The sequence below is a fragment of the Klebsiella sp. 141251 genome (assembly GCF_050600725.1).
Lineage (GTDB): Bacteria > Pseudomonadota > Gammaproteobacteria > Enterobacterales > Enterobacteriaceae > Klebsiella > Klebsiella aerogenes.
The window spans coordinates 403700-461370 of sequence record NZ_JAQIRG010000001.1 but is presented as its reverse complement, the minus strand read 5'-3'; the positions used below and the strand labels follow the sequence as shown (position 1 = coordinate 461370).

Here is a 57671-nt window from a genome sequence, read left to right as displayed (position 1 = left end):
TTAGCAGCAGCGTTAAGCTCGACGGTAGTGTATGCCGATCCGACGACTTATACCCATCTATCAGGCGCAAAGGTAGTGGATATTGAAGCGCCAAATGCTGCAGGCGTTTCGCACAACCTGTATCGTGAATTTAACGTTGACGGCAACGGTTTAATACTCAATAACAGCAGCAGTGATATTGATCACGCGACTTTTGGCAATATCGCTAAAAACAACAATCTGACCAACGGCGGGGCGTCGGTGATCCTCAATGAAGTCACCTCCAATAAAGCCAGTTCACTGAATGGTTTTATTGAAGTCGCCGGTCTAAAAGCCGACGTCGTCATTGCCAACCCCAATGGCATTACCTGCTCCGGGTGTAGTTTCGTTAACACCAACAAGGCGGTATTAACCACCGGCCAGGTCAATCTGACCGATGAAGGCGCTATCGGCAGCTATACCATTACCAAGGGCAAAGTCACTATCGGTGAAAAGGGTATGGATGCTTCCACCAGCTATGCCGCATTGCTGGCAGACGCCGTCGCCATCAATGGTATGGTCAACGCCGGTAGTTCCGTGGTCGGTGGCGGTAATTTCACCTTCGATAACAGCACGGGCGTTATGACATCCGCAGGAAAAACCGCCACCATGCTGCAAATGCTCAATCCGGTATATAGCATTGATATCAGCAGCCTTGGTGGCATTAAAGCCAACAGCATCAGTATGGTCGGAAACAATCTAGGCTTCGGCGTACGTAATAAAGGCTCTATCACCGCCAACTCTTCACTTTCCATGACCAACAATGGATTACTGACCAACGATGGGTCCATCACCAGTAATGGCCTTCTCACCAGCATCGCCGCCTCCGGTAACTTCACCAATAACGGTACGCTGACGACTAAAAACTTGACGAAAATCACCACCTACGGCGCACTCACTAACGGCGGTAAGGGCACTATCAGCTCCACTAAACAATTAGTTCTGAGTGCCGTAGGCAATTTACAAAATAGTGGAACGATTAGCGCTACCTCCAATCTGATCGCCGCCAGCAACGGAGCGATAACCAACAACGCTGGCGCAAAAATGACCTCCAATGCCCAAATTACCGCCACCTCTCTGGGCAATTTCACCAATGCCGGTACGATTAACGGTAAAAACGTCGCGCTGAATTTTGTGGGTACTAATTTTAAGAATACCGGGACCATCAGCGCGACCAGTAATGTCGCCGTAAAATCGTTAAATCTGGACAACACCATCAACACCGGCGAGATTTACAATTTAGGCAGTATTAGCGGTGAAAATATCGACATGCAAACCAACGGCACGTTGGCACAAAGCACCGACGGCAAAATGACAGCGACAGACGCTTTTACCGCTCATAGCTATTGGTTAAATAATAATGGCGCAATAAACGCGTCGACTATTACCACCGATCATAGTCCGGTAAACAATACGGGCTCGATCAAAGGTGACAATGTTTCAATCACATCCAGGTTAGATATCGTTAACGAAGGAACTATTTTTAGTACCGGCGATATGTTGCTGAGTACCCAGAATAAGGCGAATATCAATAACTACGGGGTTATTCAGGCAAACGGCACCCTGACCCTGACCGCGAAAAAAATCGTTAATAGCGGTCGCGGCTGCGGCTGGTTAAAGTGGAGTACCTGTGATATCGGCACCATTCGTACTAACAAGCTGATACTAAACTCATCGCATAACTATACCAATGAAATGGGCGGTTATCAGTACTTTAAGATTGCGGAAATCAATACCGTTCTGTAATAACTCAGCGATGCGCAGCACAATGCGCATCGCTGCTTTACCGATTACGGTTCAAAGGGTCGACGCTGGAACTGGTCATGCCCACATTTTGGGCAGCGCGGCAGCACATCCGGTGTGTACACCGCCAGATGGTAATGACACTTTTCGCATACCAGATTACCCAGCCCCACCACCTCTCCACTGTGATAAACCCCGTGGTGGTTCAAGTCCTGGAATACTTCGCGCCATTCAAGCTGCGTTTTATCCGTAATATCCGCAAGTTCCTGCCACAGGCTCTCTTTGATGACCCGCATAAAGACGCTGTCGCTATCGTCTTCATGGCTCTCTTCGTAGCTGCGGGCAAATTCTTCTAAATCGCGCTTTACCGCCGCGATCAGCGACTCGACCTCGCTCTGCGTCAGATCGCCTGCCTGGGTGATTTTCTCCCTCGCCTGCTTCACCAGCGCGTCAATGTCACGCTCTCCATTGCGCAGCCGTTCACTGAGCGAGGAGACCAGTTCCCGGTAATATTGAGCAACCTTGTTCATCATTTCGCCTCCGGTGTGATTAACTGCTTCTAATAATAGACGTTATCTGCGGTTTGCTTTGCCAGCCGCGCCACAGAGTCGTGAAAAATTCTGCTTCGCTTTTGCCGATGTTAATGTGCGAAAGGCTGTTTTGACGTGGACGTTTGGGCTATGCTATGCCGATCTGAAATAACACATCCATTGGCTACATTTTGTAGCTGTATTGAAAACAGGACCACTGGCTGCCATGCAAGAGCAATACCGCCCGGAAGAGATAGAATCGAAAGTCCAGCTTCACTGGGACGAAAATCGTACATTTGAAGTAACTGAAGACGAGAGCAAAGAGAAGTATTACTGCCTGTCGATGCTTCCTTATCCTTCTGGTCGACTACACATGGGTCACGTGCGTAACTACACCATCGGCGACGTCATCGCGCGCTATCAGCGCATGCTGGGCAAAAACGTCCTGCAGCCGATCGGTTGGGATGCGTTTGGTCTGCCTGCGGAAGGCGCGGCGGTGAAAAACAATACCGCCCCGGCGCCGTGGACCTACGACAACATCGCATACATGAAAAACCAGCTGAAAAAGCTGGGCTTCGGCTATGACTGGAGCCGTGAAATTGCGACCTGCACCCCGGAATACTACCGCTGGGAGCAAAAATTCTTCACCGAGCTGTATAAAAAAGGCCTGGTGTACAAGAAAACCTCCGCGGTCAACTGGTGTCCGAATGACCAGACCGTGCTGGCTAACGAACAGGTTATCGACGGCTGCTGCTGGCGCTGCGACACCAAGGTTGAGCGTAAAGAAATCCCGCAGTGGTTTATTAAAATCACCGCCTACGCCGATGAACTGCTCAACGATCTGGACAATCTGGACCACTGGCCAGACACCGTTAAGACCATGCAGCGCAACTGGATCGGCCGCTCTGAAGGGGTGGAAATCTCCTTTGACGTCAACGACTACGCCGATAAGCTGACCGTCTACACCACCCGCCCGGATACCTTTATGGGCTGCACCTACCTGGCGGTCGCTGCCGGTCACCCGTTGGCCCAGCAGGCTGCGGCTAACAATCCGGCGCTGGCCGCCTTTATTGACGAATGCCGTAACACCAAAGTTGCCGAAGCCGACATGGCGACAATGGAGAAAAAAGGCGTCGACACCGGCTTTAAAGCTATTCACCCGCTGACCGGCGAAGCGATTCCGGTATGGGCGGCGAACTTCGTGCTGATGGAGTACGGTACCGGCGCGGTGATGGCCGTTCCGGGTCACGACCAGCGCGACTACGAGTTTGCCAGCAAATACGGCCTGAACATCAAGCCGGTTATCCTCGCCGCCGACGGCTCCGAGCCGGATCTCTCCGAGCAGGCGCTGACTGAAAAAGGCGTGCTGTTTAATTCCGGCGAATTTAGCGGCCTGGATTACGAAGCGGGCTTCAACGCCATCGCCGATAAATTGGCCGCGATGGGCGTTGGCGAGCGTAAAGTTAACTATCGTCTGCGCGACTGGGGGGTTTCCCGCCAGCGTTACTGGGGCGCGCCAATTCCGATGGTGACCCTGGAAGACGGTACCGTGATGCCGACGCCGGAAGATCAGCTGCCGGTAATCCTGCCGGAAGACGTGGTCATGGACGGCATCACCAGCCCGATCAAAGCCGACCCGGAGTGGGCGAAAACCACCGTTAACGGCATGCCGGCGCTGCGTGAAACCGACACCTTTGACACCTTTATGGAGTCTTCCTGGTACTACGCGCGCTATACCTGCCCGCAGTACGATAAAGGCATGCTGGACCCGAATGCCGCGAACTACTGGCTGCCGGTGGATATCTATATCGGCGGTATCGAACACGCCATTATGCACCTGCTCTATTTCCGCTTCTTCCACAAGCTGATGCGCGATGCCGGTATGGTGAACTCCGATGAGCCAGCCAAACAGCTGCTGTGCCAGGGCATGGTACTGGCCGATGCGTTCTACTACGTCGGCGAAAACGGCGAGCGTAACTGGGTATCACCGATTGACGCTACCGTTGAGCGTGATGAAAAAGGCCGCATCGTTAAAGCCTTCGATCCGCAGGGCCGCGAGCTGGTGTACACCGGCATGAGCAAAATGTCCAAGTCGAAGAACAACGGTATCGACCCGCAGGTGATGGTTGAACGCTACGGCGCGGATACCGTACGTCTGTTCATGATGTTCGCGTCTCCGGCGGAAATGACCCTGGAGTGGCAGGAATCCGGCGTAGAAGGCGCGAACCGCTTCCTGAAACGCGTCTGGAAACTGGTTTACGAGCATACCTCTCAGGGCCCGGCTGTCGCCCTGGACGTGGCAAGCCTCAGCGAAGATCAGCAAGCGCTGCGTCGCGACGTGCATAAAACGATTGCCAAAGTGACCGATGATATCGGCCGTCGTCAGACCTTCAATACCGCCATTGCCGCGGTGATGGAGCTGATGAACAAACTGGCGAAAGCGCCGCAGGAAGGCGAGCAGGATCGCGCGCTGATGCGTGAGGCTCTGCTGGCAGTCGTACGTATGCTCAACCCGTTCACCCCGCATGCCTGCTTCACCCTGTGGCAAGAACTGGGCGGCGAAGGCGATATCGACAACGCGCCGTGGCCGGTAGCGGACGAAAGTGCAATGGTTGAAAACACGACTCTGGTCGTCGTCCAGGTAAACGGTAAAGTTCGTGGTAAAATTACCGTTGCGGTAGATGCAACCGAGGAGCAGGTTCGTGAACGTGCAGGCCAGGAACATCTGGTCGCAAAATACCTTGAAGGCGTGACCGTACGTAAAGTGATTTACGTTCCGGGCAAACTGCTCAATCTGGTCGTTGGCTAAGCGCGGGAGGAAGCGTGCGATATCTGGCAACAATGCTGTTATCTCTGGCGGTGTTAATCACCGCCGGTTGCGGCTGGCATCTGCGTAGCAATACGCAGGTTCCAACCACAATGAAAACTATGATTTTCCAGTCAAGCGATCCGAACGGTCCGTTAAGCCGTGCGGTACGTAATCAGCTGCGTTTGAATGGCGTTGAGCTGATCGATGCCGATACGCTGCGTAAGGACGTTCCGTCCCTGCGTCTGGGTAACTCATCCATTCAGAAAGATACGGCATCCATTTTCCAGGATGGTCGTACTGCTGAATACCAGATGGTGCTGACCGTTAACGCCACCGTATTGATCCCGGGTCATGACATTTACCCAATCAATACCAAGGTTTATCGTTCATTCTTCGATAACCCGCAGGCGGCGCTGGCGAAAGATGCCGAGCAGGACATGATTGTTCGTGAGATGTACGACAAGGCCGCGGAACAGCTGATCCGCAAATTGCCGAGCGTGCATGTTGCGGATGTCGAAGCCACCAAAGAGGCTGAGCAACCGGTGTCTGGAACCCCGGCCGCCTCGACCTCCGGCAACCGCGTTTCCACTACGCTGGGTAACTGATGATTCGGTTGTACCCGGAACAACTCCGCGCGCAGCTCACTGAAGGGCTGCGCGCGGCGTATTTATTGCTTGGTAACGATCCGCTGTTGTTACAGGAAAGCCAGGATGCCATCCGCGAAGCCGCGGCCGCCCAGGGCTTTACCGAACATCACACCGCGACCATCGATGCCAGCACCGACTGGCCCGCCCTTTTCTCCTTAAGTCAGGCGCTGAGCCTCTTTTCCAGCCGCCAGACGCTTCTGCTTATTCTGCCGGAAAACGGTCCGAATGCGGCGATTAACGAACAGCTAGCCACGCTGGTCGGTATGCTGCATGAAGATCTGCTGCTGATTGTCCGCGGCAATAAGCTTACTAAAGCCCAGGAAAACGCAGCATGGGTGACCGCGCTTGCCAGCCGCGCCGTACAGGTCAGCTGTCAGACGCCGGAATATGCGCAGCTACCGCGCTGGCTGGCCGCCCGCGCTAAGCAGAACAAGCTGCAATTAGATGAAGCCGCCAGCCAACTGCTGTGCTACTGCTATGAAGGTAATCTGCTGGCGTTAGCGCAGGCGCTGGAGCGGCTCTCGCTGCTGTGGCCTGACGGCAAGCTGACGTTGCCTCGCGTTGAACAGGCGGTGAATGATGCCGCCCACTTCACGCCATATCACTGGGTCGATGCCCTGCTGGCCGGCAAGAGCAAGCGCGTACTGCACGTCCTGCAGCAACTGCGCCTTGAAGGCTGCGAACCCGCCATTTTGCTGCGCACGCTGCAGCGCGAACTGCTGCTGCTGGTGAACCTGAAGCGCCAGTCGGCGCATACGCCGCTGCGTACGCTGTTTGATAAACACCGGGTCTGGCAGAACCGCCGTCAACTGGTGGGTGACGCGCTCACGCGCCTCAGCGCCGAGCAACTGCGCCAGGCCGTCACGTTATTAACCCGCGCCGAGCTCACCTTCAAACAAGATTATGGCCAGTCAATATGGCCCGAGCTGGAAAGTCTTTCGTTACTGCTCTGCCATAAAGCGCTGGCGGACGTTTTCATTGATGGTTGATATGACTCAGTTGCAGGCGATGTACGGCGGCACCTTCGATCCGGTGCATTATGGCCACCTGAAGCCGGTAGAAATTCTGGCGAACCAGATCGGTCTTAACCGGGTGATCATCGTCCCCAATAACGTCCCGCCGCATCGTCCGCAGCCGGAGGCCACCAGCGCCCAGCGCGTACATATGCTCGAGCTGGCGATAGCGGATAAGCCGCTGTTTGTCCTCGATGAGCGCGAGCTGCGGCGCGATACCCTCTCCTGGACGGCGCAAACGTTGCAGGAGTGGCGACAGGAACAGGGTCCCGACCGGCCGCTGGCGTTTATTATTGGTCAGGATTCGCTGTTGACCTTCCCCACCTGGCATAACTACGCCACGATCCTCGATAACGCCCATCTGATCGTCTGCCGGCGTCCGGGATATCCACTGGCGATGAAGCGCGAAGAAGATCAGCAATGGCTTGATAAACATCTCACCCACGATATCGAGCTGTTACATAACCGCCCCGCCGGAGCTATCTATCTTGCGGAAACGCCGTGGTTCGATATTTCCGCCACGCTGATTCGTCAGCGTCTGCAGCAGGGGGTCTCCTGCGCCGATATGCTGCCCGAGGCCGTGCTGGACTACATTCACCAGCAGAAGCTCTATTGCTGAGAACCCGCTGCGGGGATATCGTTACGCTACGCGATTTCCACGGAGTGCATCATGAAATTATGGCTGGTTCGCCACGGCGAAACGCAGGCTAACGTCGACGGGCTGTATAGCGGTCACGCTCCCACCCCGCTCACCGAACGCGGTATCCAGCAGGCGTGCTCGCTGGGTGACTGTCTGCGGGAGGTACCTTTCGAGCTGGTATTGTGCAGCGAGCTGGAGAGAACCCAGCATACCGCCGACCTGGTGCTCGCTGGTCGGCTAATCCCACGGCAAGTGATTCCTTCGTTGAATGAGATGTTTTTTGGCGATTGGGAAATGCGCCACCATCGCGATCTGCAAAAAGAAGACCCGCAGAACTACGCCGCATGGTGCAAAGACTGGCAACACGCCGCACCGACCAACGGCGAAAGCTTCCATGCCTTCGCGCAGCGTATCGCGGCTTTTGTCGCCACCCTCGGGCAATATCAGCCGCGGGATAACCTGCTGATCGTCGGCCACCAGGGCGCTTTAAGCCTGTTAATCGCACTCTTATTGCAGATGCCTGCCTCAGCAATGTGGCATTTTCCCCTCGCCCACGGCTGCTGGAGCCTTATCGAACGACGCGACGATTTTACAACCCTGCGGGTATTAAATAGCCAGGCGCAGTGGCGCGCGGAATAAGAATTCATGACCGCCCATTGACAGCCCCGAGCAGGCTGCTATTCTCCGCAGCCAGGCTACACCCGCTATACGCATCTTACAGAAATTGTTTTACAAAAATGGCGATGCATTCGTCGGCAAGGGATGGGATGATAGCCCGCTTTCAAGGGCTGAAAGCTGACTTTTCTCCCGACATTGCCATGACTTCGGGTATACTGTCAGGCTCGTTATTGTTATCACTCTTCACGCACCCAGGGGGAACACTTGCAGGGTAAAGCACTCCAGGATTTTGTTATCGACAAAATTGATGACCTGAAAGGTCAGGACATCGTCGCCATTGATGTACATGGCAAATCCAGCATCACCGATTGCATGATTATTTGCACCGGCACGTCTACGCGCCACGTGATGTCCATCGCCGACCATGTGGTGCAGGAATCCCGCGCCGCCGGAATGCTGCCGCTGGGCGTTGAAGGTGAAGCCGCCGCCGACTGGATCGTGGTCGATCTGGGCGACGTAATGGTTCACGTCATGCAGGAAGAGAGCCGTCGTTTGTACGAGCTGGAAAAACTCTGGAGTTAATGCGTGAAGCTACAATTGGTGGCCGTTGGCACCAAAATGCCGGACTGGGTTCAGACCGGCTTTAGCGAATATCTGCGCCGTTTTCCAAAAGATATGCCGTTCGAACTGGTAGAGATCCCTGCCGGTAAGCGCGGAAAAAATGCCGATATCAAACGCATCCTCGAAAAAGAGGGCGAAATGATGCTGGCGGCCGCAGGCAAGAACCGTATCGTGACCCTGGATATTCCCGGTAAGCCCTGGGATACGCCGCAGCTGGCGCGAGAACTGGAACGCTGGAAGCAGGATGGCCGGGACGTCAGTTTACTCATTGGCGGCCCGGAAGGTCTCTCTCCGGCCTGCAAAGCGGCAGCGGAACAGAGTTGGTCCCTTTCCACGCTCACGTTGCCTCACCCGTTAGTTCGCGTGCTGGTGGCTGAGAGCCTGTATCGTGCGTGGAGCATTACGACTAACCACCCTTACCACCGTGAGTAATGATGACCTGGGTAGACTAAGCAGCGAATGAAATTACAGAATTCTTTCCGCGACTATACGGCTGAATCCTCGCTGTTTGTACGCCGGGCGCTGGTCGCTTTTACGGGCATTTTGTTGCTTACCGGCGTGCTGATTGCCAACCTCTACAACGTACAGATTGTCCGTTTCAACGACTATCAAACGCGTTCCAATGAAAACCGTATTAAGCTGGTCCCCATTCCGCCCAGCCGCGGCATTATCTACGATCGCAACGGCACGCCGCTGGCGCTGAACCGCACCATCTATCAGTTAGAGATGATGCCGGAAAAAGTCGATAACGTGCAGCAGACGCTGGATGCGCTGCGCGACGTCGTCGACCTGACCGACGACGACATCGCCGGCTTTAAAAAAGAGCGCGCGCGCTCTCACCGCTTCACCTCGATTCCGGTGAAGGTCAATCTTAATGAAGTCCAGGTGGCGCGCTTCGCCGTAAACCAGTACCGCTTCCCCGGCGTCGAAGTCAAAGGCTACAAGCGCCGCTACTATCCCTATAACTCCGCCCTGACCCACGTTATCGGCTACGTCTCTAAAATTAACGATAAAGACGTCGATCGCCTGGATAAAGAGGGCAAGCTGGCTAACTACGCGTCGACCCACGACATCGGTAAGCTGGGAATCGAGCGCTATTATGAAGACGTGCTGCACGGGCAAACCGGTTATGAAGAGGTTGAAGTCAACAACCGCGGCCGCGTTATTCGCCAGTTAAAAGAAGTGCCTCCGCAGGCCGGACGCGATATCTACTTAACCCTTGATTTGAAGCTGCAGCAGTATATCGAAACGCTGCTGGCGGGCAGCCGCGCGGCGGTAGTGGTCACCGACCCGCGCAGCGGCGCGATTCTGGCGCTGGTTTCAACCCCGAGCTACGATCCCAACCTGTTTGTCGATGGTATCTCCAGCAAAGATTATTCCGGACTCCTCAACGATCCGAATACCCCGCTGGTTAACCGCGCCACGCAGGGGGTCTATCCACCCGCCTCGACGGTAAAACCCTACGTCGCCGTCTCGGCCTTGAGCGCCGGCGTCATTACCCGCAATACCAGTCTGTTCGACCCCGGCTGGTGGCAGCTGCCTGGATCGGAAAAACGCTATCGCGACTGGAAGAAATGGGGCCACGGTCACCTGAACGTCACTAAGGCGCTGGAAGAGTCCGCGGATACCTATTTCTATCAGGTCGCCTATGATATGGGCATCGACCGCCTTTCCGAATGGATGAGTAAATTCGGCTACGGCGACTACACCGGCGTCGACCTGGCGGAAGAGCGCTCCGGTAACATGCCCACTCGCGAATGGAAGCTCAAGCGCTTTAAGAAACCCTGGTACCAGGGCGACACCATCCCGGTCGGTATCGGCCAGGGCTACTGGACCGCTACGCCGATTCAGATGAACAAAGCGCTGATGATCCTGATAAATGACGGTGTGGTTAAAGTCCCTCACCTGCTGCAAAGCACGCTTGAAGACGGTAAACAGGTACCGTGGGTTCAGCCGCATGAACCGCCGGTCGGCGATATTCATTCCGGCTATTGGGAAATCGCTAAAGACGGGATGTATGGCGTTGCCAACCGCGGCAACGGTACCGCGCACAAATACTTTGCCAGCGCGCCGTATAAGATTGCGGCGAAGTCCGGTACCGCGCAGGTATTCGGCCTGAAAGCCAACGAAACCTATAACGCGCACCGAATTTCCGAGCGTCTGCGTGACCACAAGCTCATGACGGCGTTTGCGCCTTACAACAACCCCCAGGTCGCGGTGGCGATGATCCTGGAGAATGGCGGCGCCGGCCCGGCGGTCGGTACCATTATGCGCCAGATCCTTGATCACATCATGCTGGGTGATAACAACACCAATCTGCCGAGTGAGAACCCGGCGGTGACGGCGGGGGAGGATCAATAATGACCGATAATCCGAACAAAAAATCGCTATGGGATAAAATCCATCTTGACCCAACGATGCTGCTCATTCTGCTGGCGCTGCTCACCTACAGCGCGCTGGTTATCTGGAGCGCCAGCGGCCAGGACGTAGGCATGATGGAGCGCAAAATCGGCCAAATCGCCATGGGCGTGGTGATTATGATCGTGATGGCGCAGATCCCGCCGCGGGTATATGAGGGCTGGGCGCCCTACCTGTATATTTTCTGTATTATTTTGCTGGTTGCCGTAGACGCCTTCGGCGCTATCTCCAAAGGCGCACAGCGCTGGCTCGATCTCGGTATTGTTCGTTTTCAGCCCTCGGAGATTGCTAAAATAGCGGTGCCGCTGATGGTAGCGCGGTTCATAAACCGCGATGTCTGTCCGCCTTCACTGAAGAATACCGCCATCGCGCTGGTCCTGATCTTCCTGCCGACCCTGCTGGTTGCGGCGCAGCCAGACCTCGGCACTTCTATTTTGATCGCCCTCTCCGGCCTGTTTGTTCTGTTCCTCTCCGGCCTGAGCTGGCGCTTAATCGGCATCGCGGTGGTACTTGTCGCCGCCTTCATTCCGATTTTATGGTTCTTCCTGATGCACGACTACCAGCGTCAGCGCGTAATGATGCTGCTCGATCCGGAGACCGATCCGCTGGGCGCGGGCTATCATATTATTCAGTCCAAAATCGCTATTGGTTCCGGCGGATTACGCGGTAAAGGCTGGTTGCATGGTACTCAGTCGCAGCTCGAATTCCTGCCGGAGCGCCATACCGACTTTATCTTCGCCGTACTGGCGGAAGAGCTGGGGCTTATCGGGGTGTTGATCCTGCTGGCATTGTACATTTTGCTTATCATGCGCGGACTATGGATCGCCGCCCAGGCGCAAACCACCTTTGGCCGCGTCATGGCAGGCGGTTTAATGTTGATTTTATTCGTTTATGTCTTCGTAAATATTGGTATGGTAAGTGGTATTTTGCCGGTGGTGGGGGTACCTTTGCCGCTGGTCAGCTACGGGGGCTCAGCCCTAATCGTATTGATGGCCGGGTTTGGTATCGTTATGTCGATCCATACCCACAGAAAAATGTTGTCGAAAAGCGTTTAAGGGGTTCGCAATGCGTAAGCAATGGCTGGGGATCTGCATAGCAGCAGGGCTGCTGGCGGCATGTTCAGGTGAAGACGTTCAGCAGAAGACGGTTAGCGTCCCGCAGCCGGCTGTCTGTAATGGTCCGACGGTAGAAATCAGCGGCGCCGATCCGCATTTCGAAACGCTGAATGCCACGGCCAATCAGGATTATGAGCGCGACGGCAAAAGCTATAAAATCGTCCAGGATCCGGCTAACTTCACCCAGACCGGTCTGGCGGCAATTTATGATGCCGAACCGAACAGCAACCTGACCGCCTCTGGCGAAGCGTTCGATCCGACACAGCTTACCGCCGCGCATCCTACGTTGCCTATCCCAAGCTATGCGCGTATCACTAACCTGGCCAATGGCCGGATGATCGTAGTGCGCATTAACGATCGTGGCCCGTACGGCAATGACCGGGTCATTTCCCTGTCCCGCGCCTCAGCGGACCGCCTGAACACTTCTAACAATACTAAAGTTCGTATCGATCCAATTATTGTCTCTCAGGACGGCGCGTTATCCGGTCCAGGTATGGCGTGCACCACCGTCGCCAAACAGACCTATGCCTTGCCTTCGCGTCCAAACCTTGATGGCGATGGTTCCGCGGCCATCTCACCGGCCGACCAATCAAACGTTCATGCCATTAGCAACTCAACGCTTAAGCCTGAAGATAACGTGGGCGCGCCGGTTAACGGTAGTGGATTCCTCGGCGCGCCGACGCCGCTGAATAATGGCGTACTGGAAGGTAGCGAACCCGCTACTGCTGCGCCTGCCGCCGTCGCCGCAACGCCTGCAACGCCCAGCGCGCCGGTTACCGCGCCTGGCTCGATTCAAGGTAGCGTCGCGCCTGCCGCGACCGCAACAGCAGCAGCAACCGCCGCTGTGGCCGCGCCAAACGCCGGCACCAGCGGCGAGTTCGTCGTGCAGGTCGGCGCCGTTAGCGACCAGGCTCGCGCCCAGCAATATCAGCAGCGCCTGAGCCAACAGTTCGCCGTTCCCGGCCGTGTGATGCAAAACGGCGCCGTATGGCGGATTCAACTGGGTCCATTTGCCAGTAAGTCGCAAGCGACGACGGTACAACAGCGTCTGCAAAACGAAGCGCAGCTACAATCATTTATTACTCGCGCCAACTAAACGTGACGCCGCGGCATCTCCCGCCACAGCATATGTAAAAGTCGTTAACAAAGTCATATGCAATGTCGGATGCCGCTGCGAAACGCATTTGTTATAGTAAGGCACTTTTTTTAATTTCATCACGGATGCCGTTGTTCTAACCATGAAGACCTCTTTCACCGCTCGTTTACTCGTTACGGCCCTCTCCGTTGCGGCACTGTCTACCGCTGCCCGCGCCGATGACCTGAATATGAAAACCATGATCCCAGGCGCTCCGCAGATCGATGCTGAATCCTGGGTTCTTATCGATTACAACTCAGGTAAAGTGCTGGCGGAAAACAACGCCGACGCCCGCCGCGATCCGGCGAGCCTGACCAAAATGATGACCAGCTATGTCATAGGCCAGGCCATGAAGGCGGGCAAATTCAAAGAATCCGATCTGGTCACCGTGGGTAACGACGCGTGGGCAACCGGTAACCCGGTGTTTAAAGGTTCTTCCCTGATGTTCCTGAAGCCGGGCATGCAGGTGCCGGTTTCGCAGCTGATCCGCGGCATCAACCTGCAATCCGGTAACGATGCCTGCGTGGCGATGGCCGACTACGTCGCCGGCAGCCAGGACGCATTTGTCAGCCTGATGAACAACTACGTAAACGCGTTGGGCCTGAAAAATACCCATTTCCAGACCGTTCACGGCTTGGACGCCGACGGCCAGTACAGTTCCGCGCGTGACATGGCGCTGATCGGCCAGGCGCTGATCCGCGACGTACCGAATGAGTATTCCATCTACCGCGAAAAAGAGTTCACCTTCAACGGTATTCGCCAGCTGAACCGTAACGGCCTGCTGTGGGATAACAGCCTCAACGTCGATGGCATTAAAACCGGCCATACCGACAAAGCCGGCTACAACCTGGTTGCCTCCGCTACCGAAGGCCAGATGCGCCTGATCTCCGCGGTGATGGGCGGGCGTACTTACAAAGGTCGTGAGTCCGAAAGCAAGAAACTGCTGACCTGGGGCTTCCGCTTCTTCGAAACCGTGAACCCCATTAAAGCAGGTAAAGAGTTCGCCTCTGAACCGGCCTGGTTCGGCGATAGCGATCGCGCTTCTCTGGGCGTAGATAAAGACGTCTATCTGACTATCCCGCGCGGGCGCATGAAAGACCTGAAAGCCAGCTATGTACTGAACAACACCGAACTGCACGCGCCGCTGCAGAAAAACCAGGTGGTCGGTACCATTAACTTCCAGCTGGATGGCAAAACTATCGATCAGCGTCCGTTAGTGGTGCTGCAGGAAATTCCGGAAGGGAATTTCTTCGGCAAAATCATTGATTACATTAAGTTAATGTTCCATCACTGGTTTGGTTAAAAATTGAACACTTGAAAGTGTGATTTCTATCCCCATATACTATTCATCAAAGAAACCTGATAACTCCCACATCACGTGGGAGTTATTATTTTAGTCGTCACACCGGAGCTGACATGAAAACCAAACTTAACGAACTGCTTGAATTCCCTACGCCATTTACTTACAAAGTAATGGGGCAGGCGTTGCCTGAGCTGGTTGATCAGGTGGTGGAAGTGGTACAGCGCCATGCGCCTGGTGATTACTCTCCGTCAGTAAAACCGAGCAGCAAAGGTAACTACCACTCGGTCTCCATCACCATTAACGCCACCCACATCGAACAGGTCGAAGCCCTGTACGAAGAGTTGGGCAATATCGAAATCGTGCGGATGGTGCTGTAATCCCTCGCCTTACCCGGCCTCAAGCGCCGGGTAATTCTCCTTCTTTCGCTGTGATATACTCTCCCCACTTAAGTCATCCCTCTCGGCGGAGACGTTGTTTTGCAGCACAATACCATTCTTATTCGACAACTCGGCCTGCAACCTTACGAACCCATCTCGCAGGCAATGCATGAATTTACCGACAGTCGTGACGACACGACGCTGGATGAAATCTGGCTGGTAGAACATCACCCGGTGTTTACTCAGGGTCAGGCCGGCAAAGCCGAACACGTACTGGTACCCGGTGATATCCCGGTCATTCAGAGCGACCGCGGCGGCCAGGTGACCTATCACGGGCCAGGCCAACAGGTGATGTATGTCTTGCTGAATCTTAAACGGCGTAAACTCGGCGTGCGCGAATTAGTGACGCTGCTGGAGCAGACCGTGGTCAATACGCTGGCGGAGTATCAGATTGAATCTCATCCTCGCGCCGATGCGCCGGGAGTTTACGTTGGTGAACAGAAAATCTGCTCGCTGGGACTGCGTATTCGTAAAGGTTGTTCTTTCCACGGGCTGGCGCTGAATGTGGCAATGGATTTGACGCCGTTCCTGCGTATTAATCCGTGTGGCTATGCCGGCATGGAGATGACGCAAATGCGCCAGTGGCAGCCGCAGGCCGCTACAGAAAACGTCGCGCCGCGGCTGGTCGCCAACCTGCTGGCGCTGCTGAACAACCCACCGCATGAATATGTCGCCGCTTGATGCGCACCGCGCTCTGAACCTTCAGAGCGCAACTCCTTATTAATACTTCATATTTGCAATCAATTGTCACGCAACGCCACATCATCGCCCGCTATAATAAGCCTATGACCCAACGACCGGATCCGCGAGTGGCCGACAATCATCCCCCATTGGAAAACAACGAACAGCCAGAAGATCGGCAGATCTTTCGTATTCTGCGTAATATCGATCTTAATCTGTTAACTATCTTCGAAGCCGTGTACGTGCATAAAGGCATCGTCAATGCGGCGAAGGTGCTCAATATCACGCCTTCGGCCATTAGCCAGTCGATCAATAAACTACGGGCTCTGTTCCCCGACCCTCTCTTTATTCGAAAAGGACAGGGGGTGACGCCGACGGCTTTTGCGACTCACCTGCATCAATATATCAGCCAGGGGATGGAAGCCTTTCTCAATGCGCTGGATTTGGGCAGCAGCTCGCAGCAGCAGCGCGTGCTCACCATCGCTACCGCGCCGACCATCGGCGCATTGGTGATGCCAACCATCGCCAACGCGTTAAAAGCGCGGTTTCCTCAAGTATTGCTGCACAATATTGCGATTACCGATGCCGCCAGCCAGCTCAACCAGCGGCAGGTTGATTTGCTAATCGATACCTATAACCATAGCGGGCTGGCCATTGCGCATCAGGTGCTGTTTTCCGAGCCGGTTGTTATGTTTTGCCGCGAAAATCACCCAATTTTGCCTCTTCCGCTGACGCGGGAAAATCTACAGCAGTTTGAGTTTGCGCTGCTGCTGCCGGAAGGACAGCGCTACCCTGCCCTGCATCGGCAACTTGATGAATTCATCGGGGAACGGAGGTGCGGTTTTAGCAGCTATAACCTGTTGACTCAGGCGGCGATGATGAATAATAGCGATTTGCTGGGGCTGACGCCTGAGAGTATGTTCGCGCTGGTGGCGAAGATCTGGCCTCTACAGGCGATGCCTTTCCCGCCGTTACAAGACCAGCGCATTGATTTCTCGCTACATTACAACCGGCAAAGCGCCCAGGAGCCGTTACTGAAAGAGATTATCGACACTATTCTGCAAACTTATTCCCGCTAACCGCACGCGAGGGAAAAGGATAAAACAACAACTATTTTACAATTTGCCGGGCAACCAGGCTGCTTTCAACCCCGTATCAATGATATACTGCCTGTCCTTAGTTCAAAAATAGTTGATAAATACAACATTTGATTGAATTAATTCGCTTTCCTTCGTGACTCGCAACTGGAACACGCACGCTATGAGTAAACCCATTGTGATGGAACGCGGTGTTAAGTACCGCGACGCCGATAAAATGGCCCTTATCCCGGTGAAAAACGTGGCAACTGAGCGTGAAGCTCTGCTCAGAAAACCGGAATGGATGAAAATCAAACTTCCGGCTGACTCGTCCCGTATTCAGGGGATCAAGGCAGCGATGCGTAAGAATGGCCTGCACTCCGTGTGCGAAGAAGCCTCTTGCCCGAACCTTGCCGAGTGCTTCAACCACGGCACCGCGACCTTTATGATCCTCGGCGCTATCTGTACTCGCCGTTGCCCATTCTGCGATGTGGCCCACGGTCGTCCGGTGACGCCTGATGCCAACGAGCCGCAAAAACTGGCGCAAACCATCGCCGATATGGGGCTGCGCTATGTGGTGGTGACTTCCGTTGACCGCGACGATCTTCGTGACGGCGGCGCGCAGCATTTCGCCGACTGCATCAGCGCTATCCGCGAGAAGAGCCCGAATATCAAAATTGAAACGCTGGTACCGGATTTCCGTGGTCGTATGGATCGCGCGCTGGATATCCTGAAAGTGACGCCGCCGGATGTGTTTAACCACAACCTGGAAAACGTACCGCGCCTGTATCGTCAGGTACGTCCGGGCGCAGATTATAACTGGTCGCTGAAGCTACTGGAGCGCTTTAAAGAAGCGCATCCGGAAATCCCGACCAAATCGGGTCTGATGGTCGGTCTTGGCGAAACCAATGAAGAGATCATCGAAGTGATGCGCGATCTGCGCCGTCATGGCGTTACCATGCTGACGCTGGGTCAGTATCTGCAGCCGAGCCGCCACCACCTGCCGGTACAGCGCTACGTCAGCCCGGAAGAGTTTGAAGAGATGAAAGCTGAAGCCATGGCGATGGGCTTTACCCATGCCGCCTGCGGCCCGTTCGTCCGCTCTTCCTATCATGCCGATCTGCAGGCAAAAGGTATGGAAGTAAAATAACCTCTGCCTTTCTCTGGCCGTCGTTCGCGGCGGCCTGATTTCTCCAGTTCCCCCCAACTTCCAACTTCCCGTTGTCACACTTCGTTTCATCTTTTCATCGCCAGAGTACCGGCAATAAAAAAGGCGACAACGAATACGCTGCCGCCTCTTTGCCGCCAGAGCTTCACACCCGGCCGCGACGCGCCCCCGTTCATCGGGAGCCCGTGATTAATTACTCTTTATGAGAGAGTTTCTGTGCCGGCGCTTCTTCCTCAGCGCTGGTCTTTTTGGCACTGTCATCGTCATCATTCATGGCTTTCTTGAAGCCTTTGATAGCCGAACCCAGGTCTCCACCCAGCGTGCGTAATTTTTTGGTACCAAACACTAAAATAATCAGCGCTGCGACTACCAGCAGTTTGGTAATACTAATCTCACCCATAGCTAACCTTCTTCTCTATACAAGCTCAAGCTGCGAATACGCCATCATACACATATACGCATACAATTAACGGCTATTTGACGCGCCGACACAATAGCAATCTGTAACAAGGTGAATCAAGCCTTGTTTAAAAAAACGTCACAATAATTGCGGTGGCGCAAATCTGCGATTACGCAGCACCGGCAAACTCTCACGCACCTGACGAATATAATCTGCGGATATCTCAGCAAAAATCAGCTGCGGTTGAGCGGCGGCGCCAGCAATAGTGGTACCGAGCGGATCGATAATCCGGCTCTGGCCGATATTACGCGTTCCGCACTCGCCTGCCGCAATAATATAGCAGGTAGTATCCAGCGCCCTTGCCGCCAGCAGCGTCGCCCAGTGATGTTCCTTCATAGGCCCGCGAACCCAGGCGGTCGGCAGCACCAGGACATCGGCCCCCTGTAACGCTAACGATAGCGCTAATTCGGGAAAGCGTAAATCGTAGCAGGTCATTAAGCCGATTCGCATCCCATTTACCTCTATTAAAGGAGGGATTTGCTCACCGGCATCCACCAGCCGTGACTCCTGCATATTAAACGCATCGTACAAATGGAGCTTCTGGTATTGTGCGCAAATTGCCCCTCGGCATATCGCCACCAGCGTATTGCTCGCGCGCCCTTCAGCAGAGGGCACGTGCAGCGTTAATATCGTGGTTAAGTCATTACGCCGGCTTTCGGCCAGCAGTTGCTGCATGAAACCGCCGTCCAGCGCCTGCGCTGATTTTACCGACATATCCGGATCGTTATCGGCCCGCGCCAGTAACGCCTCAGGCAAGACCAGTAACGAAGCGCCGCAGTCTGCCGCCTGACGCATCAGCTCAACGCAGATCTGCGCATTAGTTTGCCACTGCGCCGTGACGGCGAATTGCCCTGCTGCTACCCGCATCTCTTTCTCCCACTTGCGAATCCATAGCCAAAAACGCCTTTGTCGCGCTACACTCGACCCTCTACCTAACCAAATAGCAGGAAATGACCGTGTTACAACTCCTTTTAGCCGTTTTTGTTGGCGGCGGAACCGGCAGCGTGTTGCGCTGGTGGCTGGGCATGAAATTTAACCCAATGCATCATGCAATTCCCATTGGCACGCTAGTCGCTAACCTGCTGGGCGCATTTATAATCGGCGCCGGGTTGGCGTGGTTCAATCGCCTGACGCATGTTGATCCGATGTGGAAACTGCTTATTACCACCGGCTTCTGCGGTGGCCTGACGACCTTCTCCACCTTTTCCGCGGAGGTCGTGTTTCTGCTCCAGCAGGGACGTTTCAGCTGGGCGTTGCTAAACGTTCTCGTCAACCTACTTGGTTCTTTCGCCATGACCGCGACGGCATTCTGGCTGTTTTCACAGTCAGCCGCCCGTTAACGTCAGGCAAAAAAAAACCCGCTATGAGCGGGTTTTTATATTCTACTGACGTGTTGGTTAGATAGCCATTACGTTTGCAGCAGAAGGGCCTTTGGCACCGTTAGTGATTTCGAACTCTACGCGCTGACCTTCAGCCAGAGTTTTGAAACCGTTGGACTGGATTGCAGAGAAGTGTACGAATACATCTTTGCTGCCATCTTCCGGAGTAATGAAACCGAATCCTTTGGACTCATTAAACCACTTAACGTTACCTTTAATCTTAGACATCAAAATTACCTTTAAATTAAAAAACGACACTAATGCTGTGTCGGATACCAGTACATCAATTGTGATGCCTTTTGTCCAGCGTAACTTTCTTAAAAAGTGATAAAAGTCTCTATCTTTATAGCCGACAGTTACGTTAGTCATTGTTTTTCAACAAGACAAAGAACTTATCACTTTTGTCACTACGTTATAACGATTAAAACTGTATGCGCGCCCAGGCAAAATAAACGTTGCCGTTGTTATAAGTACCGGGGATGTAGGTCATCTGGAACGTCGCCGGACCGTAGCCAATCGAGGCCAGGGGCAGCACCACCGGGATCGGGATATAGTTCCAGTTGTCGCGCGCCGTTACGCCAAGGGTGTAACCAAGGCCAAGGTGGAAGTTGTCATCGGCTAGCGGACGCCAGGTTTTCTCCCAGCCATAGCCGCCAATCGGCTCCCACTTATTAAAGGAATCTTTAAACGCCATCAGATACAGGCCGTGCCAGTTACCTTTATCGTCCCAACGCGACATGCCAAAACCCGCGCCCCACGGACGTTCGTTATACTTGTCGGTTTTCTCTTTGTCATAGGCAAAGCGGGCGTGCCAGGTGATCGCCGGAACGTACAGATCGTAGTGCTCAGGCTCGTTCCAGGTTTGTGCGACATTGTCCGTCAGCGTATTGTAGCCATCACGGATCGTTGACGAGAACGAAGCGTTAGCATAGCCGGACGACAGCAACAGGCCGGACAGCGCGACAATAAACAATGCAAATTGGCGTAGTTTCAACACTTCTCTATTACCGATTTCAATTTTAAAAACGAAGTAAAGTAACAAATGTAATCTTAATAGACTGTTAACGGAATAAGGTAAAATCCTGAATTGCGCCGTGGCAAAAACTTCACTCTGGTAGACGACTTTTGTGATGTTAGCCGCGCCACGGGTTCCGATTAGTCAATTCTCAGTATTTTATTGATTTGGGTCAGCAAGTTCTGCCCGTTTTTTGGGCACATTCCCTCACTTAATTTTTGTAGTGCTTTAGATATCAGCAGATTCTTTGGGTTAATGGCTTAGGGGTAAAGTATGCTTACGCTTGTTGAGATCCTTATCGGGGTCGTGGTTATTGTGGGCGTCGCCCGCTACATTATAAAAGGCTATTCTGCGACAGGCGTGCTGTTTGTCGGCGGTTTAATCTTGCTTATCGCCAGCGCCATCATGGGGCATAAGGTTCTCCCGGCTAGCGCCGCCAGCACGGGTTATACCGCGACCGATATCTTTGAGTATATTAAAATACTGCTCATGAGCCGCGGCGGCGACCTCGGCATGATGATAATGATGCTCTGCGGTTTCGCTACCTACATGACCCATATCGGCGCTAACGATATGGTGGTTAAACTGGCCTCTAAACCGCTGCGATATATTAACTCGCCTTATCTGTTGATGATTGCCGCCTACTTCCTCGCCTGTCTGATGTCGCTGGCGGTCTCCTCGGCGACCGGCCTCGGCGTGCTGCTGATGGCGACGCTGTTCCCGGTAATGGTCAACGTCGGCATTAGCCGCGGCGCCGCGGCGGCGATTTGCGCCTCCCCTGCCGCGTTGATCCTGTCGCCGACCTCCGGTGACGTCGTGCTGGCCGCCAAAGCTGCCGAAATGCCGCTGATAGATTTCGCTTTCAAAACCACTTTACCTATCTCGATTGCCGCTATCGTCTGTATGGCTATCGCTCACTTCTTCTGGCAGCGCTACCTCGATAAAAAAGAGAACGCCTCACACGAGATGCTCGACGTCAATGAGATAACCACCACCGCCCCGGCGCTGTACGCCATTTTGCCTTTCACGCCAATTATCGGGGTGCTGATTTTTGACGGCAAATGGGGGCCAGAGCTACACATCATCACTATTCTGGTGCTCTGTATGGTACTGGCTTCGATACTGGAATTTCTGCGCAGTTTCGATACAAAAAAGGTCTTCGCCGGGCTGGAGGCCGCCTATCGCGGCATGGCTGACGCCTTCGCCAGCGTCGTCATGCTATTGGTCGCGGCGGGCGTATTTGCCCAGGGGCTGAGCACTATCGGTTTTATCGACGGTCTTATCTCCATAGCCACCTCGTTCGGTTCCGCCAGTATCATTCTGATGCTGGTGCTGGTGATCCTGACCATGCTGGCAGCGATGACCACCGGTTCCGGCAACGCGCCGTTTTACGCCTTCGTTGAGATGATCCCGAAACTTGCCCACTCTTCCGGCATCAACCCGGCCTACCTGTCGATCCCTATGCTGCAGGCGTCGAATCTGGGCCGCACTATTTCACCGGTTTCCGGCGTGGTGGTCGCGGTGGCGGGAATGGCGAAGATTTCTCCGTTCGAAGTCGTTAAACGCACCTCGGTTCCCGTTATCGTCGGTCTGTTGGTGGTGATCATCGCCACCGAGATTCTGGTCCCCGGCGCCGCGATTCAATAAACCACAAACCATACTGAAAAGGCGCCAGCAGGCGCCTTTTTTATGCTTTAATAAATCCCAGCAATTAATCATCTCCCACTATCAGGAATAAAAATGTTCAGGAAGGATGTCGTCGCCATTGCCCTTTTACTCGGCGCAACGCAGGTTGGCGCAGAACCGCTTACCGCGACGAAATACGGTGATTTCGATCGTTACGTGCTGGCACTGTCCTGGCAAACCGGTTTTTGTCAAAGCATGCTGGATAGTAACCGTAATGAGCCTGAGGAGTGTCGGCTACAGCAGGACGAACGTAATAAAGCCGATTTTCTGACGGTACATGGCCTGTGGCCGGGCCTGCCGAAGTCGATCGCCTCGCGCGGCGTCGACGAGCGCCGCTGGATGCGCTATGGCTGCGCGACGCGCCCTATCCCCAATATGCCGGAAGTCAAAGCCGGGCGTAAATGCCAGGCGGCGGAAACCGGGCTGTCGCTGGAAATGGCGAATAAGCTGAACAGCGTGATGCCGGGTTCCGGCGGGAACTCTTGTCTGGAACGCTATGAGTATGCCAAGCATGGCGTCTGTTTCGGCTTCGATCCGGATAACTACTTCGGCACGATGGTGCGCCTGAATGGCGAAGTGAAGCAAAGCGCAATCGGTGATTTCCTGGCGAAGCACTACGGACAAACCGTTAGCCGTAGCGATTTTGATGCCGCCGTCGCCAAAGCGTATGGCGCGCAAAACGTCAAAGCCTTTAAATTAACCTGCGACGGCAACCCGGCTTATTTAACGGAAATGCAAATTTCCATTAAAGCTGGCGCTATCAATGCCCCGTTGGGCGCAGATTCGTTCCTGCCTCAGCCGCATCCGGGCAACTGTGGGAAGCAGTTTGTGCTGGATAAAGTGGGTTCTTGATAGCAGGACCAGCCATCTTATCGTCCACTTCATCTGCTTTTGCTCACGATGCGCTGAATGTGCGCTTAATCACTTCAAACATCAGGCAAGTCTCAGTATGATGAAGGGACATTAACCCTTGCCCCTTTCGGCGAGGGTTTTCTTTTACGGAAAAGGTTCCTGGATAACATGGAGTATGCAATGACCAGACCCGCAATCATTATTAATGAATTCGATGCTGAACGTATCGATAGACTGCTTGAGCAACCGGCTTACGCGAATTCGCCGGTCGCCGATGCCCTGAACGACGAACTGGATCGCGCGCAAATGTTGGCGCCGGAAGCGATGCCGCACGATGTCGTGAGCATGAACAGCAAAGTCCGCTTCCGCGATTTAACCAGCGGTGAAGAGCGCGTGCGGACCCTGGTCTTCCCGGCTCAGGCGACCGATAGCGCCACTCAGCTTTCCGTTCTGGCGCCGGTTGGCGCGGCGCTGCTTGGGCTGAAAGTCGGCACCTCCATTCACTGGGAGTTACCCGGTGGCGCATCGGCACACCTGGAAGTACTGGAATTGTTGTACCAGCCGGAAGCCGCAGGCGAATTCCATCGCTAAGTTTCCCGCTGCCTGAGGCGTTTGACGCTTTATTCAGAGGATGCCTCGCCATCCTCTTTCTGTTTCCCTCCCGCTATGACAAATTTTTACCTCATCCCGTGACGGGGCATACAGTTTTGCGACCTGAATGCCACATTATCCTTGTATAATATGTTGATATAGAAACAGACAAACAAGGAGAAATGCATATGTATAAAACTATCATTATGCCGGTTGATGTCTTTGAAATGGAGCTGAGCGACAAGGCTGTCCGCCATGCAGAGTTTCTCGCCCAACAGGACGGCATTATTCATTTGCTTCACGTGTTACCCGGTTCATCGAGTTTCACCATGAGCCGTTTTACTGCCGATCTGCGCCGCTTTGAAGAGCATCTGCAGCATGAAGCGGAGACCCGCTTACAGACCATGGTCGGCCATTTTAGCATCGCCCCCTCTCGTATTAAGAGCCATGTGCGTTTCGGCAATGTCCGCGATATGGTTAATGAACTGGCCAATGAAATAAAAGCTGACGTAGTGGTGATTGGCTCACGCAATCCGTCGATCAGCACCCATTTGCTGGGTTCAAACGCCTCAAGCGTCATCCGTCATGCGCATATTCCGGTAATGGTCGTGAGATAACGGAACGGTGAAATAAGCAAAAAAAAAGAGGCGACCACAAGGTCGCCTCTTTGCTGTGTGCAGGGAATGTCTTACAACTTTTTATGATTATGCGGTTTTGGTGCGAATCAGATAATCGAATGAGCTCAAAGAAGCTTTCGCGCCTTCGCCAGTGGCGATAATAATTTGTTTGTACGGCACGGTAGTACAGTCGCCGGCCGCAAACACGCCTTTCACGTTGGTTTCACATTTGGCATCAATGATGATTTCACCCATGCGGTTACGCTCAACCGTACCTTCCAGCCAGTTGGTATTCGGCAACAAACCGATCTGGACAAAAATACCGGCTAACGCGACATGATGCTCATCGCCGCTGACGCGGTCGCGGTACTGCAGCCCCGTCACCTTACTGCCATCGCCAACCACTTCGGTGGTCTGGGCGTTGAGAATAATATCGACATTTTTCAGGCTGCGTACTTTGTCCTGCAGCACCTGGTCGGCTTTCATTTCTGGTGCGAATTCCAGTAGCGTTACGTGTTCAACGACGCCCGCCAGATCGATCGCCGCTTCAACGCCGGAGTTACCGCCGCCAATCACCGCCACGCGTTTACCTTTAAACAGCGGGCCGTCACAGTGCGGGCAGTAGGTTACGCCTTTAGTCCGGTATTGGTCTTCACCCGGGACGTTCATGTTACGCCATTTAGCGCCCGTTGCGATGATCACGCTGCGCGCTTTCAGCACCGCGCCGGAGGCGGTTTCAATCTGATGCAGGCCGCCTTCGACAGCTGCCGGGATCAGTTTTGCCGCGCTTTGTGAATCAATCACATCAACATCATATTCACTGACGTGCGCTTTCAGCGCGCCGGCCAACTTTTGACCTTCGGTTTTCGGTACGGAAATATAGTTTTCGATATCTACGGTATCCAGCACCTGACCGCCGAAACGTTCGCCCATCAGGCCGGTACGAATGCCTTTACGCGCGGAGTAAACAGCCGCCGCGGCACCAGACGGGCCGGAACCAACAATCAAAACGTCATAAGCATCACGTTTGTTCAGCTCTTCCGCCGCACGTTTTTCCGCGCCGGTATCCACTTTGGCAACGATTTCAGTCAGCGTCATACGGCCTTGACCAAATTCCTGACCATTCACAAACACCGCCGGAACACCCATCACGTTGCGTTCAGTGATTTCATTCTGGAAGGTTCCGCCATCAATCGCCGTGTGTTTGATGCGTGGGTTAAGCACCGCCATCAGGTTCAACGCCTGCACCACGTCCGGACAGTTGTGGCAAGAGAGCGAGTAGTAGGTCTCAAATTCAAAATCACCGTCAAGATTGCGGATCTGCTCGAGCAGCGACTGGGCTTCTTTCGACGGATGACCGCCGGTCCACAGCAGCGCCAGCACTAATGAGGTGAATTCATGTCCCAGAGGAGAACCTGCGAAACGCGGCCCCTGGTTAGAGCCTGGATTAGTAATCAGGAACGATGGCTTACGTACCGCCAGCGTGTTGTCTTCTTTAAAGGTGACTTTGTCTGACAGTTCAGCGATTTCAGCCAACAGTTCCTTGATCTCTGCCGATTTAGCGCTGTCATCCAGCGTGGCAATCAGCTCAACAGGTTTGGTCAGCTTCTCAAGATAGGCCTTGAGCTGGGTTTTCATGTTGGTGTCGAGCATTTTTATCTCCTGGGCTTAAAACATCATCATGCAAGCGGCCTTTATCGGGCAGCCTGAATGCGCTTGCATCATGGTGTTGGAATAAAACGGGCGCGGGTACGCCCGTTGATTAGCGGGAATAAAACGAATTAGATCTTACCAACCAGATCTAAAGAAGGAGCCAGAGTCGCTTCACCTTCTTTCCACTTAGCCGGGCACACTTCGCCTGGGTGGGAAGCAACGTACTGAGCAGCCTTGATTTTACGCAGCAGGTCAGACGCATCACGGCCGATACCTTCAGCGGTAACTTCGATTGCCTGGATGATACCCTGCGGGTCAACGACGAAGGTCGCGCGGTCAGCCAGACCTTCATCTTCACGCATGTTGTCGAAGTTACGGGTCAGGGCGCCAGTCGGGTCGCCGATCATCGCGTATTTGATTTTAGCGATGGTGTCAGAGCTGCTGTGCCACGCTTTGTGGGTGAAGTGGGTGTCGGTAGATACAGAGTACACGTCTACGCCCAGTTTCTGCAGCTCTTCGTAATGGTCAGCCACGTCGCCCAGCTCGGTCGGGCAAACGAAAGTGAAGTCAGCCGGGTAGAAGAAGAAGACGCTCCAGCGGCCTTCAGTATCTTTTTCGGTAACTTCGATGAATTCACCGTTTTTGAATGCCTGGTTTTTGAAAGGTTTGATTTTGGTATTAATTAAAGACATCGATACTTCCTCCGTGTTTTTGTTGAGGTCTAAGTTAACGAATTTTTCCTGACTCGACCAATGCGTTTGCATTATCAAATCAATAAGCGTTATCTAACAACCGTAACAAGACAACTTTGTGAACCTGCCTTCGCGATCGCGGTTTTTCTCCGTTTTTCGCCTCATTTCGCTGAAAGTAAAAAGGCCGCCCTCTCAGGCGGCCCCGTTACCTGAAATACCCGCAGGTAGCTTCAGCGCCAGAATGGCTGGCAATATGTTGCGCTCTACACCTTAATGTAACAGCATGAGTGATTACATCATTCGCCGAACTAAAGGGCAACCAAACGCCCGGCAGGTCTTATCTATGACTGCGATAGGTTTGACCACTACTTCGCATTATCTTCTGATTTAAAAGGAATACTCATGTTAAAACGACTACTTTTCCTGAGCCTGCTGCCGTTATGTAGCTATGCCAAAGACCTCCCCGCCCCCGTAAAAGCAATAGAGAAACAGGGTATTACTATCATTAAGCCCTTTGAGGCGCCGGGCGGCGTCAAAGGCTGGCTCGGGAAGTATCAGGATATGGGCGTTGCTATTTATCTCACTCCCGACGGTAAACACGCCATTTCCGGCTACATGTACGACGAAAACGGCAACAATCTGAGCGAACAGCTTTTCCAGAAAGAGCTCTATACCCCGGCGGGACAGGCGATGTGGAAAAAACTCGAGTCCGCTAACTGGCTGCTGGAAGGCAAAAAAGAGGCCCCCATCGTCCTTTATGTGTTTGCCGACCCTTTCTGTCCTTATTGTAAACAGTTCTGGCAACAGGCGCGGCCGTGGGTTGAATCCGGTAAGGTGCAACTGCGTACCTTATTGGTCGGCGTGATAAAACCTGAGAGCCCGGCCACCGCGGCAGCGATTCTGGCAAGCAAAAACCCGGCGCAAACCTGGCATGATTACGAACAGTCCAACGGCAAAATGAAGCTCAACGTCCCGGCAGATATCCCTGCGGACTTGATGAGGACGCTAAATATCAATCAGCAGTTGATGGATGACCTCGGCGCTAACGCCACCCCGGCTATTTACTATATGAATAAAGACAGCATGCTACAGCAGGTGGTGGGATTACCCGATAAAGAGAAACTGCAGGTGATGATGGGTGAAAAGCAGCAGTAAAAAATAACGCATTTCCGCCAGAAGCTTAAGGACACAAAAGGATCTGGCGGAAAGCGATCGCTTGGTATACATTAAGTAGGGGTTAATTGTATATTTAGCTATAGTAATGATAATTCACGGCATCACTTCAAATTTATTACGATAAGTAATAGTAATCCGTTCGCCTCGACGCAACATAAACAGGACGTTAAGCATGGCCAACCTTTATGATTTAAAAAAATTCGATCTAAACCTGTTGGTTATTTTTGAGTGTATTTATCAACACCTTAGCATCAGTAAAGCGGCAGAAACGCTGTTTATAACGCCTTCTGCGGTAAGTCAATCACTACAAAAGTTACGAAATCAATTAAACGATCCGTTATTTGTCCGCTCCGGGAAGGGGATAACTCCGACGACCGTTGGTGTGAATTTACATCATCATTTGGAACAGAATCTCAACCAATTAGAAAAAACGATTAATATTGCCAATCATTCTGAATTAAGTAAAAAATTTGTTATTTATAGCCCACAACTTCTTATATCACCAGGAACAATGGATTTAATAAATAGATTAAATATGGATCCTAACTTGCAAATCGATCACCGCGATCTTCTTCTGTCGCCAGAAAGCGTCGAAGATCTTCTGGCCTACCGTAAAGCAGACTTAATCTATAGCGTTACCCCATTGTCAAATCATAGTACGATTTGCCAGCCTTTTCTGGAATTACAGATTGTGCTCGTTTGCCGCGAAGGTCACCCCCGTGCGGACCACCTTAACTCATATGAAGCTATTTCACGTGAGGGATTTACGCTTTACGCTTCTTCAGATCCTAAATTAAAGGCCTTTCAACAGAATAACGACGAACGAATGCCTGAAAGAAGAATTGCGTTTCGCAGTAACTCTCTGATAGCTATTTTAACCATGATCAATCAGAGCGATCTGCTAGGATTTGTACCTAAGCATGCGATAGATTATTTTAGCGCTTCATTTAATTTTCGTGAGCTTTCACTTCCCCACCCTATTCCTACCGTAACAACCTATATGATTTATAATTGTTCATCATTGAACAACCCCAAATTCGCCGAATTTATTACGCTAAGTACCGCAGCTAATTAATTTGTCATTTCAAACATATTCACAAAGTGAATATGTTTGTGTGAATTACATTGACCTAGCTTAAAACATTACTATTTCATATTAACCTTACCATTAATGTGTTCTACACTACCTGAAAAAGCGTACCTATCACATTAAAGGATTAATGGTAATGTCATTAATAAAAATTCCATTACCCGAGTCCGTTCTTCAGGCTAGCCAGCAGCGGATACAGTGGGTATTAGAAAATTTTTCACGCATCTGCATCTCTTTCTCCGGCGGAAAAGACTCCACCACCATGCTGCACCTGACGGCGCTTTGCGCCCGGCAAATGGGTAAAAAATTCAGCGTGCTGTTTATCGATTGGGAGGCGCAATTTTCCTGTACCATCCAGCATTGCGAAAATATCCGCGCCGAATACCGGGATGTTATTGAAAAATTTTATTGGGTTGCCCTACCGCTCACCACGCAAAATTCACTGACTCAGTTTTCGCCGGAGTGGCAATGCTGGGAACCTGGCGTCAACTGGGTACGCCAGCCCCCCGCTGACGCCATTACCAATCCCGGCTATTTCCCGTTTTATCGTAGCGGAATGAGCTTTGAAGAGTTCGTTCGCGATTTCGCCGACTGGTTTTCGCAAAACCGCCCGGCGGCGATGATGGTGGGTATCCGGGCAGATGAGTCGCTTAATCGTTTTATGACCATCTCATCGCAGCGCAAACTGCGCTTTGCCGACGACAAGCCATGGACAACTTCGGCGCCGGGCGGTCATACCTGGTACATCTATCCGATCTATGACTGGAAAACCGCCGATATCTGGACGTGGTTTAGCAAAAGCGGCCATACCTATAACCCCCTTTACGATCTGATGTATCAGGCCGGAGTGCCGCTACGCTATATGCGGATTTGCGAACCTTTTGGACCTGAGCAGCGCCAGGGGCTCTGGCTGTATCACGTGCTGGAACCTGAGCGTTGGGCAGCCATTTGCCAGCGCGTAAACGGCGTGCACAGCGGCGGTATTTATGCCGGATATGACAACAAATTTTATGGTCACCGTAAACTCGATAAACCCGGGCACCACAGCTGGAAGAGTTATGCCCTGTTTCTGCTGGATAGCATGCCGCGACCAACTGCCGAGCACTATCGCAACAAAATCGCGGTCTACCTGCATTGGTATCAAAAACAGGGAATGGACGATATTCCCGATTGCCAGGAGGGCGACATCGGCACCCGGGATATCCCTTCGTGGCGACGCGTCTGCAAGGTGTTATTGAATAATGATTACTGGTGTCGCCAGCTTTCTTTTAGCCCAACTAAAGCCACCCGCTATAAAAACTACTGTGAGCGTATAAGTAAAAAACGCCAACAATGGGGACTGTTATGCAACAACGACTAATAACCCAGATAGAAGAGTATCTGGCCGCTCTGCCGGAAGAGGAGAAAATCGACGCACTAAACCGCTTTCGCCAGGCTTTGCATCGCCATAGTCCTTTTCGCAACCAGCCGGTTGACTGCGTGCTATGGGTTAAAGAGGGAGAAGTGGTTCCCAATGATTACAACCCTAACAATCTTGCACCACCGGAAAAGCGGCTGTTACTAACCTCGCTGGAGGCCAACGGCTTTACGCAACCTATTGTAGTGCAGCATCAGCAAGCCAAAGCGTTATACCATCGTTGACGGTTTTCACCGCCACGAACTGGCCAGTAATAAAGTGTCGCTGAAAAAGCAGCTCAAGGGGTATTTGCCGGTAACCTGTCTGACGGCGAACAGCCACCCGCGCGATGCCCTGATGGCCGCCACTATCCGCCACAACCGGGCCCGCGGACGCCATCAGATCCACGCGATGTCGGAAATTGTCCGCGAGCTGGCCAATCTCGGCTGGAGCAATAGCAAAATCAGTAAAGAGCTGGGGATGGACGCCGATGAAGTGCTGCGCCTGAAGCAAATTAACGGTCTGGCCGAGATATTCGGCGACCGTCAATTTTCTCAGGCGTGGACGGTAAAATAGCTACAGCCGACGCAGACGGTCTGCCGCCGCCAGCAGGGTCTCCGGCTGCTTGGCGAAGCACAGACGAATCAACTTATGCGGGAAAGGATCGGCGCAGAATACCGACAGCGGGATCGCCGCCACGCCGACTTCAGTCGTCAGCCAGCGACAGAAGCTGACGTCATCAAGATCAGAGATTGCGCTATAGTCGGCCAGCAGGAAGTAGGTCCCTTCACAAGGCAAAATCTCCAGCCGGCTATCGCGTAGCGCATCGATAAACAGATCCCGACGCTGCCGATAAAACGCTGGCAGCTCGCGGTAGTGCTCCGGCTGCGCGCGCAGCATATCCGCCAGCGCCAGCTGAGCCGGCGTGTTAACGGCAAAGGTTAAATACTGATGCACTTTACGCAGCTCGGCGCTGATGGCGGCAGGCGCCACGCAATACCCCACCTTCCAGCCGGTCATGTGAAAGGTTTTACCGAAAGAAGAAACCGCCACAGCCCGCTCCCGCAGCTGCGGATGGGCCAGTACGCTGGCATGCCCCTGCTCAGCAAAACAGATATGCTCGTATACTTCGTCGCTGATAACGTAAATTTCCCGTCCGGCGATAGCCTGCCACAGCGCGGCGAAGTCTTCCCGCTGCCAGACGGTGGCGGACGGGTTATGCGGCGTATTAAGAATGACCAAACGGGTGCGGTCGCTTAACGTGGCGGCAAACTGCTGCCAGTCAACGCGGAAATGCGGCGGCTGCAGAGCAATCCGTTTCAGCACCCCGCCGGAAAGCTCTACCGCCGGCGCGTAGCTGTCGTAGCTCGGGTCAAAGCAGATCGCTTCATCACCCGCCCTCACCAGCGCGGTAATCGCCGCATACAGCGCTTCGGTCGCCCCCGCGGTGACGGTGACATCGCTATTCGCATCCGGGCGATAGCCATACAGCTCAGCGGTTTTATCGGCAATGGCTTCGCGCAGCGCCGTTACGCCGGTCATCGGAGCGTACTGGTTAGCCCCCTGGGCGACGTGCCAGGCCAACCGTTCCTGTAGGTAACGCGGACCGTCAAAATCCGGGAAACCTTGTGATAGATTGATGGCCTGATGCTGCTGCGCCAGCGCGCTCATCTGGGTAAAAATGGTGGTGCCTAATGCAGGGAGTTTACTCTCAGGAATCAGTGGCTTATTGCTCATTCTCTTTGTTCCGATTGTAATGCTGTTGTTGAAGCCACTATAACACGATGTTAGTATTTGGCAATCAAGACGCTTAGACGTCTAAATGCTAACGTTATTTCGCTTGCCGCAGGCAGGCGGCAAACCGACGCCACCGGCAGCACGGCGCACTATCCACTCTGGAGATACCATGATCCGCGCTATCGTGACCGATATTGAAGGCACCACCAGCGACATTCGCTTCGTCCATAACGTCTTATTCCCCTACGCCCGCGAGCGGCTGGCCGCGTTTGTCAACGCGCAGCAGTACGTCGAGCCGGTCAGTACCATTCTCGACAATCTGCGTACGGAAATCGCCTCTCCCGAAGCCAGCACCGCCCAGCTTATCGATACGCTATTCCGCTTCATGGACGAGGATCGTAAATCGACGGCGCTGAAAGCGCTGCAGGGCATTATCTGGCGCGAGGGCTATCTGAACGGTGATTTTACCGGCCATCTTTATCCCGATGTTCTCCCGGCGCTGGAGAAATGGAAGGCAATGGGCATTGATTTATATGTATATTCCTCAGGCTCGGTCGCCGCGCAGAAATTGTTATTTGGCTACAGCGACGAAGGTGATATTACTCATCTCTTCAGCGGCTATTTCGATACCCTGGTCGGCGCCAAACGCGAAGTTCAATCCTATCGCACTATCGCCGAACAACTGGGGCATAACCCGGCGAGCATTCTGTTCCTCTCTGATATCCATCAGGAACTGGACGCCGCCGAAGCGGCAGGTTTACGCACCCTGCAGCTGGTACGCGGCGACCGCGACCCGGCCAGCCATCATCCACAGGTTCAGCGTTTTGACGACATCGACCCGGAGCAACTTCCCTCATGAGCGCATTAACTATTTTTTCCGTTAACGACGCCAGCCATCCACGCTGGCACAGCAGCAACGCCGATGAAATCCAGCAGCAATTGAGCGCAAAAGGGGTGCGCTTCGAGCGCTGGCAGGCCGATCGCTACCTGGGCCCGGCGCCAACCGCTGAAACCGTTATTGCGGCCTATCAACACGCGATAGATAAACTGGTCGCTGAAAAGGGTTACCAAAGTTGGGATGTCATTAGCCTGCGAGCGGATAATCCACAGAAAGAGGCGCTGCGGGCAAAATTCCTCAATGAGCATACCCATGGCGAAGATGAAGTGCGCTTCTTTGTCGAAGGCGCCGGGCTATTTTGCCTGCATATCGGCGATGAAGTTTTTCAGGTGCTGTGCGAAAAGAACGATCTGATCTCCGTTCCGGCGAATACCCCACACTGGTTCGATATGGGGTCGGAGCCGAATTTCACCGCCATTCGCATTTTTGACAACCCGGAAGGCTGGATAGCGCAGTTCACCGGCGATGCTATCGCCGATGCCTACCCGCGCTTACCCTAATCGCCTTTACGCATAGCGGCGGCGCAGCAGCTCGCATTCGAAAAGGAATTCGAGCCCTTCCAGCTGACGCCGCGCCTCGCTAACATCCCTGCCCCAACAGGTTAAACCGTGGCCGCGGATCAAAAATCCATAACGTAAAGGATGACTACGGGCATACGCTTCAATCCGCGCCGCCAGCGCCTCGATATCCTGATCGTTATCAAAAATCGCCACCGCTACGCTATCGAGATGGCTATGCTGCCCGCTCAGCGTTTTTTGCATTTCATAGCCCTGCAGCTGAAGAGTATTGCCGGTTTCAAGGCGTGAGAGCACCGTAGCGTGCACGGTATGCACGTGCAGCACGACGTTCGCTTCCGGAAACAGACGATAGACCAGCGTATGCAACCCGGTCTCCGCCGACGGTTTCCGCCCCGACGGCGCATTATTGTTTAGGATATCTACCTGAAGAAAATCGTCGCAGGTCAGGCTGCCCTTATCGCGCCCCGATTCACTTAACCAACACCAGCGCGCATCCTCGCGTACTGACATATTGCCGCCGGTTGCCGGCGCCCACCCTTTCGCGCCAATCCAGTGACAGGTGGTCACCAGTTGTGCGAGTCGCTCTTGCCACATAATTGTTCCTTATCGAGGTTAACCGTTACGCCACCGGCGCGAAGATACCGTCTGCCACCTGCTGTGGCGTAACCACGCCGCTATCCAGCACCCAACCGCTGATTAACGACGCTGGCGTCACGTCAAAGGCCGGATTGTAAACCGGCGCGTTTTCTGGCGCCCACTGCACCGCGCCAAAGCTGCCTTTTACGCCGGTCACCTCTTGCGCCGCACGCTGTTCAATCGGGATCGCCGCGCCGTTCGGGCAGTGGCGATCGAGAGTGGTTTGCGGCGCCGCCACGTAGAAAGGAATGCGATGATAGTGAGCCAGCACCGCCAGCGAATAGGTCCCGATTTTGTTCGCCACGTCGCCATTGGCGGCGATACGATCCGCGCCGACCCATACCGCATCAACCTGCCCCTGCGCCATCAGGCTGGCAGCCATGGAGTCGGTAATCAGCTGATACGGCACGCCCAGTTCACCCAGCTCCCAGGCGGTCAGTCGCCCGCCCTGCAGCAGCGGCCGCGTCTCGTCGACCCAGACGTTAGACACTTTGCCCTGTTCATGGGCCAGGGCGATAACCCCCAGCGCGGTACCCACCCCCGCCGTCGCCAGACCGCCGGTATTACAGTGGGTTAACAAGCGGCTACCCGGCGTCACCAATGTATTACCGGCTTCGGCAATACTGGCGCACAGCTGTTTATCTTCGGCAATCAGGCGCAGCGCTTCGCTCTCCAACGCCTGCGGATAGTTTTCCTGCGCCAGCGCCTGCTTCATCCGATCGAGATTGTTCATCAGATTGACCGCGGTCGGCCGCGCCGCACGCAATGTTTCCAGCGCCTGAGCAAGCTCGTCGCGGGAAAGACCGCGCTGGGCTAACAGCGCCAACAGCAGGCTGGCGGAAAGACCGATCAACGGCGCGCCGCGCACCCGCAGGGCATGAATATGGTCCACCAGCAGCGCAACGTTATCCGCCGCCAGCCAGCGTTTTTCCTGCGGCAATGCCTGTTGATCGAGAATAAAAAGCTGATTTTCGCTTACCCGCAGGCTGGTGGTCTGTAGTGTCTGCATATCGTTAAATCCCTGTTGCGTTGTTGTATCACATTGTGTCAGGATGAAATCCAGATGTATAGACGTCTGAACGGCTTAATTCAGCACTTTTGAGGATCGAGGCAATGTCGCAATACCATACCTTCACGGCCAGCGATGCGGTGGCTTACGCACAACAATTTGGCGGGCTCGACGATCCGTCTGAGCTGGTGTCGGCGCAGGAGGTAGGCGACGGCAACCTCAATCTGGTGTTCAAAATTTTCGATGCTCAGGGCGTGAGCCGAATTATTGTTAAGCAGGCGCTGCCCTATGTGCGCTGCGTCGGCGAATCCTGGCCGCTGACCCTTGACCGCGCGCGCCTCGAAGCGCAGACCCTGGTCGCGCACTACCAACACAGCCCGCAACATACGGTACAAATTCTCCATTTCGATCCCGCCCTGGCGGTCATGGTAATGGAAGACCTGTCCGACCACCGTATCTGGCGCGGCGAGCTTATCGGCAACGTCTACTATCCGCAGGCGGCGCGCCAGTTGGGCGAATACCTGGCGCAGGCGCTGTTCCACACCAGCGATTTCTATCTCCATCCGCATGAGAAAAAAGCGCAGGTGGCGCAGTTTATCAATCCCGAAATGTGCGAGATCACCGAGGATCTGTTTTTTAACGATCCGTATCAGATCCACGAGCGCAATAACTACCCGGCGGAGCTGGAAGAAGAGGTTGCCGCCCTGCGTGAGGACGCTCAGCTTAAGCTGGCGGTGGCGGCGCTGAAGCACCGCTTTTTCTCACAGGCCGAAGCCCTGCTGCACGGCGATATTCATAGCGGCTCCATCTTCGTCGCTGAAAATAGCCTTAAAGCCATCGATGCCGAATTTGGCTATTTCGGCCCTATCGGTTTTGACGTCGGCACCGCCATTGGCAACTTGCTGCTTAACTACTGTGGTCTGCCGGGCCATCTCGGCATTCGCGATGCCGCCGCCGCGCGCGAACAGCGGCTCAACGATATTCAGACCTTATGGCACACCTTCAGCGAGCGTTTCCAGGCGCTGGCGGCGGAGAAAACCCGCGATGCGGCGCTGGCCTGCCCCGGTTACGCCTCAGTATTCCTGAAAAAAGTATGGTGCGATGCCATTGGATTCTGTGGTACCGAACTGATACGCCGCAGCGTCGGGCTTTCACACGTCGCCGATATCGATTCGATTCAGGACTCGGCCATGCGCCACGAATGTCTGCGCCACGCGATAACGCTCGGCAAAGCGCTGATCGTCATCGCCGAGCGTATCGATAGCGTGGACGAACTTATCGCCCGCGTACGCCAGTACAGTTAATCGCTTGATTATTTATGTTGGGCTTCCAGCGTGGCAAACCACGGGGCGATAAAGTCTTCGGTTTGCCCCCAGCCAGGGATAACTTTCCCCAGCGATGCCACGTTGACCGCCCCCGGCTGTGCCGCCAGCAGCGCCTGCGGAATCGCCGCCGCCTTGAAATCGTAGGTAGCCGGGGTGCTTTCCCCGGCAATTTTATTGGCGATCAAGCGGACGTTGGTGGCGCCGATGAGTTTCGGGTCTACCGCCACGCTAACCTTCCACGGACTACCAGCTTCCCGCATCAGCTGTAAATCCTGATTGGAAATATCGATGCTGTAGAGTTTGATTTCACTACGGCCGTTTTCTTTCAGTGCTTTATAGGCTCCCTGGCTAAAGGCATCCCACGTGCCCCAGATGGCGTCAATTTTACCTTTGGGATACTTGGCCAGAATCGCGCCGACTTTGTTGGCGGTGTCGCCCTGCACGTCGGATGAAACGGCGCCGATAGACTCCAGCTCTTTAATCCCCGGATTTTGTTTAAGCAGCGTCTGGTAGGCCGCCTGACGGCGCTCCATTGGCGGGAATCCTGCCACCCATAACTTGATAATGTTGGCCTTGCCGTTGAAGTCTTTTACCAGTTGGCCAAAAGAGAGCTCGGTCAACGAGGCGTCATCCTGCTGGCTAACCGTCACGCCGGGGATAGTTCCCTGCACCGCGGTATCGAATACCGCCACTTTTATCCCGGCATCGACCGCTTTTTTCACCAGTGCGGTCGAGTAGGGATCGCGCCCCTGGGAAAGAATAATACCGTCGTATTTCTGGCTAATAGCCTGATTGACGAAGTCCTGGAATTTCGCGTCATCGCCGTTGCTCAGGAAGGTGCTAACTTTAAAACCGAGTTTTTTACCTTCCTGAATCGCCCCGGCGACAAACTGGGTGGTGTTATCGTCAGAACCGAGATTGCGAATCACCGCGATGCGGATCGGGCCGTTATGCTCAGCGATCGCCGCCGGAACCGGCGTCGGGGTCTGCGCCAGCGCTGCCATCGACTGCAGCAGGCCCAGCGCCATGAGAGAAAGTGCTATCTTTTTCATTTTGTTTACCCTGTAAAATGTTAGGTACGGCGCTGAAAATAGGTCAGTGCCAGCGCGCCAGCCAGCACCAGCCCTTTAATAATGTCCATCGCGTAATACGGCACCGAGAGCATCACCAGGCCATTGGAAAGCACGCCGAGGATCACCGCTCCCACCAGCGTCCCCAGCGCATTCGGTTTGCCGGAGCCCGCCAGCGAAAAGCCGATCCACGCCGCCGCGACCGCATCCATCAGGTAACCGCCGCCGGCGTTCACCTGGGAAGAGCCAATTCTTGATGCCAATAAAATGCCGCCCAATCCGGCCAGTAGCGAAGCAATCACGTAGGCCGCCACTTTATAGCGCGTGATCCGCAACCCGGAGAGCCGCGCCGCCTCCGGATTACCACCGATGGCGTACATCCGCCGCCCGTGGGTGGTGAACGACAGCGCCAGCTGCGCGATTAGCGTTACCACCAGCATGATAATGACGATGGTCGGTACCTGCCCCAGCGCGCCAAACGCAGCCGGGATCGTACCTTCGGCCATCTCGCCGCTCGGCAGCACCATATTTTCGGTGATCGAGCCGCCGTAGCTGTAGGTCATCGCCACGCCCTGAATCACAAACAGGCTGGCAAGCGTGGCGAGCATGTCAGGAATGCGCAGCACTACGATCAGAAACGCGTTGAATAACCCCACCAGCGTACAGAGCGCGAGGGTGATCAGAATGGCTTCAGTGGTGTTCAGGCCGTGCCAGACAAACAACGAAATCACTAACGCATTCGCCAGCGACGCCGTCGACCCCACCGACAGATCAAAGCCGCCGATGGTGAGCGAAATCGACACCCCAATGGCAATCACCGTCACAATAGCGATGGAGCGCAGAATGTTGATGATGTTAAACGGGTCAAGAAAGTTATCCGAGGCTAAACCAAAGACGCCAACCAGCAGTACCACGGTCAGCAACATGCCCCATTTATAGAGAAAATCGAAAAACCGCTGACGGCCCGATACCGTCGCGTTGACTGCCAGGGCCTTGCTCACGCTGCCGCTCCTCCGGTGGAGTAATAAAGAATCGTCTCTTCCCGCGCCTCGGCGCCGGGAATTTCCGCCACAATGCGCCCATCCCACAGCACGCAGATGCGATCGCACAGGCCTACCAGCTCGGAAAATTCACCGGAGGCGTAAATCACGCCCCGGCCTTCCCGCGCCAGGCCATCAATCAACTGAAACAGATCGGTTTTCGCTTTCACGTCCACCCCTTTCGTCGGTTCGTCGAAAATCAGCACGTTTGCACTGCCGCGCAGCCATTTGCCGATGGCCACTTTTTGCTGATTACCGCCGGAGAGACGGCGCAGCGTCTGCCCCGGCCCGGTGGCGCGCACGCCGATACGGGCAATAACCTCCTGCGCCCACCGCCACGCCTGCCGATGGCCGAACAGGCTCCAGCGCGAAAAGCTGTTATCGGCGCTGACCGCCAGATTCATGGCGATAGCCTCATCGATGAATATCCCCTCTTTGCGCCGCTCTTCCGGCACCAGCGCCAGACCCTGGAGGACGGAATCAGCCGGGTCGCGCGGCCGCCACGGCCGGCCGTTAAGTTCGCCGTGGCGCAGGCGGCTTTTACTGGCGCCGAATAAGGCTTTGCAGAGTTCAGTTTTTCCCGCGCCCGCTAAGCCGGCGATACCGAGAATTTCCCCCTTATGCAGGCGTAGCGAGATATCCTGCAACAGCGCCTCGTCATGCAAACCCTCAACCTGCAACAGCACCTCTGCGCCGTGCGGCGGACGCGCAGGCGGGAAAATATCGCTCAGCTCGTGACCGAGCATTTTTTCGACGATCTGCTCGCCGCTGAGCTCGGCCATCGGGCCGCTTTCGATTAAACGGCCATCGAGCAGTACCGTCAGGGTGTCGCAAATCGCTTTGAGTTCATGAATACGGTGCGAAATAAAGACCACGCCGATCCCCTGCTGCTGCAGACGACGAACCACCGCAAATAAGCGTTCGCTTTCGTGCTGATCCAAGGGCGCGGTGGGTTCATCAAGAATCAAAAAACGGCAATGGTGCGACAGTGCGCGAGCCAGCAGAATTTGCTGCTTTTCGGCAAGGGTACAGCTATCGATTGAACGTCGAACATCCAGCGCAATATCAAGCTGCGCCAGCGCGTCGCGCGCCTGCTGACGCACATGCGACCAGCGAAAAACCGCACCCGGCTCAGCCAGCCTGTCCAGCATGATATTTTCGGCAATGCTCAACCCCGGAACCAACGCAACATCCACCTCTTGCTGTACCAGATGAATTCCCAGTTGCTTTGCATCGCGCGGCGAACGAATGCTAACCGGCTGGTTATTGATCACCACTTCGCCTTCGTAATCGGCATGCGTCCCGCACAACACCGCCATCAGCGTCGATTTGCCAGCGCCGTTGGCGCCGGTCAACGCATGCACCGTTCCGCCCTTAAGGGTAAACGCCACCTTGCTCAGCGCCTGAAAACCGGAAAAGGCCAGGCTAATGTTATGCATCTCAAGGCGATTCACGCTCATCACCCTCCCGGGGCAATTAATATTCTGATTTAACGAATTTTTCACAGCCGCCGATGCCTGACAACTGCGTAAAAAGCATAAGATAAAACCAAATAATATTAGCCATCTGGATGTCCAGACATAACATCAGGTTAGCCCAACACCTATAAGGACTGCTTCCCACCCGGGTAGCGCTTTAGCCTGCCGATGACGTTAACCCTGACGTTCTGCGCGCCGCGTTCGAGAAGGTGGAATACTTCAGCCGTTAATCACCCCGACCGTCTATACCTAATGATGATTCTCACCACTCTCGTAACGAGGTCATCATGCAGATCGATTTAACAGGTAAGAAGGCGCTGGTTACCGGCGCCAGCCGTGGGTTGGGTCGCGCTATTGCGCTGTCGCTGGCGCGCGCCGGCGCCGATGTGGTTATTACGTATGAAAAATCGGCCAATAAAGCCCAGGCGGTCGCCGATGAAATAAAGGCCCTGGGTCGATACGGCGAAGCGGTGCAGGCCGACAGCGCCAGCGCGCAGGCCATTCAGGATGCCGTCACCCATGCGGCCCGGGCCCTCGGCGGACTGGATATTCTGGTCAACAACGCTGGCATCGCCCGTGGCGGTCCACTGGAATCCATGACGCTGGCGGACATTGACGCCCTTATCAACGTCAATATTCGTGGGGTGGTTATCGCCATCCAGGAAGCGCTGGTGCATATGTCCGATGGCGGACGGATCATCAACATCGGCAGCTGTCTGGCCAACCGCGTAGCCATGCCGGGTATCGCGGTTTACGCCATGACCAAGTCCGCCCTCAACTCCCTGACCCGTGGGCTGGCGCGTGATTTAGGCCCTCGCGGGATCACCGTTAACCTTGTCCATCCAGGGCCGACTAACAGCGATATGAACCCGGAGGATGGGGAACAGGCGGAAGCCCAGCGCCAGATGATTGCGGTCGGTCACTACGGCCAGCCGCAAGACATCGCCGCGGCGGTCACCTTCCTGGCCAGCCCGGCCGCCGGGCAGATCTCCGGTACGGGGCTCGACGTGGATGGCGGCCTGAACGCCTGATCGCCTATTTTCTGCAAGCCTCTGTCGCCCGGCAGAGGCCTTCCCGCGCCGCCTCGACGGGTTGCGTTTTGCCTCTTACCTGCGTTTACAGATGGCAGAGATCGACGACGAAACCGACGACGCTCTGGAAGATATTGAAATCGAACACGATTGCTATGATGACGTAATGCTGTCAGGTGAAGTCTGCGACGTGATGCATAAAGAAAATCAGCCTCTACTTACCGAAAGAAGGCTAGCAGCACTTCGCCCCGCCCTTACCGCCGTAGCGCGCGTCCTGGCGTTCGCGAAAGAACTCTTCATAGGTCATCGGCGTCCGATCCGGATGGGTCAGCCGCATATGCTCGACGTAGTTATCGTAATCCGGCACGCCGATCATCATCTTCGCCGCCTGGCCTAAATATTTTCCTGCTTTGGAAAGGGTGTCGAACATAATGAGTTTCTCGCTTATTTCCCTCACCCCAGCCCTCTCCCACAGGGAGAGGGAGGAGAAGAAAGGTAGGCCGGGTCAGCGCTAGCGCCTCCCGGCAAACAGGTTAATGCGCGCGCTTCGCCTGCGCCGTTAAGGTCTGCGCATCCGCGGGCATCGCTTCATACGGCGTCTCTTTCGCCGTCGGTTTATCCTCTTTCAGCGCCGCCAGCGCGGTTTTAATCGAGAACAGCGCCAGAACCACCACCACAATCATAAAGAAGATAGTCAGCCCGGCATCGAGACGGTTATTAAACACCAGCTGCGCCAGCTGCGATTCCGTATACTGCGGCGGAATGGTACCGCTGTCGATCATCGCCTGGAATTTATTGGCGATGGCCAGGAAGCCGACTTTGGTATCCGGACTAAACGATTTCTGCCAGCCAGCGGTCAGCGTACAAATCAGCAGCCAGCTTGTCGGCAGCAGCGCCACCCACGCATAGCGCTGGCGTTTCATCTTGAACAGTACCACCGCGCACAGCATTAGCGCCATCCCCGCCAGCATCTGGTTGGCGATACCGAACAGCGGCCACAGGGTATTAATACCGCCCAGCGGGTCAACCACCCCCTGATGCAGGAAGTAGCCCCACGCCAGGACGCACAGCGCGGTCGCCAGCAGGTTAGCCGGAAGCGAGCTGGTTTTTTTCAACCCGGGGCTAATCACGCCCAGCAGATCCTGCAGCATGAATCGCGCCGCGCGGGTGCCGGCATCAACCGCCGTCAGGATAAACAGCGCCTCAAACAGAATGGCGAAGTGGTACCAGAAAGAGACATCCATCAGCCCGCCCAGCGAGCCGTGCAGAATGTAAGCCATCCCCACCGCCAGCGTCGGCGCGCCGCCGGCGCGTGAAATGATCGACTGTTCGCCGACCTCACTGGCTATTTGATTCAGCGTATCCGGGGTAATGCTAAAGCCCCAGCCGCTCACTACCTGCGCCGCCGAGGCCACGACGTCAGTCGTCCCCGCCGGCGCCAGCACCGCCATCGGGCTGTTCATCGCGAAGTAGACACCCGGATCGATAATACAGGCCGCCACCAGCGCCATAATCGCGACGAAGGATTCCATCAACATGCCGCCGTAACCGATAAAGCAGGCCTGCCCTTCGTTGGCCAACATTTTCGGCGTGGTGCCTGAGGAGATCAGCGCGTGGAAGCCGGAAACCGCGCCGCAGGCGATGGTGATAAACAGGAACGGGAACAGGTTGCCGGTCCATACCGGGCCGGTACCGTCAACGAACTTCGTCAGCGCCGGCATGGTCAGCGTCGGGCGCATAATCAGGATGCCAATCGCCAGACCAACGATGGTGCCGATTTTCAGGAACGTGGAGAGATAGTCGCGCGGCGCCAGCAGCAGCCAGACCGGCAGTACCGCAGCAACAAAGCCGTAACCCACCAGAATCCACGTCAGCTGTACGCCGGTGTAATCAAACCACGGCGCCCAGGTCGGGCTTTCAGCCACCCAGCCGCCGGAAATGATCGCGAACACCAGCATCACCAGGCCTATCACCGACACCTCGCCGATGCGCCCCGGGCGCAGGTAGCGAATATAGATACCCATAAAAATCGCCAGCGGGATGGTAAAGGCGACGGTGTATGTCCCCCACGGACTGTGGGTCAATGCTTTCACCACGATCATCGCCAGTACCGCGAGGATGATCACCATGATCATAAAACAGGCCACCAGCGCCAGTACGCCAGCGGTCGGCCCCATCTCCTCTTTAACCAGTTCGCCAAGCGAACGGCCATCGCGACGGGTCGAAACAAACAGCACCATAAAGTCCTGCACGGCGCCGGCCAGCACCACGCCGGCGAGGATCCAGATCATCCCCGGCAGGTAGCCCATCTGCGCGGCAAGCACCGGCCCCACCAGCGGCCCTGCGCCGGCAATCGCGGCAAAATGGTGACCGAACAGCACTTTTTTATCGGTCGGTACATAATCGAGGCCGTCATTATGACGCACCGCCGGGGTCATTCGCGTTGGGTCAACGCCGAGGACGGTTTTGGCGATATACAGGCCGTAGAAACGATACGCGATCAGATAAACGCAGACCGCCGCGACGACAATCCACAGCGCGTTTATCTGCTCACCCCGGTTTAAGGCGATATAGCCGAGGGCAAAGGCTCCGATCACGGAGAGCAGTGTCCAGATGAGGTATTTCCCTGAATTATTCATTGTTGTGGTCCACCGGTAGGGTAATCAGGATGTTACAGTTTGTTTCTAGAACACAACGCAGAATTTAACAACTTCGAAACAGCACGGATGATGCACCGCGGCGGAGATTTATCTCACATTGCTAGCGGGATCACTTAAGACAGGAAAATAAATGAAAGGATTACCGAGAACGTTGCCGTTTTTTTGTCGGGTGGCGGCCTCAAAACCCCCGGTGGCGCTACCGCTTACCGGGGCTACAGCGCTGTGCGATTTGCTAGCCCGGAGAAGGCGCCGATCCGTAGCCCGGCTCAGCGCAGCGCAAGCCGGGGAAATAGCGGCTTCTTAGCCTAGCACCGCGGTACCCAGACGACAGGTGCAGCAGCGCCGCCCCCTTTCGTCATACACCACAATTTCCCAGCTCTGACTCTGGCGGCCAAGATGCAGCGGTCGGCATTCGCCTCGTACTTTCCCGCTGGAGACCGGACGATGGTGGCTAGCGTTAAGCTCGGTGCCCACCACGCACTGCCCATCCTCGGTCATCAGCCAACCGGCCATCGAGCCCAGCGTCTCCGCCAGCGCCGCGGAAGCGCCGCCGTGCAGCAGGCCAAACGGCTGATGCGTGCGCGCATCCACCGGCATCTCCGCCTCCAGCAGCCCCTCTTCCAGCCGGGTGTAGACGATGCCAAGATGCGCCACCATGGTGTTTTCGCTACTGGCGTTCAATGCCGCAAGCGTGAGCTCTCGTTTCCAGGCCATTTACGCCCCCAGCGTCGAGCCGCCATCGACCACAATATCCTGCAGCGTGATATGGCTGGCGTGAGAAGAGGCGAGGAACAAAATGGTATTGGCGATCTCCTGCGGGCGGGCGATTTTGCCCAGCGGGATGCCAAGCTTAAACTGCTCGCCAAATCCGCGGATCCGCTGCTGTTCCGCATCGTCATTGACCCACAGAGTACGTTGCATGTCGGTATCGGTGGAGCCAGGCGACACCAGGTTGCAGCGTACGCCGCTGCCTGCCAGCTCAAGTCCGACGGTCAACGCCAGGCTTTTCAGCGCCGCTTTCGAAGCGCCATAGGCGCTCATGCCGATACGCGGCGTATGCGCGGCATCGGAAGCGACGGTGACGATCGCCCCGCCACGCTGACGACGGAACTGCGCCATCGTCTGCTGAAACAGATTAAACGCGCCGCCAACGTTCACCGCGAAGGTTTGCTGCCAGTCCTCCGCGCTCAATTGATCGGTCGCCCCCATGCGCAGGATCCCGGCCGCATTCACCAGCACATCCAGTCGTTCGATGCCGTTGAGCAAACGCGTGCACACGTCGCGTACCTGGTCGGCATCGGCGACGTCCAGCGTTTCGGTGGCAAACGGGTAACCTTCGCCGGCAAAGGCAAGGTCGAAACCGGTGACGTTGGCTCCGGCCTCGACGAAAGCCAACGCGGTGGCATAGCCAATGCCTTTACCTGCGCCGGTCACCCACACGGTCTGACCGCGAAAATCCAGCGCCGCCATTATTTCACCTCGCGGGAGAGCAGCGCCCACCAGGCGTCGATGGTCGGATTCTTCGCCAGCATCACGAAGTCGATATCGCCGTGCACTTTGCGCCAGCGGGCGGCCAGCGCCATCATGCGCACCGAATCCAGGCCGTAGTCGATCAGGTTTTCATCATCCAGCGGTTCGTCGGATTCGTCGAGCAGCGGCAGGATCAGCGCGCGCAGCGCCGCTTTGGAGGCCGGCAGCGGCAGCAGCTCTTCGGTCATTACCACGCGTCCGGAACGGCCGGCGACGTATTTCAGCGCCATCAAATGTTCTTCGCGGCTGAAATCCGCCAGCGCGTCGGCGACAAAGAACGGTTTGATATCGCGCATAAAAGCATCTGTGGCGGTAGTCATGCAGCCGATATGGGCATAAACGCCGGTGATGATCAGCTGGTCGCGGCCGGTCTCTTTCAGCATCTCTTCAAGCGGCGAGCGATGAAACGCGCTGTAGCGCCATTTCACCAGCACCGTATCCTGTTCATCCGGCGCCAGCGCGGCAATCACCTGCTGCTGTTCCGGCGAGCGGGTCAACCCCGGCCCCCACATATCATTCAGCAGGGCGCGGTCTTCATCGCTCTGCTCTTTCGGCTGGGCGGTGTAGTACACCGGAATACCGTTTTGTTTGCAGAAGTCGCGCAGGGCGGCGATATTAGCCACCACTTTCTCCATCATCGCGCTGTTTTCGCCCCAGAAGTTGAGGAAATACTCCTGCATATCGTGGATCAGCAGCGCGGCACGCGACGGCTCAAAGGCCCAGTTAACTTTGTTCGCCGGGATATCGCTGGCTTCCGGCAGCGCGTAAGCCTGTAATTTAGGGATTGCCATTTTCTGTTCTCCTTCAGCCCAGCTTGCCTTCGGCCAGCCACTGACGTAATTGTTTTTTATCGACTTTGCCCACCGGCGTCAGCGGCAGCGCGGCAACGCACTCCACGCGATCCGGCAATTTAAATTCGGCCACGCCCTGCTCGCGCAGAAAGCGACGTACCGCGACGGCGCGCAGCGGCGAGGTCACCACCAGATAAGCGCAGCTCTTCTCGCCGAGCAGATTGTCTTCAATGCTGACCAGCGCGGCGTGGATCACCGCCTCATGGCGCAGCAGCAGGTTTTCGATCTCTTCAGCGGCGATCTTCTCGCCGCCGCGGTTGATCTGATCTTTTTCCCGCCCCTGGACGGTGATATAGCCATCTTCATCGATCGAAATCAGATCGCCTGAGCAGTAAAATCCATCGGCATCAAAGGCTTCCGCGTTATGTTGCGGGCTGTTGTAGTAGCCGCGGAAGGTATAAGGGCCGCGGGTCATCAGACGGCCCACTTCGCCGCGCGGCAGCGGGTTGCCATCGGCATCCGCTACCCACACTTCGTCGTCCGGGCACATCGGGCAACCCTGGGTGTTGATAATTCGCTGCGGGCTATCGTTGAGGCGGGTGTAGTTAACCAGCCCCTCGGCCATGCCGAACACCTGCTGCAGCTGGCAGCCGATTTCCGCCGGGATACGCGCGGCGAGCGTCGCGGACAGGCGCGCTCCGCCAACCTGCAACAGCTGCAGCGATTGCAGTTGCGCGTTGCCGCCCCATTCATGAATAGCCTGCAGCCACAGGCTGACCGCCGGCGGCACCAGCGACGCGACGTTAATCTGGTGTTTTTCGATCAGCGGGAAACAGAGCGTGGCGCTCGGGTCGGCGGCGAGGATCACCCGGCCGCCGGCAAGAAAGACGCCCAGTGAGCCCGGCGAGCTCATCGCATAGTTGTGCGCCGCTGGCAATGCGTTGAGATAGCGCGTATCGGCGTTAATACCGCAGATCTCGTTGCTGCGGCGGATACTGTAGTCGTAATCGTTGTGGGTACGCGGGATAAGCTTCGGCGTCCCGGTACTGCCGCCGGAGAGCTGAAAAAAGGCGACTTCGTCAGCCGGCGTCGGATTGGCGACAAAGTTATCCGCCGTACGGTTAATTTCCGTTGCCAGGTCGCGCTCGCCGCCGTCGTTACGCAGCAGCGCGACGCGCAGCGAAGGATGCTCAGCGATAAAACCATTAAGGAAACTATCGTCAGCAAACAGCGCGTGCTCGCGATCGGCAATCAGCAGCGCCGGTTTAATCTGCGCGGCGTAGGCGTTGAGTTCGCTGCGCTGGTGGCTAAACAAGGCGTTAACCGGAGCGACGCCGATACGCAGCAGCGCAAAGAAGGTAATGTAAAACTCAGCGACGTTGCCAAGCTGCACCAGCGCGGTTTCTCCGCGCTTGAGTCCCTGATGCTGCAGGGAGGACGCGAGGTTATCCACCAGCTGGTTAAACTGGCGGTAGCTAATCTGCCGCTCGCCGTCGATAATCGCCACGGCGTCATTTTGCGCATGACGGGTAATCAGATTGGTTAACGGCAGATCCTGCCAATAACCTTTTTGACGATAGCGGGCCGCAAACTCTTCCGGCCAACGGGTAAATGCAATCATCCTTGCCTCTTAATTCAAGCCAAATACGTTGAGCATGGTGGTCAATTTGACGCCGGTTTCGCGCCATTCGCCCAGCGGCGAGGAGGCCGGAACGATACCCGCACCGGCAAACAGGCGCAGCGAGCGTTGATGCAGGCGCGCGCAGCGGATGGTCACCACCCATTCGCCGTTGCCTTCGTCATCGCACCAGCCGACGATGCCGCCAAACAGCTGGCGATCGAACGGTTCGAGCTCGGCTATCAGCCGCTTTGCCACCTGATGCGGGAAGCCGCTCAGCGCCGGAGTCGGATGCAGCAGACAGGCCAGCGACATGGCGTTTTCTTCCGCCAGCGCCGTACCTTCGATCGGCGTCGCCAGATGCCAGAGCGTCGGGGTGGTAATCAGCTGCGGCGATTCCGGTAGCGACAGCTGACTGCTGCGCGGGCCAAGCACGCTCTTCATCGCCTGCGTGACCAGATCATGCTCATGGCGATCTTTGCCTGACGCCAGCAGCTTGTTGCCCGCTTCCCGATCCAGCACATCGTCAGGCTGGCGGCGGGCGGAGCCGGCCAGCGGCAGCGAACTGAAGTGCAGCCCTTCTTTACGCAACAGCAGTTCCGGACTGGCGCCCAGCAGTACCCCGCCGTCTGACAACGGGACATGGAAGTTAAAGCTCGCCGGGTTCTGGGCGATCAGCCGTTCCAGCAGCGCGCCGCTATCGACCCGGTCGCGGGTAGTGATATCAATCAGCCTGGAGAGCACCACTTTGTCGACTTCGGGAGTCGCCGTCAGCGCGGCGGCACGTTCTACCATCGCCAGAAACTCGTCCTGCTCCGGGATCTCCTGACGATCGACAACATCCATAGCCTTGAGCGGCGCCGCGTAACGCGCGGACTGTTGTTTGTCGGTACGGGAGAAAGATTCCCAGCGTTCGGGGATATAGAGTTCGGAAGGCTGATTGGTGTCGAACGGGATCGCCCCGACCATGACCGGCTTGCGGATCCCCGCCGCGCGGGCTTCGGCAAATGCGGCCGCCATTTTCTGCTGAAACTCGCCGTTCAGCGAATCACCACCGACTGCAGGTTGGGAAAAACGGCTAAAACAGCCGGTGGTACTGAAGCTGCGGTACGGCGACATAAAGAAAAAGCTTTGCGGCGACAGGGTCTGCGTTTTTTCCTGTACATCCTCAGCCAGTGACGTTTCCATATCATCCTCCAAAAACGATAAAGATATTAAGAATAATTATCATTTATATTTTTGTTGGCTAACCTAAAAGGTATTGCTCTCCTTGTCAACCGCACAAACAGCAGGTTATGCGACTTAAACTTGCATCCGGGTTACACAAAGTTGAAAATGAGACGTATTTACTACAACTGACTCAGGATGCGAATTCGTGAATTTTGCCACTTTTTGCCGTCGTACTTTACTCGCCAGCGGGCTGTGCCTTTTAGGAATTACCTCAGCGCTGGCGGCGGACTGGCCGCGTCAGATCACCGACAGTCGCGGTACCCATACGCTGGAAAGCCAGCCGCTGCGCATAGTCTCGACCAGCGTCACCCTCACCGGTTCGTTGCTGGCTATTGATGCGCCGGTGGTCGCCAGCGGCGCGACCACGCCGAATAACCGCGTGGCCGATGCACAGGGCTTTCTGCGCCAGTGGGGCGATATCGCTAAAAAGCGCAAACTAGCGCGACTGTATATTGGCGAACCCAGCGCCGAAGCGGTAGCGGCGCAGATGCCGGATCTGATCCTGATTAGCGCCACCGGCGGCGATTCCGCGCTGGCGCTGTACGACCAGCTTTCGACTATCGCGCCGACCCTTATCATCAACTACGACGATAAAAGCTGGCAGACGCTTCTAACCCAATTGGGACATATTACCGGTCATGAAAAGCAGGCGGACGCGCGCATTGCCGAGTTCAATAAACAGCTCGTTTCGTTAAAAGAGAAACTGAAGTTGCCGCCGCAGCCGGTCACCGCGCTGGTTTATACCGCCGCGGCGCATAGCGCCAATATCTGGACGCCGGAATCAGCGCAGGGTCAGATGCTGGAACAGTTAGGCTTTAAGCTGGCGACGCTGCCGGGTGGCCTGCACGCCAGCCAGAGCCAGGGTAAGCGTCACGACATCGTGCAGTTGGGCGGCGAAAACCTGGCCGCCGGAATTAACGGCGAAAGCCTGTTCCTGTTCGCCGGCGACGAGAAAGACGCCGGGGCAATTTACGCCAATCCGCTACTGGCGCATTTGCCAGCCGTTGCCGCAAAGCGCGTTTATCCGCTGGGGACGGAAACCTTCCGTCTTGACTACTACAGCGCCATGCTGGTGCTACAACGTTTATCGGCGCTCTTTGCCTGATTCTCTTCCCGGCCCTGGGGCCGGGATCTCATTTCACATCATCAACTACATCATCCTTTTGTTATAAAATAACTTTTTATTGCCTTCCCCACTTGAGACCTCATCGGCGCCTCACGCGAATCATCATCGTTTGAGGTGTTGTTTTGTGATTAGCCATCGCCGTCGCGTTCCTCGAATATCTGCCCCACACCACTTGAGGTGGACATTCAACTCATAAGGAAATTACCGTGACGACAAGCAAATTGATTAAGGGCGATACCCTGACCGAAACCAGTAACGCTGCTGATGGTTTTAACCCGGCAACGGAAGTCAGCAACTACAGCTATACTTCGGACCGCGTCGCCAAACCGGTGTATAACAAATACAAAAGCGCAACCAACAAACCTAAAGTATTCGGTTATTACACCGACTGGTCTCAGTACGATGGCCGCCTGCAGGGCAGCGATGCGAAAGATAACCGCGGCCGCGGCTACGACCTGACTAACGTCTCCCCTACCGCTTACGATAAAATCATCGTTGGCTTCGTCGGCGTAACCGGCTTCCATAAAGTGGATGGTCTGTATCGCGATGTGGTGGCCGAAGGGGCAGAGCAGTGCGGCAAAGTGAAATATGAACCGACCTTCCTTGATCCGTGGGGCGATTTCCAGTCTTACGTTAACGTTGGCCACAGCGTCAGCGGCTGGGATGTTGATCCGAAAACCGTAACCCAGACAAACACCAAAGGCCTGCTCGGCGGTCTGCGTGACCTGCAGGCGAAAGCCAAACAGCAGGGCCACAACCTGGTGCTGTCAATGAGCATCGGCGGCTGGACCATGAGCAACGGTTTTCATGAAACCGCGGCATCTGATTCCTCGCGTAAAACCTTCGCCAAAGGCGTGGTGAAACTGTTCAAACAATTCCCGATGTTCAGCGAAGTGGATATCGACTGGGAATACCCGAACGCCGAAGGCGCCGGTAACCCATACGGCCCGGAAGATGGCGATAATTACGCCCTGCTGATTGGTGAACTGCGTAAACAGCTCGATTCCGCCGGCCTGAGCGATGTCAAAATCTCCATTGCCAGCTCCGCGGTAGTAAAAACGTTTGGTTATTCCAACGTCAAAGCGCTGATGAATGCCGGTCTGTACGGCATCAACGTCATGACCTATGACTTCTTCGGCACCCCGTGGGCGGAAAGCATCACACACCACACCAACCTGAAAGCCATTGAGCAAGGCGACTGGGCGATTAATACCATTGTTGAACACCTGCTGGCGGAAGGTTTCCCGGCTGAGCGCATCAACATCGGTTACGCCGGCTATACCCGTAACGGCCGCAATGCCGAGCTGGAATCGCTGTCGCCGCTGAAAGGCACCTATAACCCGGGTAACGGTACCACTGTCGGTACATTTGAATCCGGCACCAACGAATGGTATGACGTCATTTATAACTACCTGGACCTGGAAAACCAGAAAGGCCGTAACGGCTTCAACGTCTACACCGACCAGGTAGCTGATGCTGACTTCCTCTACAACCCGGAATCCAAACTCTTCATGTCGCTGGATACCCCGCGCACCGTCAAAGCCAAAGGCGAATACGCTGCCAGCCTGGGGCTGGGCGGTCTGTTTACCTGGACTATTGACCATGATAACGGCGTGCTGGTTAACGCCGCCCGTGAAGGTCTGGGGTATGAAATCGCTTCTGAAGTTATCGATATGGACCCGTTCTATTTCGAAGGCATCAACGTTGTGCCTGCTGATGAACAGGATGACGATAAGTCAGAAGATGAGCCAACCGAACCAACGGTAAACCATGCGCCGGAAGCGGCGATTGAAATGATGGTCGTAGGCGGCTCTCGCGTTCGCCTGTCCGGTGAAAAATCATCTGATGAAGATAGCGACGAGCTGAGCTACAGCTGGGGCGTGCCGGCAGCGATTGATGTCGCTGATAAAACCGCCGCGGTCATTGAGTTCGACGTACCGGAAGTCACCGCGGACACTGAATTTACTTTCACGCTGTTCGTTCGCGATACCTGGGGCGAACCGTCAACCCAGCAGCGCTTTATCCTCTCCGTGGTCGTGGCTTCCCAGAATGGCCAGAGCGATGACAAGCCAGCCGATGAGCCGGCTGATGAACCGGCTGACGACGAAAAAGATGCCGATGACGTGCCGGCAAAGGATGATGACGTTGTTCCTTCTGACGATGCCGCCGCGCCTTACCCGCAGTGGAATGCCAATACTGTTTATGGCGGCAACTGGGGTACCTTTGAAACCGTGAGCTGGAAAGGCCATAACTACCAGGTGAAATGGTGGTCTCAGGGCAACCAGCCGGACCTGAACTGCGGCCAGTTCGACGTCTGGAAAGATCTCGGCGCGTACTAAGTGTTATAAGTGAAGCCAGGCCCCGGAGTAATCCGGGGCCTTTTTGCTATTGTTGCATTTAACTTTCGCTGACCATCTCCGGACGCTGAAAACGGCGTAGCTCGCGCAATAAGCCAACCAGTAATATTCCCACAATCACCAGCGCCCAGCCGCTGGCGCTGGCCGAAGCCACCGGGGTCATTACCGCCCCTAACCCCCCCAGCAGCGCCGCGCCAATAGCATCGCCGGTCACGTTCTGCGCGGTCCACAGGCCATTAATGCGCCCCAGCATATTTTCCGGCGTTTGCGTCTGAATCAGCGTGTACTGCAGCAGCGAACTTATCGCGCTCAGCCAACCAAACAGCGCCAGACAGAGCGCGCCCAGCGCCCAGAACGGCATCACGCTGAATAGCGCAATCGCCACAAACGACCCCACCGTTGTCGTCAACATCAACGCCCCCGGCCTGGCGGTATGCGCCAGTTGTCCGCTGGTTAACGCACCCAGCGCCGCGCCAAGCGGAATGGCGGCGTACAACAGGCCAATCTGCGAATTTGACATCTGCCAGCCCTCCGCCAGCGCCGGATAAAGCACCCGCACCGCGCTGGCCATCGTCAACAGGCCGCCGAGCAGCGCAATACCGCCAATAAGCGGGCTATTAAAGAGAAATTTAAGCCCCGCCAGCAGAGATTTCAGCGGATGCTCGCGCGGCTGCGGCGGCGGAGGCAGCAGCGGCAGACGCAGCAGCGTCAGGGTGGTAATGAACGTCCCCGCCGCCGCCAGGCCGTAGTTCCAGGCCACGCCGCCGGTCGCCAGCAGCAACCCGCCGATCATCGGCGATATCACCGAACCGAGACGCACGGTCAACATGGTGATCGCCCCGGCTTGCATCAGGTTTTCGCGGCCCACCAACGCCGGCGTCGCCGCCAGCAGCGCGGTCACCCCTAAGGAGGCGAAGAAGCCATCCCAAATCCCCAGCAGGTAAATGGCCGCCAGCGACGGTTCCGGCAGCATGGCGTTCAGGCACAGGCCGACGAAGCCCACGCCGCAGGTGCCACGCGCCAGCAGGATCAGGTGTTTACGCTCATAACGGTCGGCCAGCACGCCGCCAACCATCAGCCCAACGAACATCGAACAACCGGTCAGCATTACCGACAGTCCGACCTGCCAGGTCGAGTGGGTCATTGTCTGGATTTGAACCGGGATCGCCACGCCTAGCAGGCCAAGCGACAGGATCGAGATAAAGCGAGCGATAAAGACGGCGCGGAACGCCGGATGGGTGCGCAGGAGGCTGACATCAAGCAGCCGGGAAGGTCGATTCATGCAAGGGCCTTGTCGTTATTTTTCATACCATTTTTATGGTTTCTCATGGTAACATACCTGAATAAAATCGATAACGATAATTACTATCATTATCATATCAGGGATTTGAACTATGTCGTTTTCTACGACCACGGTGCGCGCCGTCGCCGTGCCGGGTCTCTTGTTACTTTTGGCTCTTGCGATTGCGCTCAGCCTGCTTATCGGCGCCAAACCGTTGCCGCCTTCGGTGATTATCGATGCCTTTTCCGGCAGTTGTCAGAGCGCCGACTGTACCATCGTACTGGATGCCCGCCTGCCGCGTACGCTGGCCGGATTGCTGGCCGGCTGCGCGCTTGGCCTCGCCGGCGCGCTAATGCAAACCCTCACCCGTAACCCGTTGGCCGACCCGGGCCTGCTCGGCGTCAACTCCGGCGCCAGCTTCGCCATCGTGCTCGGCGCGGCGCTGTTCGGCATAACATCGCCGCAGGAGCAGTTGCTGATGGCCTTCTGCGGAGCCTTCGCCGCGTCGCTACTGGTCGCGTTTACCGGCAGCCAGGGCGGCGGCCAGCTCAGCCCGGTGCGCCTGACCCTCGCGGGCGTGGCGCTGGCGGCAGTACTGGAAGGTTTATCTAACGGCATCGCCCTGCTCAACCCGGACGTGTATGACCAGCTGCGCTTCTGGCAGGCCGGCTCGCTGGATATTCGCACCCTGCAAACGCTGAAAATAGTCCTGCTGCCGGTGCTGATTGCCGCCGTGGTAACCCTGTTTCTTAGCCGGGCGCTGAACAGCCTGAGCCTCGGCGCCGACACCGCCACCGCGCTCGGTAGCCGGGTCGCACGTACCCAATTGATCGGCCTGCTGGCGATCACCGTCCTGTGCGGCAGCGCGACGGCGCTGGTCGGCCCTATCGCCTTTATCGGCCTGATGATGCCGCATATGGCGCGCTGGCTGGTGGGGGCGGATCACCGCTGGTCATTGCCGGTTACGCTGCTCGCCACCCCTGCCCTGTTGCTGTTTGCCGACGTGATTGGCCGCCTGTTGGTGCCTGGTGAACTGCGCGTTTCGGTGGTCAGCGCCTTTATCGGCGCGCCGGTGCTGATCTGGCTGGTTCGCCGTCAGCCGCGAGGAGGTGCGCTGTGATAGCTCCCTCCCGCCGCCTGATTTTCTGCTGCCTGCTGCTGATTTTCGCGAGCTTGCTGGTGTCCCTGTTCGGTCTGGGTAATGGCCTGGTGCCGCTCAGCACTGAACAGGTGATTTCCGCGCTACTCGGCGACGCACCGCGCAGCGTCAGCATGGTGGTCACCGAATGGCGACTGCCGCGCGTGCTGATGGCGCTGCTTATCGGCGCCGGGCTTGGCGTCAGCGGCGCCATTTTTCAGTCATTGATGCGTAATCCGCTGGGTAGCCCGGACGTAATGGGTTTCAACACCGGCGCCTGGAGCGGCGTGCTGGTAGCAATGGTGATGTTCGGCCAGAACCTAACCGCCATCGCGCTGGCGGCGATGCTCGGCGGCGTGCTGACCTCGCTGGTGGTGTGGCTACTGGCGTGGCGCAACGGCATAGAAACCTTCCGCCTGATCATTATCGGCATCGGCGTGCGCGCCATGCTGGTGGCATTCAATACCTGGCTGCTGCTGCGCGCGTCGCTTGAGACCGCCCTTTCCGCCGGATTGTGGAATGCCGGTTCGCTCAACGGCCTGACGTGGGGCAAAACCTGGCCTTCGGCGCCGCTTATCCTGTTGATGTTGGCGTGCAGCGCCCTACTGGCGCGGCGGATGCGGCTGCTGGAGATGGGCGACGATACCGCCTGCGCGCTGGGGGTTCGAGTCGAACGTTCGCGCCTGCTGCTGATGCTGGTGGCGGTGTTGCTGACCGCTTCCGCCACCGCGCTGGCCGGGCCTATTTCTTTCGTCGCGCTGGTCGCGCCGCATATCGCCCGGCGGATAAGCGGCACCGCGCGCTGGGGATTAACCCAGTCGGCGCTGTGCGGCGCGCTGCTGCTGGCGCTGGCCGATTACTGCGCTCAGCGCCTGTTCATGCCTTATCAGTTACCGGTCGGGGTGGTCACCGTCAGCCTTGGCGGTATCTACCTCATCGCGTTATTAATTCAGGAGTCCCGCAAAAAATGACCGCTGTCACCTCCCGTTTGCGCGGCGACCAGTTGACCCTGGCCTACGGTAAAAAGACCATCGCCGAATCGCTGAACGTCACAATTCCTGACGGCCATTTTACGGCGATTATCGGCCCCAACGGCTGTGGTAAATCAACCCTGCTGCGTACCCTTAGCCGTCTGATGACGCCGTCCAGCGGACACGTTTATCTCGATGGCGAGCAGATCCAGCACTACGCCAGCAAAGAGGTGGCGAAGCGGATCGGCCTGCTGGCGCAGAATGCCACCACGCCCGGCGATATCACCGTACAGGAGCTGGTGGCGCGCGGGCGCTATCCGCATCAGCCGATGTTTACCCGTTGGCGTAAAGAGGACGAAGCAGCGGTAAATAACGCGATGCGGGCGACGGGTATTGTCGACCTCGCGCTGCAGAGCGTGGATACCCTCTCCGGCGGCCAGCGCCAGCGGGCGTGGATTGCAATGGTACTGGCGCAGGAGACGGCGATTATGCTGCTTGATGAGCCGACGACCTGGCTTGATATCAGCCATCAGATCGACCTGCTGGAGCTGTTAAGCGAGCTGAATCGCGAGAAGGGATATACGCTGGCGGCGGTACTGCACGATCTCAATCAGGCCTGTCGTTACGCCACCCATCTGATCGCCCTGCGCGACGGTAAGATCGTCGCCGAAGGCGCGCCGAAAGAGATCGTCACGGCGGATCTGATTGAGCGTATCTATGGCCTGCGCTGCACGATCATCGAGGATCCGGTAGCGCATACGCCGCTGGTGGTGCCGCTGGGACGCCGATAATCTTTTCTTTACCATCGCATCCCCGGCTTGCGCTGCGCTGAGCCGGGCTACCAAAAACGGGTAGCCCGAGCTCTACCGTTACCCCAGAATCTCCCGCACTACCGGGCCTATCGCTTCAAAGGCCTGCGGCGAGATAATCTCGACGTGGGCGCAGTTCTGGCTGAACACCTCCAGCTCGCCAACCCACGGCCCCCATGCGACCTGCGGATCCATCCCTTTCTGGCGCGTTTTCTCCGCCACAAATAGCGTTGCCTTACCGTCAAACTTCGCGCTGTGCGCGGTCGTCAACAGGCGCACCGCATCGGCGTAGTTACCTTCAATCGCGCTGAACAGCTCGCCGGAAGCCTGCCCCTGCTGCGCGGCGAGAAACGCTTCGCGCTCGCGGGCGATTTCCGCCAGCACCTCGGGATCCAGGCCGTTCGCCTCTTTCTCCGCCCAGTTTTGCGTCTCCGGCGGCCAGGTATCGAGCAGGCCAAGGAACGCCACCTCTTCGCCGCGCTGGCGTAAACGGGCGGCAATCCCCTGCGCCAGCGTTCCGCCGAGCGAATAGCCAAACAGATAGTAAGGCCCATGCGGCTGCTGCGCTAAAAGCGTGCGCAGATGATGCTCGCAGACCTCGTCGAGGTTGGCGGCGGAGGCCATGGGCCCCGTCGGACGCGGCGACTGAATTCCGGTAATCGACCAGCGCGGGCTAAGATAACGCGCCAGCACGCTGAACTGCCAGGCAAAACCGGAAGCCGGATGGAAGCAGAACAGCGTCGGACCATCGCTCTCGCGCAGCGGCAACAGCGCATCAAAGCCAAGACGCTGCGCCTGCTCGTCGCTCAGGTCGGAAGCCAGCAATGCGCTCAGCTTG

55 protein-coding genes and 1 pseudogene (2 of these 56 running past the window's edge) are annotated in these 57671 nt (G+C 55.8%); 34 read left to right on the top strand and 22 right to left on the bottom strand.

Going from position 1 to position 57671, the window contains the following annotated elements:
* On the top strand, positions 1-1764 hold the 3' portion of the coding sequence (locus PGR09_RS02160) for a filamentous hemagglutinin N-terminal domain-containing protein (RefSeq protein ID WP_047077891.1). The gene continues 30 nt to the left of window position 1, outside the view; the window shows 1764 of its 1794 coding nt (coding positions 31-1794); its start codon lies off the left edge, out of view; the stop codon is at positions 1762-1764.
* Between the two features lie 44 nt (positions 1765-1808).
* Here PGR09_RS02160 and PGR09_RS02155 read toward each other — a convergent pair whose 3' ends face one another.
* A complete protein-coding gene (locus PGR09_RS02155; RefSeq protein WP_045393055.1) occupies positions 1809-2291 on the bottom strand; it encodes a zinc ribbon-containing protein in 483 nt (160 codons plus the stop codon).
* Between the two features lie 226 nt (positions 2292-2517).
* On the opposite strand from PGR09_RS02155, the gene leuS reads away from it, so the two are divergent.
* The 15 genes from leuS to lipA all read left to right on the top strand — a co-directional run bounded on the left by leuS (position 2518) and on the right by lipA (position 17954).
* Complete coding sequence (gene leuS, locus PGR09_RS02150; protein ID WP_015704739.1) at positions 2518-5100, top strand: leucine--tRNA ligase; 2583 nt, start codon at positions 2518-2520, stop codon at positions 5098-5100.
* A 14-nt stretch (positions 5101-5114) separates the two neighbouring features.
* Positions 5115-5705, top strand: coding sequence for an LPS assembly lipoprotein LptE (gene lptE, locus PGR09_RS02145; protein WP_047068301.1), 591 nt, complete (start codon positions 5115-5117; stop codon positions 5703-5705).
* The gene (gene holA / locus PGR09_RS02140) at positions 5705-6736 is read left to right on the top strand and encodes a DNA polymerase III subunit delta (protein ID WP_047049285.1); all 1032 of its coding nucleotides are present in this window, start codon (positions 5705-5707) and stop codon (positions 6734-6736) included. The genes lptE and holA overlap by 1 nt, the downstream gene beginning before the upstream one ends.
* The gene (gene nadD, locus PGR09_RS02135) at positions 6729-7379 is read left to right on the top strand and encodes a nicotinate-nucleotide adenylyltransferase (protein WP_047049289.1); all 651 of its coding nucleotides are present in this window, start codon (positions 6729-6731) and stop codon (positions 7377-7379) included. Before holA ends, nadD begins: the two co-directional genes overlap by 8 nt.
* A gap of 51 nt (positions 7380-7430) precedes the next feature.
* Positions 7431-8039: an adenosylcobalamin/alpha-ribazole phosphatase gene (locus PGR09_RS02130; protein WP_063414716.1), complete on the top strand. Its 609-nt coding sequence runs from the start codon at positions 7431-7433 to the stop codon at positions 8037-8039.
* 243 nt (positions 8040-8282) lie between these two features.
* Positions 8283-8600: a ribosome silencing factor gene (gene rsfS / locus PGR09_RS02125; RefSeq protein WP_002894623.1), complete on the top strand. Its 318-nt coding sequence runs from the start codon at positions 8283-8285 to the stop codon at positions 8598-8600.
* Positions 8601-8603: 3 nt separating this feature from the next.
* On the top strand, positions 8604-9071 hold the full coding sequence (gene rlmH, locus PGR09_RS02120) for a 23S rRNA (pseudouridine(1915)-N(3))-methyltransferase RlmH (RefSeq protein WP_015367732.1): 468 nt from the start codon (positions 8604-8606) through the stop codon (positions 9069-9071).
* A gap of 27 nt (positions 9072-9098) precedes the next feature.
* A complete protein-coding gene (gene mrdA, locus PGR09_RS02115) occupies positions 9099-11000 on the top strand; it encodes a peptidoglycan DD-transpeptidase MrdA (RefSeq protein WP_045381467.1) in 1902 nt (633 codons plus the stop codon).
* The gene (gene mrdB / locus PGR09_RS02110; RefSeq protein WP_008805635.1) at positions 11000-12112 is read left to right on the top strand and encodes a peptidoglycan glycosyltransferase MrdB; all 1113 of its coding nucleotides are present in this window, start codon (positions 11000-11002) and stop codon (positions 12110-12112) included. The genes mrdA and mrdB overlap by 1 nt, the downstream gene beginning before the upstream one ends.
* 10 nt (positions 12113-12122) lie before the next feature.
* Positions 12123-13268 (top strand): endolytic peptidoglycan transglycosylase RlpA, encoded by a 1146-nt coding sequence (rlpA, locus tag PGR09_RS02105; protein WP_049061571.1) that lies wholly within the window; start codon positions 12123-12125, stop codon positions 13266-13268.
* Positions 13269-13410: 142 nt separating this feature from the next.
* Positions 13411-14610 (top strand): D-alanyl-D-alanine carboxypeptidase DacA, encoded by a 1200-nt coding sequence (gene dacA, locus PGR09_RS02100; protein ID WP_015367735.1) that lies wholly within the window; start codon positions 13411-13413, stop codon positions 14608-14610.
* A 113-nt stretch (positions 14611-14723) separates the two neighbouring features.
* Positions 14724-14987, top strand: coding sequence for a DUF493 family protein YbeD (gene ybeD / locus PGR09_RS02095; RefSeq protein ID WP_015367736.1), 264 nt, complete (start codon positions 14724-14726; stop codon positions 14985-14987).
* A 99-nt stretch (positions 14988-15086) separates the two neighbouring features.
* Complete coding sequence (gene lipB, locus PGR09_RS02090) at positions 15087-15728, top strand: lipoyl(octanoyl) transferase LipB (RefSeq protein WP_047049299.1); 642 nt, start codon at positions 15087-15089, stop codon at positions 15726-15728.
* Between the two features lie 104 nt (positions 15729-15832).
* Positions 15833-16807 (top strand): YbeF family transcriptional regulator, encoded by a 975-nt coding sequence (locus PGR09_RS02085; RefSeq protein ID WP_228339439.1) that lies wholly within the window; start codon positions 15833-15835, stop codon positions 16805-16807.
* Between the two features lie 181 nt (positions 16808-16988).
* Positions 16989-17954: a lipoyl synthase gene (lipA, locus tag PGR09_RS02080; RefSeq protein WP_015367739.1), complete on the top strand. Its 966-nt coding sequence runs from the start codon at positions 16989-16991 to the stop codon at positions 17952-17954.
* A gap of 211 nt (positions 17955-18165) precedes the next feature.
* Here lipA and tatE read toward each other — a convergent pair whose 3' ends face one another.
* Together tatE and PGR09_RS02070 are read right to left on the bottom strand one after the other, a co-directional pair.
* Entirely contained in the window at positions 18166-18372 is a 207-nt protein-coding gene (gene tatE, locus PGR09_RS02075) for a twin-arginine translocase subunit TatE (protein ID WP_045381457.1), read from the bottom strand.
* Positions 18373-18510: 138 nt separating this feature from the next.
* Entirely contained in the window at positions 18511-19299 is a 789-nt protein-coding gene (locus PGR09_RS02070; protein WP_047049305.1) for a deaminated glutathione amidase, read from the bottom strand.
* A gap of 89 nt (positions 19300-19388) precedes the next feature.
* Here PGR09_RS02070 and crcB point away from each other — a divergent pair, with 89 nt between their 5' ends.
* Entirely contained in the window at positions 19389-19772 is a 384-nt protein-coding gene (gene crcB, locus PGR09_RS02065) for a fluoride efflux transporter CrcB (protein WP_045381622.1), read from the top strand.
* Positions 19773-19829: 57 nt separating this feature from the next.
* Here the strand turns inward: crcB and cspE are convergent, their stop codons facing one another.
* Both cspE and pagP read right to left on the bottom strand, forming a co-directional pair.
* The gene (gene cspE, locus PGR09_RS02060; RefSeq protein ID WP_012542460.1) at positions 19830-20039 is read right to left on the bottom strand and encodes a transcription antiterminator/RNA stability regulator CspE; all 210 of its coding nucleotides are present in this window, start codon (positions 20037-20039) and stop codon (positions 19830-19832) included.
* A 193-nt stretch (positions 20040-20232) separates the two neighbouring features.
* Positions 20233-20808 (bottom strand): lipid IV(A) palmitoyltransferase PagP, encoded by a 576-nt coding sequence (gene pagP, locus PGR09_RS02055; RefSeq protein WP_161799856.1) that lies wholly within the window; start codon positions 20806-20808, stop codon positions 20233-20235.
* 291 nt (positions 20809-21099) lie between these two features.
* On the opposite strand from pagP, the gene dcuC reads away from it, so the two are divergent.
* From dcuC to uspG, 4 genes are all read left to right on the top strand, one after another.
* On the top strand, positions 21100-22473 hold the full coding sequence (dcuC, locus tag PGR09_RS02050; RefSeq protein ID WP_045392945.1) for an anaerobic C4-dicarboxylate transporter DcuC: 1374 nt from the start codon (positions 21100-21102) through the stop codon (positions 22471-22473).
* 93 nt (positions 22474-22566) lie between these two features.
* Positions 22567-23364 carry a ribonuclease I gene (gene rna / locus PGR09_RS02045; protein ID WP_047049309.1) on the top strand — a complete coding sequence of 266 codons (798 nt, stop codon included), beginning with the start codon at positions 22567-22569 and terminating at the stop codon, positions 23362-23364.
* 180 nt (positions 23365-23544) lie between these two features.
* Positions 23545-23955 carry a nucleoside diphosphate kinase regulator gene (rnk, locus tag PGR09_RS02040; RefSeq protein ID WP_015367745.1) on the top strand — a complete coding sequence of 137 codons (411 nt, stop codon included), beginning with the start codon at positions 23545-23547 and terminating at the stop codon, positions 23953-23955.
* Positions 23956-24143: 188 nt separating this feature from the next.
* Positions 24144-24572 carry a universal stress protein UspG gene (gene uspG / locus PGR09_RS02035; RefSeq protein WP_430915764.1) on the top strand — a complete coding sequence of 143 codons (429 nt, stop codon included), beginning with the start codon at positions 24144-24146 and terminating at the stop codon, positions 24570-24572.
* 87 nt (positions 24573-24659) lie between these two features.
* Here uspG and ahpF read toward each other — a convergent pair whose 3' ends face one another.
* Both ahpF and ahpC read right to left on the bottom strand, forming a co-directional pair.
* A complete protein-coding gene (ahpF, locus tag PGR09_RS02030) occupies positions 24660-26225 on the bottom strand; it encodes an alkyl hydroperoxide reductase subunit F (RefSeq protein WP_045392939.1) in 1566 nt (521 codons plus the stop codon).
* Between the two features lie 128 nt (positions 26226-26353).
* Positions 26354-26917, bottom strand: a complete 564-nt coding sequence (gene ahpC / locus PGR09_RS02025) for an alkyl hydroperoxide reductase subunit C (protein ID WP_004859485.1) — start codon at positions 26915-26917, stop codon at positions 26354-26356.
* 402 nt (positions 26918-27319) lie between these two features.
* Here ahpC and dsbG point away from each other — a divergent pair, with 402 nt between their 5' ends.
* From dsbG to PGR09_RS02005, 4 genes and pseudogenes are all read left to right on the top strand, one after another.
* Positions 27320-28072, top strand: coding sequence for a thiol:disulfide interchange protein DsbG (gene dsbG / locus PGR09_RS02020; protein ID WP_430915763.1), 753 nt, complete (start codon positions 27320-27322; stop codon positions 28070-28072).
* 193 nt (positions 28073-28265) lie between these two features.
* The gene (citR, locus tag PGR09_RS02015) at positions 28266-29168 is read left to right on the top strand and encodes a DNA-binding transcriptional repressor CitR (RefSeq protein WP_430915762.1); all 903 of its coding nucleotides are present in this window, start codon (positions 28266-28268) and stop codon (positions 29166-29168) included.
* Between the two features lie 151 nt (positions 29169-29319).
* Positions 29320-30543: a phosphoadenosine phosphosulfate reductase gene (locus tag PGR09_RS02010; protein WP_430915761.1), complete on the top strand. Its 1224-nt coding sequence runs from the start codon at positions 29320-29322 to the stop codon at positions 30541-30543.
* A pseudogene (locus PGR09_RS02005) lies at positions 30528-31155 on the top strand (IbrB-like domain-containing protein). Before PGR09_RS02010 ends, PGR09_RS02005 begins: the two are co-directional and overlap by 16 nt.
* Here the strand turns inward: PGR09_RS02005 and PGR09_RS02000 are convergent.
* Entirely contained in the window at positions 31156-32301 is a 1146-nt protein-coding gene (locus PGR09_RS02000) for a pyridoxal phosphate-dependent aminotransferase (protein WP_165430692.1), read from the bottom strand.
* Between the two features lie 184 nt (positions 32302-32485).
* Here PGR09_RS02000 and mtnC point away from each other — a divergent pair, with 184 nt between their 5' ends.
* Both mtnC and PGR09_RS01990 read left to right on the top strand, forming a co-directional pair.
* Positions 32486-33175 carry an acireductone synthase gene (gene mtnC, locus PGR09_RS01995; protein WP_315712727.1) on the top strand — a complete coding sequence of 230 codons (690 nt, stop codon included), beginning with the start codon at positions 32486-32488 and terminating at the stop codon, positions 33173-33175.
* Entirely contained in the window at positions 33172-33714 is a 543-nt protein-coding gene (locus tag PGR09_RS01990) for a 1,2-dihydroxy-3-keto-5-methylthiopentene dioxygenase (protein WP_045392919.1), read from the top strand. The genes mtnC and PGR09_RS01990 overlap by 4 nt, the downstream gene beginning before the upstream one ends.
* A 6-nt stretch (positions 33715-33720) precedes the next feature.
* Here the strand turns inward: PGR09_RS01990 and PGR09_RS01985 are convergent, their stop codons facing one another.
* Together PGR09_RS01985 and mtnA are read right to left on the bottom strand one after the other, a co-directional pair.
* Entirely contained in the window at positions 33721-34326 is a 606-nt protein-coding gene (locus tag PGR09_RS01985) for a methylthioribulose 1-phosphate dehydratase (RefSeq protein WP_047050113.1), read from the bottom strand.
* Positions 34327-34351: 25 nt separating this feature from the next.
* On the bottom strand, positions 34352-35377 hold the full coding sequence (gene mtnA, locus PGR09_RS01980; protein ID WP_213797398.1) for an S-methyl-5-thioribose-1-phosphate isomerase: 1026 nt from the start codon (positions 35375-35377) through the stop codon (positions 34352-34354).
* A 104-nt stretch (positions 35378-35481) separates the two neighbouring features.
* Between mtnA and mtnK the strand changes: the two genes are divergently transcribed.
* On the top strand, positions 35482-36681 hold the full coding sequence (mtnK, locus tag PGR09_RS01975; RefSeq protein WP_315709668.1) for an S-methyl-5-thioribose kinase: 1200 nt from the start codon (positions 35482-35484) through the stop codon (positions 36679-36681).
* A gap of 8 nt (positions 36682-36689) precedes the next feature.
* On the opposite strand, the gene PGR09_RS01970 is transcribed toward mtnK, so the two are convergent.
* The 3 genes from PGR09_RS01970 to PGR09_RS01960 are packed head-to-tail and all read right to left on the bottom strand — an operon-like array spanning position 36690 to position 40272.
* Positions 36690-37754 carry a sugar ABC transporter substrate-binding protein gene (locus PGR09_RS01970; protein WP_047077896.1) on the bottom strand — a complete coding sequence of 355 codons (1065 nt, stop codon included), beginning with the start codon at positions 37752-37754 and terminating at the stop codon, positions 36690-36692.
* A 20-nt stretch (positions 37755-37774) separates the two neighbouring features.
* Positions 37775-38773, bottom strand: coding sequence for an ABC transporter permease (locus tag PGR09_RS01965; protein WP_032714059.1), 999 nt, complete (start codon positions 38771-38773; stop codon positions 37775-37777).
* Entirely contained in the window at positions 38770-40272 is a 1503-nt protein-coding gene (locus PGR09_RS01960; protein ID WP_430915760.1) for a sugar ABC transporter ATP-binding protein, read from the bottom strand. Before PGR09_RS01960 ends, PGR09_RS01965 begins: the two co-directional genes overlap by 4 nt.
* Before the next feature lie 305 nt (positions 40273-40577).
* On the opposite strand from PGR09_RS01960, the gene PGR09_RS01955 reads away from it, so the two are divergent.
* Complete coding sequence (locus tag PGR09_RS01955) at positions 40578-41321, top strand: SDR family NAD(P)-dependent oxidoreductase (RefSeq protein WP_063414710.1); 744 nt, start codon at positions 40578-40580, stop codon at positions 41319-41321.
* Positions 41322-41553: 232 nt separating this feature from the next.
* On the opposite strand, the gene PGR09_RS01950 is transcribed toward PGR09_RS01955, so the two are convergent.
* From PGR09_RS01950 to entC, 7 genes are all read right to left on the bottom strand, one after another.
* Entirely contained in the window at positions 41554-41751 is a 198-nt protein-coding gene (locus PGR09_RS01950; RefSeq protein WP_045392899.1) for a YbdD/YjiX family protein, read from the bottom strand.
* 103 nt (positions 41752-41854) lie between these two features.
* Complete coding sequence (cstA, locus tag PGR09_RS01945; RefSeq protein WP_047049343.1) at positions 41855-43960, bottom strand: pyruvate/proton symporter CstA; 2106 nt, start codon at positions 43958-43960, stop codon at positions 41855-41857.
* 321 nt (positions 43961-44281) lie between these two features.
* Positions 44282-44695, bottom strand: a complete 414-nt coding sequence (gene entH, locus PGR09_RS01940; protein WP_047049345.1) for a proofreading thioesterase EntH — start codon at positions 44693-44695, stop codon at positions 44282-44284.
* Entirely contained in the window at positions 44696-45451 is a 756-nt protein-coding gene (entA, locus tag PGR09_RS01935; RefSeq protein ID WP_430915759.1) for a 2,3-dihydro-2,3-dihydroxybenzoate dehydrogenase EntA, read from the bottom strand.
* Positions 45451-46302 (bottom strand): enterobactin biosynthesis bifunctional isochorismatase/aryl carrier protein EntB, encoded by an 852-nt coding sequence (entB, locus tag PGR09_RS01930; protein WP_015367768.1) that lies wholly within the window; start codon positions 46300-46302, stop codon positions 45451-45453. The genes entA and entB overlap by 1 nt, the downstream gene beginning before the upstream one ends.
* 13 nt (positions 46303-46315) lie before the next feature.
* Entirely contained in the window at positions 46316-47923 is a 1608-nt protein-coding gene (gene entE, locus PGR09_RS01925) for a (2,3-dihydroxybenzoyl)adenylate synthase EntE (protein ID WP_315709665.1), read from the bottom strand.
* 9 nt (positions 47924-47932) lie between these two features.
* Positions 47933-49108: an isochorismate synthase EntC gene (gene entC / locus PGR09_RS01920; RefSeq protein ID WP_047049358.1), complete on the bottom strand. Its 1176-nt coding sequence runs from the start codon at positions 49106-49108 to the stop codon at positions 47933-47935.
* A gap of 187 nt (positions 49109-49295) precedes the next feature.
* On the opposite strand from entC, the gene fepB reads away from it, so the two are divergent.
* A complete protein-coding gene (fepB, locus tag PGR09_RS01915) occupies positions 49296-50255 on the top strand; it encodes a Fe2+-enterobactin ABC transporter substrate-binding protein (protein WP_047049361.1) in 960 nt (319 codons plus the stop codon).
* A 227-nt stretch (positions 50256-50482) separates the two neighbouring features.
* Positions 50483-52615, top strand: coding sequence for a glycosyl hydrolase family 18 protein (locus PGR09_RS01910; protein WP_213292700.1), 2133 nt, complete (start codon positions 50483-50485; stop codon positions 52613-52615).
* Positions 52616-52673: 58 nt separating this feature from the next.
* On the opposite strand, the gene entS is transcribed toward PGR09_RS01910, so the two are convergent.
* Positions 52674-53915, bottom strand: coding sequence for an enterobactin transporter EntS (gene entS, locus PGR09_RS01905; RefSeq protein ID WP_045392871.1), 1242 nt, complete (start codon positions 53913-53915; stop codon positions 52674-52676).
* A 112-nt stretch (positions 53916-54027) separates the two neighbouring features.
* Between entS and fepD the strand changes: the two genes are divergently transcribed.
* The 3 genes from fepD to fepC are packed head-to-tail and all read left to right on the top strand — an operon-like array spanning position 54028 to position 56815.
* Complete coding sequence (fepD, locus tag PGR09_RS01900) at positions 54028-55035, top strand: Fe(3+)-siderophore ABC transporter permease (RefSeq protein ID WP_047049369.1); 1008 nt, start codon at positions 54028-54030, stop codon at positions 55033-55035.
* Positions 55032-56024, top strand: coding sequence for an iron-enterobactin ABC transporter permease (gene fepG / locus PGR09_RS01895; RefSeq protein ID WP_315709661.1), 993 nt, complete (start codon positions 55032-55034; stop codon positions 56022-56024). The genes fepD and fepG overlap by 4 nt, the downstream gene beginning before the upstream one ends.
* Positions 56021-56815, top strand: a complete 795-nt coding sequence (fepC, locus tag PGR09_RS01890) for an iron-enterobactin ABC transporter ATP-binding protein (RefSeq protein ID WP_047049372.1) — start codon at positions 56021-56023, stop codon at positions 56813-56815. The genes fepG and fepC overlap by 4 nt, the downstream gene beginning before the upstream one ends.
* 78 nt (positions 56816-56893) lie before the next feature.
* On the opposite strand, the gene entF is transcribed toward fepC, so the two are convergent.
* Positions 56894-57671: the 3' portion of an enterobactin non-ribosomal peptide synthetase EntF gene (entF, locus tag PGR09_RS01885; protein WP_430915757.1), read on the bottom strand. The gene runs 3104 nt beyond the window's last position; 778 of the gene's 3882 nt are visible here — the last part of the coding sequence; the start codon falls outside the window, past its right edge — the gene reads right to left on this strand; its stop codon occupies positions 56894-56896.

What these genes read in the sequence shown, in the direction of transcription:
- fepC (WP_047049372.1), top strand. Translation starts at nt 56,021, where the DNA reads ATGACCGCTGTCACCTCCCGTTTGCGCGGCGACCAGTTGACCCTGGCC.
- dacA (WP_015367735.1), top strand. Translation starts at nt 13,411, where the DNA reads ATGAAGACCTCTTTCACCGCTCGTTTACTCGTTACGGCCCTCTCCGTT.
- PGR09_RS01970 (WP_047077896.1), bottom strand. Translation starts at nt 37,754, where the DNA reads ATGAAAAAGATAGCACTTTCTCTCATGGCGCTGGGCCTGCTGCAGTCG.
- ahpF (WP_045392939.1), bottom strand. Translation starts at nt 26,225, where the DNA reads ATGCTCGACACCAACATGAAAACCCAGCTCAAGGCCTATCTTGAGAAG.
- PGR09_RS02130 (WP_063414716.1), top strand. Translation starts at nt 7,431, where the DNA reads ATGAAATTATGGCTGGTTCGCCACGGCGAAACGCAGGCTAACGTCGAC.
- entH (WP_047049345.1), bottom strand. Translation starts at nt 44,695, where the DNA reads ATGGCCTGGAAACGAGAGCTCACGCTTGCGGCATTGAACGCCAGTAGC.
- PGR09_RS02070 (WP_047049305.1), bottom strand. Translation starts at nt 19,299, where the DNA reads ATGCGGGTAGCAGCAGGGCAATTCGCCGTCACGGCGCAGTGGCAAACT.
- PGR09_RS01990 (WP_045392919.1), top strand. Translation starts at nt 33,172, where the DNA reads ATGAGCGCATTAACTATTTTTTCCGTTAACGACGCCAGCCATCCACGC.
- ybeD (WP_015367736.1), top strand. Translation starts at nt 14,724, where the DNA reads ATGAAAACCAAACTTAACGAACTGCTTGAATTCCCTACGCCATTTACT.
- mtnC (WP_315712727.1), top strand. Translation starts at nt 32,486, where the DNA reads ATGATCCGCGCTATCGTGACCGATATTGAAGGCACCACCAGCGACATT.
- holA (WP_047049285.1), top strand. Translation starts at nt 5,705, where the DNA reads ATGATTCGGTTGTACCCGGAACAACTCCGCGCGCAGCTCACTGAAGGG.
- entB (WP_015367768.1), bottom strand. Translation starts at nt 46,302, where the DNA reads ATGGCAATCCCTAAATTACAGGCTTACGCGCTGCCGGAAGCCAGCGAT.
- PGR09_RS01955 (WP_063414710.1), top strand. Translation starts at nt 40,578, where the DNA reads ATGCAGATCGATTTAACAGGTAAGAAGGCGCTGGTTACCGGCGCCAGC.
- mrdA (WP_045381467.1), top strand. Translation starts at nt 9,099, where the DNA reads ATGAAATTACAGAATTCTTTCCGCGACTATACGGCTGAATCCTCGCTG.
- PGR09_RS02085 (WP_228339439.1), top strand. Translation starts at nt 15,833, where the DNA reads ATGACCCAACGACCGGATCCGCGAGTGGCCGACAATCATCCCCCATTG.
- rnk (WP_015367745.1), top strand. Translation starts at nt 23,545, where the DNA reads ATGACCAGACCCGCAATCATTATTAATGAATTCGATGCTGAACGTATC.
- ahpC (WP_004859485.1), bottom strand. Translation starts at nt 26,917, where the DNA reads ATGTCTTTAATTAATACCAAAATCAAACCTTTCAAAAACCAGGCATTC.
- mtnK (WP_315709668.1), top strand. Translation starts at nt 35,482, where the DNA reads ATGTCGCAATACCATACCTTCACGGCCAGCGATGCGGTGGCTTACGCA.
- mrdB (WP_008805635.1), top strand. Translation starts at nt 11,000, where the DNA reads ATGACCGATAATCCGAACAAAAAATCGCTATGGGATAAAATCCATCTT.
- fepD (WP_047049369.1), top strand. Translation starts at nt 54,028, where the DNA reads ATGTCGTTTTCTACGACCACGGTGCGCGCCGTCGCCGTGCCGGGTCTC.
- entC (WP_047049358.1), bottom strand. Translation starts at nt 49,108, where the DNA reads ATGGAAACGTCACTGGCTGAGGATGTACAGGAAAAAACGCAGACCCTG.
- dsbG (WP_430915763.1), top strand. Translation starts at nt 27,320, where the DNA reads ATGTTAAAACGACTACTTTTCCTGAGCCTGCTGCCGTTATGTAGCTAT.
- citR (WP_430915762.1), top strand. Translation starts at nt 28,266, where the DNA reads ATGGCCAACCTTTATGATTTAAAAAAATTCGATCTAAACCTGTTGGTT.
- mtnA (WP_213797398.1), bottom strand. Translation starts at nt 35,377, where the DNA reads ATGCAGACACTACAGACCACCAGCCTGCGGGTAAGCGAAAATCAGCTT.
- PGR09_RS02010 (WP_430915761.1), top strand. Translation starts at nt 29,320, where the DNA reads ATGTCATTAATAAAAATTCCATTACCCGAGTCCGTTCTTCAGGCTAGC.
- rna (WP_047049309.1), top strand. Translation starts at nt 22,567, where the DNA reads ATGTTCAGGAAGGATGTCGTCGCCATTGCCCTTTTACTCGGCGCAACG.
- tatE (WP_045381457.1), bottom strand. Translation starts at nt 18,372, where the DNA reads ATGGGTGAGATTAGTATTACCAAACTGCTGGTAGTCGCAGCGCTGATT.
- cstA (WP_047049343.1), bottom strand. Translation starts at nt 43,960, where the DNA reads ATGAATAATTCAGGGAAATACCTCATCTGGACACTGCTCTCCGTGATC.
- rlpA (WP_049061571.1), top strand. Translation starts at nt 12,123, where the DNA reads ATGCGTAAGCAATGGCTGGGGATCTGCATAGCAGCAGGGCTGCTGGCG.
- cspE (WP_012542460.1), bottom strand. Translation starts at nt 20,039, where the DNA reads ATGTCTAAGATTAAAGGTAACGTTAAGTGGTTTAATGAGTCCAAAGGA.
- entA (WP_430915759.1), bottom strand. Translation starts at nt 45,451, where the DNA reads ATGGCGGCGCTGGATTTTCGCGGTCAGACCGTGTGGGTGACCGGCGCA.
- PGR09_RS01950 (WP_045392899.1), bottom strand. Translation starts at nt 41,751, where the DNA reads ATGTTCGACACCCTTTCCAAAGCAGGAAAATATTTAGGCCAGGCGGCG.
- PGR09_RS02155 (WP_045393055.1), bottom strand. Translation starts at nt 2,291, where the DNA reads ATGAACAAGGTTGCTCAATATTACCGGGAACTGGTCTCCTCGCTCAGT.
- lipA (WP_015367739.1), top strand. Translation starts at nt 16,989, where the DNA reads ATGAGTAAACCCATTGTGATGGAACGCGGTGTTAAGTACCGCGACGCC.
- PGR09_RS01985 (WP_047050113.1), bottom strand. Translation starts at nt 34,326, where the DNA reads ATGTGGCAAGAGCGACTCGCACAACTGGTGACCACCTGTCACTGGATT.
- nadD (WP_047049289.1), top strand. Translation starts at nt 6,729, where the DNA reads ATGGTTGATATGACTCAGTTGCAGGCGATGTACGGCGGCACCTTCGAT.
- dcuC (WP_045392945.1), top strand. Translation starts at nt 21,100, where the DNA reads ATGCTTACGCTTGTTGAGATCCTTATCGGGGTCGTGGTTATTGTGGGC.
- PGR09_RS01960 (WP_430915760.1), bottom strand. Translation starts at nt 40,272, where the DNA reads ATGAGCGTGAATCGCCTTGAGATGCATAACATTAGCCTGGCCTTTTCC.
- entE (WP_315709665.1), bottom strand. Translation starts at nt 47,923, where the DNA reads ATGATTGCATTTACCCGTTGGCCGGAAGAGTTTGCGGCCCGCTATCGT.
- entS (WP_045392871.1), bottom strand. Translation starts at nt 53,915, where the DNA reads ATGAATCGACCTTCCCGGCTGCTTGATGTCAGCCTCCTGCGCACCCAT.
- uspG (WP_430915764.1), top strand. Translation starts at nt 24,144, where the DNA reads ATGTATAAAACTATCATTATGCCGGTTGATGTCTTTGAAATGGAGCTG.
- leuS (WP_015704739.1), top strand. Translation starts at nt 2,518, where the DNA reads ATGCAAGAGCAATACCGCCCGGAAGAGATAGAATCGAAAGTCCAGCTT.